This window comes from Blastococcus sp. URHD0036 (genome assembly GCF_000701365.1).
Classification (GTDB): domain Bacteria; phylum Actinomycetota; class Actinomycetes; order Mycobacteriales; family Geodermatophilaceae; genus Trujillonella.
Window position 1 is genome coordinate 1 of record NZ_JNIK01000001.1, and the last position, 56,072, is coordinate 56,072.

Consider the following 56,072-nt stretch of genomic DNA (forward strand, 5'->3'; position numbering starts at 1 on the left):
AACGGGCTGGACGGATCGGCGAGCATGGAGCGGATCAGCTGCTCGCCGGCGTTGCCCGCGCCGAACACGAGCGTGCGCTGGCCCGCACGGGGTCGAACGGCACCCTCGCGCTGGCTGCGGATCGCGAACCGGATCCCGGTCATCAACATCAGCGACAGGACCGCGGCGATCGGCGGCACGCCCAACGGCAGCAGCCGTGGCGTCCCCGCGGCGGCAACCACGGCCAGGACGGCGAGGGCGGTCAGCCCTCCCGCGATGGCCAGGCTCTTGAGCTCGTCGGCGCTGCCGATCGCGTAGCGGCCCTGGTGCAACCGCAGCGTTCGCGAGGCGATCGGGAACACCAGGATCGCCAGGCCCATCGAGATCAGCAGGCCCTTGGCATTGATGGGGTCAACCGCGCCGTCGTTGTAGACGATGACGGCCAAGACTAGGCCTGCCAGCAGGCATGCCATGTCGGCCCCGAGCATCACGACGCGGATCAGAGGGAACGCGAGTTCTGAAAGTCGAGGAAGTCGGTGGCGAAGCAATCGTGGGGCGGGTCGCAGTTGATCTGCAGTCTCCGACTCATCCTCCGATGGGGCTGTCTTAGAGCCTCGTTCATCGCCCCACTCGACAGGGATGGGGCTCCCCTGACCATCAACCGACCCGCGCGCCAGCAGAAGGGCGTCGTGGGCACGATGACTAGCCTCTTGCCTGCGCCGGCGCTCTCCTCGCAGCGCAAACGGTCCCCAGCCAATTACTCGGGTCATCGGTTCGCCACTCATCGAAACCTCCTCCCTCAGCTCAGCAGCATGGAGAGCGTCGCTAACACTCCAGTGAACACCGCCGCAGTGAGCTGCGACCACATGGCCATCTTGATCAATCTGAGAGTTCGCTCGTTGAGGTTGCACGCTGCGATAGCTGTGCATCGAAGCTCGAAGAGACGGTGATCATCGGTCCAAGTCGCCAAGGCCGCCCGCTCCAAGACCTGCCGGTGATCTGGCTCCTCCATCCGGTCGAGTACCATGACCCCCAGGGTCAGCACGAAGGTCAACCCAAGTGCCCAGCTCGCCAGCCAGTCCCCGCGGGAGGGCTGGGAGCCAGCCTGTAGAGCCGATGCCACCAGGCCGCCTGCGATCGCGGCTGCAAAGGTGGCGATGAGCTTGGCGTTGTCCGCCTGCGCCCGCTGACGCGTCAAGACGCGGTCCGCTTGGGCCTCAAGCCACTCCTCTGGAGTTGTCGCCACTCGGCCACGCTAACGACTCCGTCTCAGTACGAGACACAGGACGCCCTCCGGTCTCGAGAGGGGAACCGCCGGGTCCCGAAGTGGTGGATGACGATGTCGACCGACTGGTCGTGACCAGGTGTCGGCTCGGCGTGGCAGACGACGTAGGGCTGCGCTCGGTCAAGGCGGAGGTGTCGCGCCTCTCTCAGCCGTCCCCAGGCGAAGATGCTCGCGGCGACCGCGATGACGGCCGTGACGTTCGTTGCAGGCGGACCCGTCGTCGGGGGCCGAGCGGCAAATTTGGGGAGGGGGGCGGTCGGGCAACGACCGAGCGCATGGCCCCGCCGGGGCATGGCGGGTGCGAAACGCGCTGCAGCTCCCGTGGGCGGTGCGACCGCGCCATCCGGTGGTGCTTCAGGTAGCCGCCTGGGCTGCCCTGCTTCTTAGCCGAGCTCGGCTAGCAGGTCGCAGAACCAGTCGGATGCCGCGTCAATCGTGTGCCAGCCGTGATCGGCGGAGAACCCCAGCGCGCCGGCTCGGGCGCCACGCGGCCGTAGCGGGTCCGGCATCAGCGGGTCGGTACACGCGCCGCGTGCGGGTCCGGTACAGCAAGCGATTGACCCGGCCGCCTGGGCCTCGTTTGGCATGGTCTAGGGCGACCGTAAGCGGAGGGTCGGACAGAACCGCAGCGCTCCGTCCGCTGAGCGCCCTACGGCTGACCCGGTTGGGCGACGAAGATGGAGCGATGAACTCGGGACTCTTCGGCGATGGCAGCCTCCGTCTGGACTGGAGCGGCATCGGCGCGCGGCCAGGTTTGGCGCCGGAGCTCGCGCTCAAAGGCAGGCTGGCGGCGAGGGGTTACGGCATCGGCGCGGTCGCACAGGTCACCGTCGAGGTGACTGCTTGGGATATCGCTGGCACCTACGCCTATCTCGGGACGACGGCGCCGAAGTCGTGGGTGCTCAACTGGGTACGACAGCATCACGTCCAGTCCAACCCTGCGCCGGCTGACGAGGCGACGTGGGATGTGGAGGTGTTCGTCCCGATGACCCCCGCCATCATTGAGGGCCTTGAGGATCGGCGTCAGGGCAGGGACTTCTCGTTGATGCTCGACACCTCCGTCCTGCTTGTCGATCGTGGTGAAGCCACCGGGCCAAGAGCGCCGGTGCACTACGCGACCAGCCCGACCTGGACTGCGCAAGATCGGCTCGCGGTGACCCAGCACGAGTGGGGCGCTGTCCTCGAGAGATGGGAACGCGGCGTCGAGGTGGTCGTCGTCGTGCCGATCGCCGCGGTCGAGCCGAACCCGCAGCGGGCGGACGTCGTTCGACACCTCAAGCAAGCTCGACAAAGGATTGAGGGCGGCGACTACTTCGGGTCCTTCGCTGAGGCCCGGAAGGCTCTCGAACTCCTTCGGGGACTGAGCCAGGCGGCAACGCCGCTTCCGAAGGACGTCAAGGAGCGCGACCCTCTGCAGCGCATCCACAGCGTCATCGATGCACTGTTCAATCTTGCAAGCGCGTGCCTTCACACGGATCCCGCGGTCCGGGATTTCGTACCCACGCGAGCGGACGCGGTTGCCGTCGTCGCCGGATCGGCGAGCGTTAGCCAACAGGTCTTCGCGTCGCTCGACAGACCGTGACGGCCATGACCGCGAAGCGATCCCTGAGCCTGTAGCGGGTTCCATGCTAGTGGCCGTTGAACACTCCGACGTGCGGGTCGATACCGATGCTCGGTACGACCACCCTTCAGGTTCAGAAGGGTGCACCGGGCGGCCTGCTAGCACCACTGCGTGGGCGAACCGGGAGGAACGCTTAGGTCAATGACGCGGCCACTGGTTATCTGCCTACTGAGCGCTGTGCTTGGCGATTTGGTTAGGCGCGAGCTCGGGGAGCGTCCGGTCAAGCGCACGGAGGCGTGCCGCTGCCCTTGACGACTCTGGAGCGGTTCTCTTCGCTTTCCGCTGGTGAGAGGCTTATGAGGCGCGCCCGGCAGGACTCGAACCTGCGGCCAAGTGCTTAGAAGGCACCTGCTCTATCCGCTGAGCTACGGGCGCTCGCGGCCGATCATCGCACCCGCCCCACGGGGAGCAGGGCAGCATGACCGTCGTGGACCTGGCTGACTTCCTGCTCGCCCGCATCACCGAGGACGAGAACACCGCCCGCGGCTCGACCGCCGGCCCGTGGCGGTGGTTCACCGGGCGCGGCGGGCTGCCCGCCTTCCTGGAGTCGACCGGCGCGACGGCGCGGCACTGGGTGGAGGGGCAGTCCTTCGAGGCCCCCACGGTGGTGCTGGGCAGCAACCAGAACTCGATGCTCCGGGTCCGGGGCCGCGACGCCGAGCACATCGCGGCGTGGCACCCGACCCGGGTGATCGCCGAGTGCCGGGCGAAGCGGCAGGTCGTGGACGCCGTCGCCACCGACGACGCCGTGCGCGAGCCGGTCCTGCGCAGCCTCGCCGTCGTCTACGCCGACCACCCCGACTACCGCGAGGAGTGGCGCCCCTGACGCGGTCGGTCCTCCACAGCCTCCGGGGTCGTCCACAGATCCTCGGGAGCCGTGGGCACGCGGGTCGCGCGGTCGCAGGGTCGGGGCCAGGCCGGCACGGAGCCGGTCGCGCCGCACCGGCGCACTGACCCGAGGAGAACCCGTGCCCGACACCGACATCACCGTGGTGGGCCGCGTCGCCAGCCCGCCCCGCCTCGCCCGGCTGGACAGCGGCAGCAGCGTCGTGAACTTCCGCATCGCCTCCACCTCCCGCCGGTTCGACCGGAACACCCAGGACTGGGTCGACGGCGAGACCTTCTGGTCCGACGTCGAGTGCTGGGGCGACCTGGGCGGCAACGTCGTCCGCAGCATCAGCAAGGGCGACTCCGTCGTGGTCGTCGGCCGGCTGTGGACCCGTGACTACGAGTCGCAGAACGGCCGCGGCAGCACCTCGCAGATCCGTGCCGACGCGGTCGGCCCGGACCTCCGCTGGGGGTGGGCGGAGTACCACCGCCCGGCGCGGGCGCCCCGTGACGAGGAGGGCTCCGCCGACCCGTCGGCGGATCAGCGGCCCGACTCGGAGGAGTCGCCCTTCGCCGAGTCGTCGTCCGAGCCGCCGACCAGCGAGGACTACGTGGACGGCTCCGGGGCGTTGCACTCGGTGGACCTCGACCACGAGCTCCCGGAACCGGCTCTCCACTAGCCGCCGGCAGCTGGGAGGATCGAGGCGAGAACGTAGGGGGCGGGGCCGGTCCGGCCGGTCCCGCCCGCCTCCTCGCGCACCCGACGGAAGGCTCTTCGGCCCAGTGGCTCAGTACATCTACACGATGGTCCGCACGCGCAAGGCGCACGGCGACAAGGTGATCCTGGACGACGTCACCCTGTCGTTCCTGCCCGGCGCGAAGATCGGTGTCGTCGGCCCCAACGGCGCGGGGAAGTCCACCGTCCTCAAGATCATGGCCGGGCTCGACAAGCCCTCGAACGGCGACGTCATGCTGGCGCCCGACGCCACGGTCGGCATCCTCATGCAGGAGCCGAAGCTCAACGAGGAGCTCGACGTCCGCGGCAACGTCGAGGAGGCCGTGAAGCCCCTGCGCGACGCCCTGACGCGCTTCGAGGAGGTCAGCGCGGCGATGGGGGAGCCCGACGCCGACTTCGACGCGCTCATGGCCGAGCAGGGCGAGCTCATGGAGGTCATCGAGCAGAACGACGGCTGGGAGCTCGACGCCCGCATCGAGCAGGCGATGGACGCGCTGCGCTGCCCGCCGGGTGACGCCGACGTCACGGTCCTGTCCGGTGGTGAGCGCCGCCGCGTCGCGCTGTGCAAGCTGCTGCTCGAGGCGCCCGACCTGCTGCTGCTCGACGAGCCCACCAACCACCTCGACGCCGAGAGCGTGGCGTGGCTGGAGCAGCACCTCGAGAAGTACGCCGGCACCGTCGTCGCCGTCACCCACGACCGGTACTTCCTCGACAACGTGGCCCAGTGGATCCTCGAGCTCGACCGCGGCCGGGCCTACCCCTACGAGGGCAACTACTCCACCTACCTGGAGACCAAGGCCACCCGCCTCAAGGTCGAGGGTGCCAAGGACGCGAAGCGGCAGAAGCGCCTCGCCGACGAGCTGGAGTGGGTGCGGTCGGGCGCGAAGGCCCGCCAGGCCAAGAGCAAGGCCCGACTCGCCCGCTACGAGGAGATGGCCGCGGAGGCCGACAAGTTCCGCAAGCTCGACTTCGAGGAGATCCAGATCCCGCCGGGCCCGCGGCTGGGCAACGTCGTGGTCGACAGCCGCAAGCTCACCAAGGGCTTCGGCGACCGGGTGCTGATCGACGACCTGTCGTTCACGCTGCCGCGCAACGGCATCGTCGGTGTCGTCGGCCCGAACGGCGCGGGCAAGACGACGCTGTTCAAGATGCTGGTCGGCGAGGAGAAGCCCGACGACGGTGAGATCAAGGTCGGCGAGACCGTCAAGCTCTCCTACGTCGAGCAGAACCGCAGCGGCATCGACCCCAAGAAGACGCTGTGGGACGTCGTCTCCGACGGGCTGGACCACATCAAGGTCGGCAACGTCGAGATGCCCTCGCGCGCCTACGTCGCCGCGTTCGGCTTCAAGGGCCCGGACCAGCAGAAGCCGGCCGGCGTGCTCTCCGGCGGTGAGCGCAACCGGTTGAACCTGGCGCTGACGCTGAAGCAGGGCGGCAACCTGCTGCTGCTCGACGAGCCGACCAACGACCTCGACGTCGAGACGCTCACCAGCCTCGAGAGCGCGCTGCTGGAGTTCCCCGGCTGCGCCGTGGTGGTCAGCCACGACCGGTGGTTCCTCGACCGGGTGGCGACGCACATCCTCGCCTACGAGGGCGACTCGAAGTGGTTCTGGTTCGAGGGCAACTTCGAAGACTACGAGAAGAACAAGGTCGAGCGGCTCGGCCCGGAGGCGGCCCGTCCGCACCGGGCGACCTACCGCAAGCTGTCCCGCGACTGATCGAGGACCCGGCCGGAGCATCGCGCTCCGGCCGGGTGCGGCAGGGTGACCGCGTGAGACACACCGTGCAGGTCCCCATGCGCTGGTCGGACATGGACGCCTACGGGCACGTCAACAACGTCGTCTTCCTGCAGTACTTCGAGATGGCGCGCGTCGACCTGTTCTTCGAGCGCGCCTCGCTGGAGGAGCGCACCGGGCTGCGCCGCGGAACGGTCGTCGCCTCGCACGAGATCAGCTACAAGCTGCCGGTGGTCTACACCGCCCGGCCCCTGGACGTGCAGATCTGGGTGTCGAACGTCCGTGCCGCCGCCTTCACCTGCCACTACGAGGTCCACGACGGCGACCGGCTGGCGGTCACCGGCAGCACCCTGCTCGTGCCCTACGACTTCGACATCGCCCGGCCGCGCCGGCTCACCGCCGAGGAGAAGGAGTTCCTCGCCCGCTGGGCGGACGAGCCCGCGACCGCCTGACCGCCTCCCTCAGCGGGCGTACCCGCTCTGGGCCACGCTCCCGCCCGCGTGCATCCAGTCGCGCGGCGGCGCCGTCTCCACGACCCGCTTGCCCAGCGGGAACAGCCCGACGGCGGCCAGCTTGAACGACGCGATCCCGAACGGGATGCCGACGATCGTCACGCAGAAGGCGATGCCGCTGAGCACGTGGATGACGGCGAGCCACCATCCGGCGACCACGAACCACAGCACGTTGCCGATGGCGGAGGCCACGCCCGCGCCGGGGGTGCGCACCGTCGTCCGGCCGAACGGCCACAGGACGAAGAAGGCGAGCCGGAACGCGGCGATGCCGAACGGGATGGTCACCACCAGCAGGCAGGCGAGCACGCCGGCCAGCAGGTAGGCCAGGGCGAGCAGCCACCCCTGCAGGACCAGCCAGACGACGTTCAGCAGGAAGCGCAGCAGGTCCACGGAGACTCCACGAGCAGGGGTGGGGGGTGGTTCCGGCGGCGCTCGGGCTCTGCCCAGCATGCTGGGCAGAGCCCGAGCGTGCCGGGAGGGACGTGGACCGGGGGTCAGCCGCCCGCCGGCGGCGGCACGGCACCGTGCATGCGCATCCCCTCGGCACCCAGTCGCTCGTCGTAGGCGTCGGCGAGGTCCCGCAGCGCCTGCTCGCAGTCCCCGGCGAACGCCGGCCCGTGCATGAGCCCCAGGGTGGCCGGACGGAGGTCCGCCAGTGCGCGGATGGCCGGCGCGGTGCCCGGGGTGAGGCAGGTGGCGCGGAAGAGGTCCTCCGCCTGCAGGGCCGGCCCGACCACGTCCGCCTCGGTGACCGCCGGACCCGCGCCGAAGGCGGTGAACAGGTCGCCGCACAGCAGGGTGCCGGTGGTCTCCTCGAACAGCACGCCGGCGTCCCACCCGTGCGGCACGTGCGGGGTGTCGATGTGACGGAGCCGCCGATCCCCGACGTCGATGACCTCCCCGTCGGCCAGGGGCCGGGGCGGCCGGTCGGCCAGGTCGCCGACCTGCACGACACAGCCCATGGCCCCGTGCGCGACCTCGGCGCGCGGCGCCGCGGCCAGCCAGGCGTTCATCGACCCGCACTCGTCGGCCTCGACGTGCCCGAAGGTGATCCACCGGAGCTCCTCGACCGGCAGCACCCGGGCCACCGCCTCCGCGACGAGGGGGAACATCGCGCGCGGCCCGGTGTGGAACAGCAGCGGCTCCGCGCCCGCGACCAGGTACTGGTTGAACTGGAAGTCGGCATCGGGCACGTACGTCGACAGCCGGTACACGTCCGGCGCGACCTCGGTGACGGTGGTGTCCACGGGCTGCCTCTCCTCGACCGGCGGATGAGGAGCCAGAGTGTTCCGCGCCGCTGAGAGCCAGCACAGGGTCTTCCGCACCGCGGCCCGCGGCCGGCCGGGAACCGGCGCCGTACCCTTCCGCCCGTGCTGCCCACGGACGTCACCGCGGCCGCGGACCCGGTGGCCGCGGTGCTCGACGCCTGCGACCGGGGCGGCCTCCTGGCACTGCGGACCTCCGGCACCACCGACCGCCCCCGCGTCGTCGTCCGCACCGCCGCCTCCTGGGCCGACTCCTTCACGCACGTCTCCGCGCTGACCGGGATCGACGGCGCCGCCCGCGTCTGCGTGCCCGGCCCCCTCGCGGCCACGATGAACCTCTTCGCCGCCGTCCACGCCCGGTCCGTCGGCGCGACGCTCGTCGACGAGCCCCGCGACGCGACGCACCTGCACCTCACCCCGGCCGCGCTCACCGCGGAACTGCGGAGCGGCACCGACCTGGCCGACCGCACGGTCGTCGTCGCCGGGGACCGACTGACCCGCGACCTCGCGACCCGGGCCCGCGCCGCCGGCGCCACCACCGCCCACTACTACGGCGCCGCGGAGCTCTCCTTCGTCGCCTGGGGCACCGATGAGGAGGACCTGCGGCCGTTCCCCGACGTCGCCGTCGACATCCGCGACGGCCGCATCTGGGCCCGCTCGCCGTTCCTGTCCCGCGGGTACGCCGAGGGGGAGGGGCCCTTCGTCGTGGCGGCGGACGGCGCCGCCACCGTCGGCGACCGCGGCCGGCTGGCCGACGGCGTACTCACCGTCACCGGCCGGGGTTCGGACGCCGTGGTCACCGGCGGGGCCACCGTGCTCGTCGGCGAGGTCGAGGCGGCGCTGCGCCGGGCGATCGGGTCCGACGTGCTGGTGGTCGGCCTCCCGCACCCCCGGCTGGGTGCCCTCGTCGCCGCCGTCCTCACCGACCCGGCCGCGCTGCCCCGTGCGCGGGAGGCGGCCCGGACGACCCTCGACCCGGCCCAGCGCCCCCGGCGGTGGTTCGCGCTGCCGCAGCTGCCGGTGACCGCGACCGGCAAGGTCGACCGCGCGGCGGTGGCCGAGCTCGCCGCCGATGGCCGGCTGGCACCGGCGGGCACACCGTGACGGGCGCCCCGGTCATCGTGGCCGCCCGCCGCACCCCGATCGGGACCGCGGGCCACGCCCTCGCCGGCTGCACAGCGGCCGACCTCGCCGCCGCGGTGATCGCCGACCTGGCCGGGAGCCTCGGCGACGTCCCCCTCCGCGAGGTCGTGCTCGGCAACTGCATGGGCCCCGGAGGCGACGTCGCCCGCGTCGCCGCTCTGCAGGCCGGCCTGCCGGTGACCGTGCCGGGGCTGACCGTCGACCGGCAGTGCGGCAGTGGCCTCGCGGCGATCGTGCTCGCGGTCGCCCAGCTGCGGGCGGGGGAGACCGGCGCCGTGCTCGCCGGCGGGGTGGAGTCCGCCTCGACCGCGCCCTGGCGGATGTGGCCGCCGCGCGGCGACGCCGCGCCGGTGCGCTACGAGCGGGCCCCGTTCGCCCCCGCCGACGTCGGCGACCCCGACATGGGGCCGGCCGCCGAGCTGGTCGCCCGCGAGGCCGGGATCGACCGCGTGGCGCAGGACGCCTACGCCGCCCGCTCCCACGCCCGCGCGGTCGCCACCCAGCAGGCCGGGGGGTTCGCCGCCGAGCTCGTCCCCGTCGCCGGACTCGACGCCGACGAGCGCCCCCGCGCCACCCTCACCGTGGAGCGGCTGGGCCGCCTGCGCAGTGCCTTCGAACCCGGTGGCGCGGTGACCGTCGGCAACTCGTGCGGGATCAACGACGGCGCCGCGGCAGTCACCGTCGTCGACGCCGGCACGCACCGCGAGCTCGGCGTCCCCGGACTGCGCGTCCTCGCCACGGCCACCGCGGGCGTCGACCCCCGCCGCCCCGGGCTGGGGATCGTCGCCGCGGCGCGGCAGGCCCTCGACCGCGCCGGGCTCGGGCTCGACGACGTCGACGTGGTCGAGTTCAACGAGGCCTTCGCCGGCCAGGTGCTCGCCTGCTGCGCCGAGCTGGAGCTGGACCCGGAGCGGGTGTGCCGCGAGGGTGGGGCGCTGGCGCTCGGCCACCCGTGGGGAGCCTCGGGTGCCGTGCTCGCCGTCCGGCTGTTCAGTCAGCTGGTCCGCGGCGGCGCCGGCCGCACGGGGTTGGCCGCCATCGCCGTCGGCGGTGGCCAGGGCGTGGCGATGGTCGTCGAGACCTGCTGAGGGGGAGCGCACGATGGCGGAGGGACCGTTCTTCCACGGCACCAAGGGCGAGTTCCGCGCCGGGGACGAGCTCGTGCCCGGCCACGGCTCGAACTTCCAGGCCGGCCGGGTGTCGAACAACGTCTACTTCACGTCGCTGGTGAGCACGGCCGCCTGGGGCGCGCAGCTGGCGTCCGCGCTGGCCGGCCGGGCGGACCGGGGCCGCATCTACGTCGTGGAACCGCTGGGCGAGTTCGAGGACGACCCCAACGTGACCGACAAGAAGTTCCCCGGCAACCCCACGCGGTCCTACCGGACCCGGTCCCCGCTGCGGGTCATGGGCGAGCTCGAGGAGTGGGAGCCCCATCCACCGGAGGCGCTGCAGGCGATGCTCGACGGCCTGGAGCGGCTGCGCGAGCAGGGCCTGGACGTCATCGAGGACTGAGCGCGCTCAGACCTGGCGCGGCACCGGCCGGTCGGCTCCGGTCGGCGCCCCGAGCCGGGCGGCCTCGTCGTCGTCCACCAGGCGGACGACGGCACCCTCGGCGATCGGCGCGCCGACGAACACGGCGGCGTTGACCCCGCCGCGGTAGGCCATCGACTTGATCAGCCGCGTGCCGGTGAGCCGCTCCAGGTGCGTGCAGGGCGGGCAGCGCTTCATCCCGAACAGCAGGGCGTCGCCGACGGCGAACCAGCGGCCCACCAGCTGCGGGAGGGCGATGCCCCGCGTGACGAGGTTGCGGCGGGTGTCCCCGGGCGTGAGCGCGCTCCGGGTCCCGGCGGCGACCGCGGCGACGTCGTCGGCGTCGATCAGCGTGAGCTGCTTCTCCAGGTCCGGGTACTCGGCCCAGGTGCCCCCGCCGAGGGCGTAGCGGTCGCCCTCCAGCCCGGCTCCGGCGACCAGCTGCCCGTCGGTCAGCCGGCGCATGGGCTGCGCGGCCGCCGACGTCGTCCAGATCTCCAGCAGCGTCCCGGTCACGACGTCGATGCTCCGGCACGGCGGCGGGGCGGTGTCACGGGGGCGTCGGCGCCGCGGGCGTCCAGGGCCTCGCCGAGGGTGGTCGCCAGCCGCAGCACCTGGATCAGCAGCGGCACGAGGATGCCCCAGCGCATCCGGGCCGCCCCGCGCGCGGCCTGCGCCTCGCGGATCCGGTGCGCCCGCTCGGCGATCAGGGGGATGAACCGCAGCGTCATGGCGATGACCAGCCCCACCCGCGCCGGCCGGACGCCGAACACCGCCAGCGGCCGGGCCAGCCACTCCACGACCGCGACCAGCTCGGTCACCCGGGTCGACGACGTCACCACCGCGGCGGCCACCACCAGAGCGAGCAGCCGCAGGGTCGTCACCGCCCCGGTGCGCCAGTCGGTGAACACGCCGTGGAAGAGCAGCAGCAGGACCAGCCATGGCCAGACCGGCCTCACCTGCGCCCACAGCGACCGGGCCGGCAGCCGGGCGACGAGCAGGCCGACGGCGACGACGACGACCAGCGCCGCGCCCACGACCTCCGGCCGGTCGACGACGAAGAGCGCCACTGCCAGCGCCGCGAGCAGCCCCAGCTTCAGGCCGGCCGGCGCGCGGTGCACGGGGCTGGCGAGCGGCACGTACAGGGAGACCGTCACGACATGCGCTCCGTGTACCAGCGGACGGTCTCCGCGGGCGCGCCGTCGGCGACCACCCGGCCGTCCTCGAAGACCAGCACGCGGTCGAAGCCGGCCAGCAGGTCGAGGTGGTGGGTGACGACGACGACGTCCTGCTCCAGCTCGTCGATGACGCGGGCGACGCGGCGGACGTTCGCGAGGTCCAGCAGCGTCGTCGGCTCGTCGAACACCACCCGCCGGGGCTGCATGACGAGGACCCCGGCGATGGCCAGCAGCTGCTTCTGCCCGCCGCTGAGCAGGTGCGCGGGGTGGTCGCGGTGCCCGGCCAGGCCGTAGCGGACCAGCACCTCCTCGACCTGCCGCGCGCGCTCCTCGGCCGGGATCCCGAGGTTGGTGAGCCCGAACTCGGCGTCCTCGGCGACGGTGGGCAGCACGATCTGCGCGTCGGGGTCCTGGAACACGAAGCCGACCCGGCGGCGGACCTCCCGCAGCTGGGATCGGGTGTCCAGCCCGTCGATCCGGACGGTGCCGGCGGTCGGGACGACGAGGCCGTTGAGCAGCCGGGCGAACGTGCTCTTGCCCGAGCCGTTGGCGCCCACCACGCCCACGCGGGACTCGGCCAGGGTCAGGGTGAGGTCGCGCAGGACCGGCCGCTCGCCGTACTCGTGGGAGACGCCGGTGAGCTCGATCGCCGTCCGCTGGACGTCCGCGGCGGCCGGAGTGTCCGAGGCCGCGCGCCGTCCCCACCGCACGGGTCAGCCCGCCGCCGGCCGCCGGCGGGGCAGCTCGATCACCGGGTAGGCCTTGGCCACCGCGACGGCCACGACCGACGCCACCACGGCCTTGACGATGTCGCCGGGGATGAACGACACCGCCGACGACGCGGCGGCGGTGAGCGAGGCGTCGGTGTAGACGGTCACGAACGGGATGCCGATGGCGTAGATGACGGCGACCCCGCCCACCAGGTTGGCCACCATCGCCCAGGCGAGGTTGAACCGCCGCCAGGTGAGCTGGGTCAGCACGCCGATGACGAAGGCGGCGATCGGCCAGCTGTACAGGTAGCCGGCCGACGGGCCGGCGAAGACGGCCAGCCCACCGCGGCCACCCGACAGCGCCGGGACGCCGACGGCGACGACGACGAGGAACGTCAGGACCGCCAGGGCGCCGCGACGGGCGCCGAGGACGGAGCCGGCCAGCATCACGCCGAGCGTCTGCGCGGTGATCGGCACGGTGGAGCCGAGCGGGTAGACGGCCGGGAGCAGTCCCAGGACCGCGATGATCGCGGCGAAGAGGGCGATGTAGGCCAGGTCCCGGCTCTTCACGTACGGCTCCTCGTGCAGATCTGTGGCCGTCCCGTCGACGGCCGGATCCCCCGCGGGAAGCTACCCCGCGGGCATCCGGAGGCCTCCGCCGGGACGCCGTCCGTCGGTCGCCCACGGTGACGCTCGCCTCACCAGCGGATACCGATCTCGGTTTGCCGGGCCCTCCGGACCTCGTGTTGTCTGGAGATCCGAGCCTCTCGGCGAAGGCGGAACAGGCATGGCAACCGGGTGGTGGGCGTCGCTGTGGGGGCGGGGGCGCACCACGGGAGACGACGGGTCGTCGCAGCGGCGCCCGCCGGACCAGGCACCCGCCGTCCCCGTCCCGAGCCCGCGCGCCCCTGCGCCGCCCGTCGTCGACGAGGTCCGGACGGCCGGCCCGCCCGGCCCCGGGTCACCCCCCGACCCGGAGCGCAGCACCGCGCTGCGTCCCGCACCACGAACGACAGGAGCACTCCCCGTGGCACAACTCGACAACGTCATCGCCGACCTGCTCTCGATCGAGGGCGCCAGCGGCGCCGCCATCGTCGACATCGAGAGCGGCATGGCCCTCGCGGCCGGCGGCACCCCCGGCTTCGACCTGAACGTGGCGGCCGCCGGCAACTCGAACGTCGTGCGCGCCAAGCTGCGCACCATCTCCGACCTGGAGCTCAAGGACGAGGTCGAGGACATCCTGATCACCCTGCAGGGGCAGTACCACCTCATCAACGTGCTCAAGGGCCAGGGCAACGCCGGCCTGTTCATCTACCTCGTGCTCAACCGCGTCACCGCGAACCTGGCGCTGGCCCGGCACAAGCTGCGGTCCATCGCGGGGGCCGTGAACGTCTGACCCGCCTGCGCGGCGTCGCCCGGCCGGGGGGGCGGGCGACGCCGCGGATCCGCACCGGCCGGACGGGGGACGGCGGTGCGGGCGGTCGCGTCGGGGACGGGGGGACCCGGCGCGGCCGGCCCTCAGGCGGCGGCGGCCGCTGTGCGACTCACGCGGCTGCCGCCGCTGTGTGACTCACGCGGCTGCCGCCGCCAGGATCGAGTCGCGGACGGCGTCCAGGGAACGGTCGTGCGTCTCGATCCAGCGGGTCACCCGGCCTCCGGACACGATGCCGACGCGGTCGCAGCACTCGGCGAGCTCGTCGGGGTCCACCGAGACCACGACCACCGAGGTGCCGTGCGCGGTCGCCTCGGCCAGCAGCTCGCGGACCTGCTGCCGGGCCCGGACGTCGAGGCCCCGGGTGGGCTCGTGCACGACGACGACGTCCTCCGCCGAGGCCATCCAGCGCGCGAGCGCGAGCTTGTGCTGGTCGCCGCCGGACAGCGCGCCGAACACGGTGCGGATGCTCAGCGTCTTCACGTCCAGGCTGTGCACCGTCTTGATCACGCCTCGCAGTTGGGCGATCTCGGTGCGCAGGTCGGTCAGCGCGCCCCACGGCTCGTCGGTGAGCGTCCGGGCGATGGTCTCGCCCGGGTCGACCCCGTAGGCGTCCTCGTCGGGGCTGTAGGCCGGCAGCCGCAGGACGGGCGCGGGCTGCGGTGAGGGCGTGGACTGCGGCTCGCCGTGGAGGACCACCTGGTCGGTGATGGCCGGCATCTCGCCGGACAGCGCCCCGGCCAGCTCACGGACGCCGGAGGAGCGGTGCCCGGTGAGCCCGATGATCTCGCCGCGGCGCAGGTCGAGGTCCACGCCGTCGACGTACCCGGGGACCCGCAGGTTGCGGATCTGCAGCACGACCTCGCCGTCGGCGGGGTCCGGACGGGTGGGGGCCTGGCTCTGGGCAGCCCGTTCGGGCCGAGGCTCGACGCGCGGGGCCGGCACCGGTGCCGCGCCCCCCACCGTCGCGGCGGCCAGGCGGTCCGGGTCCAGGGACGCACTGGGGGCGTCGAGGGCGATGCGGCCCTCCCGCAGGACGAGCACCCGGTCGACCAGCTCGAGCATCTCGGGCAGCCGGTGGCTGATGTAGAGGACGCCGCGGCCCTGGCGGCGCAGGCGGTCGGCGACGGCGTGCAGCCCGGCCACCTCGTCGGGCAGCAGCGCGGCCGACACCTCGTCGAGCACGACCAGCCGGGTGTCCTCGGCCAGCATGCGGGCCACCTCGACCAGCCCGTGGACGAAGTGCGGGAGCTCGCCGACGAGCACGTCGGGACTCAGGTCGAGCGCGACCTCGGTCAGGAGCACCTGGGCCTGCCGGCGCAGCTCCGCCTGCGGACGCCGCGCCGCGTCGGTGCCCCGGAAGACGGCCTGCGCGACGGTCAGCTGGGGGTCGATCCGGATGAGCTGCTCGACGGCCCCCACGCCCAGGAGCCGGGCGTCCTCGGCCGACAGCGGCGCGTAGCCGTGCCCCTGGAGGGTCATCCGGCCGGAGTCGGGCGCGGTGATCCCGGCGACGATGTCGCCGAGCGTCGACTTCCCCGCGCCGTTGGTGCCGACCAGGCCGACGATCTCGCCCTCGTCGACGGTGAACGAGACGTCCCGCAGCACCCGGCGTGCCCCGAAGGACCTGGTCAGCCCCTCGACCTGCAGCAGCGCCATGGAGTGGTGGGCCTCCCCGGGACAGGTTCCGGCGCGAGCCGGTCGACCGATGGTGGAGCGTCCCCCGTGACGCCTCGATACCCAGCGGATTCTATCTGCGCGGCCCGAGGGCGCCCCTCGACCGGCGAGTCGCGGGCCGCCGCGTCAGCCGGCCGTCAGCCAGACCGCGGTGTCGACCGGCACGGTGCCGGCGGAGACCTCGCCGGAGGCCAGCAGGACCTCGCCCTCGGGCAGCGGCACGGCCGCGCCCGAGAGGTTGACCAGGCACACCAGGCCCGGACGGCGGAAGGCCAGGACGCCCTCGGGGGCGGGCAGCCACTCGACGCCGCCACCTCCCGGCAGGGTCCGCCGCAGCGCCAGTGCACGTCGGTACAGCGACAGCATCGAAGCGTCGTCCGCGGCCTGGGCCTCGACGGTCAGCGGCGCCCAGCCCTCGGGCATCGGCAGCCAGGTGTCCGGCCGCGCGGAGAAGCCGTACGAGGGCGCGGCGCCCGACCACGGCACGGGGATCCGGCAGGCGTCGCGCCCCCGCTCGGTGTGCCTGGACCGCTCCCAGATCGGGTCCTGCAGCGCCTCGTCGGGCAGGTCGACGTCGGGCATGCCCAGCTCGTCGCCGTTGTAGAGGTAGGCCACCCCGGGCAGGGCGAGCTGCAGCAGAGCCGCTGCCCGAGCCCGGCGGGTGCCGTCGGCGTTACCGTCGCTGTAACGAGTGACGTGCCGCGGGCGGTCGTGGTTGGAGAGCACCCAGCACGCCGGCGCCGGGGTCCCCTGCACGGTGGCCAGCGAGTGGTCGATCGCCGTCCGCAGCGCGCCGGCGTCCCACTCCGCCGTCAGCAGCTTGAAGTTGAACGCCAGCTGCAGCTCGTCGGGGCGCAGGTACTGGGCGAGCCGGTCGTCGTCGGAGACCCACACCTCGCCGACGGCCATCCGGTCGGGGTAGCCGTCGAGCACCCGGCGGATCCGGCGGTGCACCTCGTGCACCGAGTCGTGGTCGAAGCGGTGGTCGCCGGGCCCGTGGTCGGCGAGCAGGCCGGTGTCCTCCATCGGGACCATGTCCGGCAGACCCTCGGGCTTGGCCATCCCGTGGGCGACGTCGATGCGGAAGCCGTCGACCCCCCGGTGCAGCCAGAAGTGCATGGTCTCCTCGAGGTCGGCGAGCACCTCGGGGTTGGTGAAGTCCAGGTCGGGCTGCTCCGGCGCGAACAGGTGCAGGTACCACTGGCCGTCGGGCACGCGGGACCAGGCCGGTCCGCCGAACACCGAGGGCCAGTTGTTCGGCGGCTCGACGCCGTCGGGGCCGCGGCCGTCGCGGAAGAGGTAGCGCGCCCGCTCGGCCGAACCGGGGGCGGCCGCCAGTGCCGCCTCGAACCACTCGTGGGCGTGCGAGCTGTGGTTGGGCACCAGGTCGACGGTGACCCGGAGCCCCGCGGCGTGGGCCTCGGCCAGCAGGGCGTCGAACTCGGCGAGGTCGCCGAAGACCGGTTCGACGTCGCGCGGATCGGCGACGTCGTACCCGTGGTCGGCCATGGGCGAGGGGTAGAACGGCGTGATCCACAGGGCGTCGACGCCGAGGTCGACCAGGTGGGGCAGCCGCGACCGGATGCCGGCCAGGTCACCGACGCCGTCGCCGTTCCCGTCGGCGAAGCTGCGGATGTAGACCTGGTAGAAGACCGCGTCGCGCCACCAGTCGGGCCCGGTCGCGCGGAAGGGGGCCGGGGTCATCGGGCTCCGCTCAGGAGAGATCGCCAGGGGCGTCGTCGGGCCAACGGTTCTGCATGCTGCGCGCCGCCATCTCCAGGTAGCCCCAGAGGGTGGCGTTCTGGGCGGGGGTCAGCTCGAGTGAGTCCACGGCGTCGCGCATGTTCGACAGCCACGCGTCGCGCTCGGCCGGCCCGATCGCGAACGGCGCGTGCCGCATCCGCAGCCTCGGGTGGCCGCGCTCCTGGGAGTAGGTGGTGGGCCCGCCCCAGTACTGCTCGAGGAACATCCGCAGCCGGGTCTCGGCGCCCTCCCAGTCGTCCTGGGGGTACAGCGGCGCGAGGACGGGGTCGGTGCGGACGCCGGCGTAGAACCGCGACACCAGCCGGTCGAAGGTCGGCGCTCCGCCCACCTCGTCGTAGAAGGCGCGCGCCGAGGGCAGGGTGGGACTCGGCTCGCTCACGGTGTCATGGTCCCGCAGGGACGGGGGTCGCCGCCACGGCGGCCGCCCGGGCGGCCGCCTGCAGCCGCACCCACGACAGCAGCGGCGGCAGGACGGCGAGGACGCCGAGGCCCCCGATGAGGGCCACCACGCCGCTGGGGTCCAGCCCCTCGGCGGCCAGGCCGGCGCCCAGCGCGCCCAGCCCCTGGACGCCGTAGAGGCCGCTGACGGCCACGCCCACGGCGCGCCCGCGGAAGGCCCGCGGCACCTCCTGGACGAAGGTGACGTTGAGCGGGATCGTCCAGGCGCCGCCGACACCGGCCACGAACATGCAGGCCAGGACGACGGCGAAGGTGCCGGCCCCCGGGGGCGCCCACATCGCGACGAGCCCGGCGGCCAGGACGGGGACCAGCGAGACGAGCACGAGGGCGGGCACCAGGCGGTCCCGCCACAGCGGGGGCACCAGCCGGCCGAGCAGCAGCCCGCCGACCGTCACGCCCAGCGGGTTGGCGGCGAGGAGGAGCCCGACCCCGGTGGCGCCGCCACCGATCTCGTCCACGAGGGGCGCGGCGATGCCCTCGGCGGCGTTGGCGAACATCACACCGACCCAGACCAGCACCACGATGGTGAGCAGCCGGGGGGTCCGGGCGATCAGCCGCATGCCCTCGCCGGCGTCCTGCCACACCGAGCGGCGGCCGTCGTCCTCGGGGACGGGGGCGGGGCGGCGCTGGAGGCGGGCGTTCAGCCACAGCGCCGAGACCGCGAAGGTGGCGGCGTCCAGGAGCAGCACCCAGGACGGGTGCAGCGCCCACACCAGCGTGCCGCCGAGCGCGAAACCGACCACCTGCGACATCTGCGAGCTGACGCTGGTCAGCGAGGTGGCGACGGCGTAGCGGTCGCCGGTCAGCACGTCGGCGACGAGCGCGGACCGGGCCGACTCGAACGGCGGGGCGAACAGCGACACGAGCAGCAGCAGCACCAGCAGGACCGCGAGCGGGGTCCCGGGCACGGCCATCCCGACCAGCAGCACGGCACGCGCGGCGTCGCTGGCGATGAGCACGCGGTGCCGGGGCAGCCGGTCGGCGAGGGTGGCCAGCACCGGCCCGCCGATCAGCCAGGGCAGGTAGCTGATCGCGAAGGTGACGGCGCTCAGCAGCGGGGAGTCGGTCCGCTCGTAGACGAGCACGGTGAGGGCGACCCGGGCCAGCTGGTCACCGATCGTGGAGAGCAGGAAGGTCCCGAACAGCGGCCGGAACTCCGCGACGGAGAAGACCTCGCGGTAGGTGGCCTGGCGCACCGGCGTGGCGGCCGGGGGACCGTCGCTCACCGCGGGGCCGCGGGTACGGAGCCCAGGGCGGGGGTGGGCGTGCGGATCCCCTCGAGGGCGAACCGCTCGCTCAGCCGGAGCCGCAGCTCCCGGGCGACGCGCCACTGGTCGGCGTTCGTGCTGCGGACCTGCACGCGCATGACGACCCCCTGGGCGGTGATCTGCTCCACGCCCAGGGACTCGGGCTCGGCCAGCAGCACGTCGGCCCACTCCGGCTGGGCGTACATGGCGTCGGCGACCTCCTGCATCACGGCGCGGCAGGTGTCGAGGTCGGTGTCGTGGGCGACGGGCATGTCGATGACGACCTGGGCGAAGCCCTGGCTCTTGTTGCCGACCCGGAGCACCTCGCCGTTGCGGACGTACCAGACCACCCCGTGGGAGTCCCGGAGCCGGGTGATCCGCAGCCCCACGGCCTCCACGGTGCCGATGGCCTCGCCCAGGTCGACGACGTCCCCGACGCCGTACTGGTCCTCGAGGATGATCCCGATCCCGGCGATGAAGTCCTTGACCAGGTTCTGCGCCCCGAAGCCGAGGGCCACGCCCACGACGCCGGCGCTGGCGATGATCGGCGCCAGGTTCACGCCCAGCTCGCCGAGCACGAGGACGACGGCGATGCCCAGGACGACGAACGACGAGAAGCTGCGCAGCACCGAGCTGATCGCCGCCGCCCGCTGCGTGCGGCGCTCGGCGATCGTCTCCACGCCGTCCGGGTCGGCACCCCGGGCCCGGTTCTGCCACGGCCGCAGGATCGTCGCCATCGACCCGGTCGCCGTTCGGGTGGTGAGCCGGCGGATCCCGCGGTGCAGGAGCAGCCGGGTGACCACGGCCAGCACGACGATCAGCAGGATCCGTGCCGGCTTGGCGATCAGGGCGTCCGCGTTCGCGGCGAGCCAGTCGACGCCGAACAGGTCGTAGACGCGGGCGCACAGCGAGCCCGCGTCGGTGACGCACTCAGGGAGTTCCGTGCTGCCGCTCTCGACGGCGGCGACCACGGACAGTGAACTGCTCATCACCGTCCATGGTCTCAGGCGTCGCGGCCCACGTCAGCCTTGGATGCCGGATCCGTCCGGGAATCCGGTGTGCTGGGCGAGGAACGCCAGCTGGTCCGCCGCCAGGCCGACCGTCCGGCTGACCGCCCGGGCGCCGTGCCCGACCGAGATCTCCCGGCGCAGCAGCACCGGCGCGTCGGCGGTGGTGGCGTGCTGCAGGGCGGCGGCGAGCTTGCGGGCGTGCAGCGGGTCCACTCGGGTGTCGCTCTCGAAGGTCGTGAAGAGGACCGCCGGGTACGCCGTCCCCTCGCGGACGGCGTGGTACGGCGAGTAGCCCAGCAGCCAGCCCAGCTCGACCGGGTCGTCGGCGGTGCCGTACTCGTCGTTCCAGGTCCGGCCCAGCCCGAAGCGCTCGTACCGGACCATGTCCAGCAGCGGCGCGCTGCAGACGACGGCCGCGACCAGGTCGGGCCGCTGGGTCAGCGTCGCGCCGACCAGCAGGCCGCCGTTGGACCCGCCGAAGACGGCCAGCTGCGCCGGCGTCGTCCAGCCCTCGGCGACCAGGTGCTCACCGGCGGCCGCGAAGTCGTCGAACACGTTCTGCTTGCGCTCGCGCATGCCGGCCCGGTGCCACTCCTCGCCGTGCTCGGAGCCGCCGCGCAGGTTGGCGACCACCCAGACCCCGCCGGCCGCGACCCAGGACAGCGCCTGCGCCGAGTAGGCCGGGGTGAGGGAGACGTTGAAGCCGCCGTAGCCGTAGAGGACGGTCGGTCGCGGGGTGTCCGGCCGGCCGGTGCCCGACAGGACGAAGAGGTGCACCGGCGTCCCGTCCGCCGACGTCGCGTGCGTCTCGACGACGGTCACGTCCGGGACGGCGCCGGCGACGGGTGCCCGCTCGTGCTCCGCCAGGGCGGTCGGGTCGGTGGCCTCCCAGCGCAGCACCGACGGCGGGGTGGCGTAGTCGGTGTAGCCGACCCAGGCCGTCGTCCCTCCCTCGGGCCGGGAGCTGACGCCGGAGACGCTGCCCGGCGGCAGGGCCGTCACGTCGTGCTGCTTCCCCGTGCCGTCCGCGGCCCAGACCGACAGCCGGTCGGTCGCGTCGACCGAGTGGACGGCGAGCACCTGGAGGGCGCCGTCCGGCCCGTCGACGAGCGCGACGTCGGACAGGACGCCGTCCTCCTGCTGGGGGACGACGTCGGTCCACGCCTCCGGCGCCCAGGTCGCGGCGTCCTCCGGGTCGGCGACCGCCAGCCGCCGGCGCGGGGTGCCGCGGTCGCTGAGCAGCCACAGCCGGCCGTCGCGGGCGACCCACGCGGAGGTCTGCGCGTCGACGCCGACCTGCAGCTCGCGCAGCTCGCCGGCCGCACTCAGGTCGGCGAGCCACACGTCGTCGCGCGGGGCGGTGCCGGCGGAGGCGGAGACGACCAGCCAGCGGCCGTCCCGGCTGGTGTGCACGCCGTAGTAGTTGGTCGGGTCCAGACCCTCGCCGTGGACGAGCGCGTCGGTGCCGGGGTCGGCGCCCACCCGGTGGCGCCAGACCCGGCGGTGGAACTGCTCCTCGCCGGCCGGCACCTGGTCGGGGGCGAGGCGGCGGACGTAGAACAGCTCCTCGCCGCCGGGCAGCCAGGCGACGGGGGAGTAGCGGCAGCGGTCGACCGGGCCGTCGAGCTGCTCGCCGGTGGCGACGTCGAGGACGTACAGCCGCGACTCCTCGTCGCCGCCGGTCGACAGCTGGTAGGCCAGCCGGTCGCCCTCCCACGACGGCGACCAGGCGTCGAGCGTGGTGGTGCCGGCGGGGTCGATCGCCATGGGGTCGACGAGCACGCGCACGGTGCCGTCGGGCTCGCGCACCCGGAGGACGGCGTGCTCCTGACCGGGGTCGCGGCGGGTGGAGAAGGCCCGCCCGCCGCGGTGCGCCGGGACGCCGACCGCGCCGGCGTGCACCAGCTGCTCGAGCCGCTCGGCGAACCGCGCCCGCAGCGGCAGGGCGGCGAGTGCGGTGGCGGTGAGGGCGTCCTGGGCGTCGGTCCACGCGCGGGTGCGGTGGTCCTCGACGTCCTCCAGCCAGCGGTAGGGATCGGCGACGGCGGTGCCGTGCAGGTCCTCGATCAGGTCCAGCCGCGGGGCCTCGGGATAGCGCACCCCGTCCACGGTAGTTCTCCCGCGTGGTGGCCCGAGACGCATCCCACGAGCGCTCCGGCCCCGTTTCGCGCCATGATGGGCCTACCCGTGGGTCGTGCAGCACCCAGCGGCACGTCCCGCGGCGCTGGAGGTGCCCCGTGCCGCGTGCCGTCAACGGGTCGTCGTCCGCGAGCCAGCCGGGCCCGCGCCGCGACCCGGTCCACTTACCGCTGACACCCGTGCCCGGCCGCGGGACCGCCGCGGCCACCCTGCTCCTGAACGCGACCTACGAGCCGCTGTGCGTCGTGTCCAGCCGGCGGGCGATCGTGCTCGTGCTCGCCGAGAAGGCGGTCTCGGTCGACGCCTCGGCCGAGCTCGTGCACGCCGAGTCGGTCACGGTCCCGGTGCCGGTCGTCGTCCGGCTGACCCGCTACGTCCGGGTGCCCTACCCGGCGCAGGTGCCCCTGTCACGCCGCGCGGTCTTCACCCGCGACGGGCAGACCTGCGTCTACTGCGGCAGCTCGGCGACGAGCATCGACCACGTCGTGCCGCGCAGCCGCGGGGGCACCCACACCTGGGACAACGTGGTCGCCGCCTGCCGCCGGTGCAACCACACCAAGGCCGACCGATCGCTGGCCGAGATGGGCTGGAAGCTGCCGCACCCGCCGCACACCCCGAGCGGTGCGGCCTGGCGGCTGCTCGGCCACCGGACCGTGGACCCCCGCTGGCGGGAGTGGCTCGGCCTCGCCGACAGCGTCAGCGCGTGACGTCCCCGGCGACGGCGCGGCGGCTGTGGGCGCTCGGCGAGCCCTTGCACGCGCTCGCCTACTTCGCCGCCGAGGTGGTGGCGGCGGGTGATGCCGCGGGCCTGCGCGGCTTCTGGTCCGGCTACTTCGCGATGCGTGCAGCGCCCCTGGGCCCGGTGGGTCCCGAGGTCGTGACGGCGACCTTCGTCGGGTTCGCGCCGTCGTTCGTGCGGCGGTGGGTCCCGGGGGTGTGGGACGCGGTGTCGCCCGCGGAGGCCCTGACCGCCCGGCTCGCCGGGATCGACGCGGCGGTGCGGCGGGTGCTGGGGGAGGAGTGGCCGGACTCCGCCGAGGCCGCGGAGGCAGCCGCCCTCGCCGGGACCGCCGCGGCCGCCGTGGACGTGCCGGGCCGGCCGCTCGCCGCGGCGAACGCCGGACTCCCGGTGCCCGACCGGGCGCACCTGGCCCTGTGGCAGGCGCTCACCACGCTGCGGGAGCACCGCGGGGACGGGCACACCGTCGCGCTGGTGCAGCGCGGCATCTCCGGGCTGCAGGCCAACGTGCTCGCCGTCGCGGCCGGCCGCACCGACCGCGCGTGGCTGCTGCGGGCCCGCGGGTGGAGCGAGCCGGAGTGGGACGACGCCGTCGCCGCGCTGAGCGACCGCGGGTGGCTCGACGGCGACGGGCTGACCGCGGAGGGGCTGTCGGCCGTCACCGCGGTCGAGGCCGACACCGACCGTCTGGCGCTGGGCCCGTGGCAGGCGCTCGGCGACGTCGGCTGCGACCGGCTCGCGGCGCTGCTGGTGCCCGTCCGCCGGGCCGTCGTCGCGGCGGGGGACTGGCCGACCGGCAACCCCATCGGCGCCCCCGACCCCTCCTGAGTGAGGCATAGGAAGCAATCCCCACGTCCTCAGGCGGGAGACGTGGGGATCGCTTCCTATGCCTCGGCGGAGCTCAGGTGACGCGGGAGCGCTCGGTCGGGTACGCCTCGTGGGCGCTCTCGGCGAGGACGGCGCGGAAGCGCTCCATCGCGTCCCAGACGTCGACGAACCGGGTGTAGATCGGCGCCGGACCCAGCCGCACCCGGTCCGGCGTCCGGAAGTCCGGGACGACGCCGCGGTCGACCAGCGCCTGGGTGATCTGCCAGGCCTGCGGGTGGGCCAGGCTGACGTGCGAGCCCCGGCGGGTGGCGTCCCGCGGCGAGGCGAGGACGACGCCGTGCGGGGCCAGCTCCGCGTCGGCCAGCGCCACCACGAGGTCGGTCAGCGCCCGCCCCTTGGCCGCCAGCGCCTCGATGCCGGCCTCGGCCACCAGCCGCGCGCCCACCTCGACCGCGGCCGTGGCCAGCACGGGCGGCGTCCCCACGCCGAACCGCTCGATCCCCGGCGCCGGGTCGTAGACCGGACCCATCTCGAACTGGTCGCGCTGGCCGAACCACCCCCAGATCGGCTGCCGCAGCTCGTCCTGCAGCTCGCGCCGCACGTAGAGGAACGCCGGGGCGCCGGGGCCGCCGTTCAGGTACTTGTAGGTGCACCCCACCGCGAGGTCGGCACCGATCGCATCGAGCTCGACCGGGACGGCCCCCGCCGCGTGCGAGAGGTCCCAGAGGACCAGCGCGCCGGCGTCGTGCACCAGCCGGGTGACCGCGGTGAGGTCGGGCAGGGCGCCGGACCGGTAGGCCACCGCCGAGAGGACGACGACCGCGACCCGCTCGTCCAGCGCGGCGGCCAGCACCTCGGGGTCGAGGCCCTCGTCGATGTGCGCCGGGATCTCGCGGACCTCCATGCCGCGCGCCGCGGCCACTCCCGCGACGAGGTAGCGGTCGGTGGGGAAGTCGTCGGCGCAGCAGACCAGGACGTCGCGGCCGGGACGGGCGTCGGCACCGGCGACCAGCAGCTTGTAGAGGTCGACCGAGGTCGAGTCGCCGACCAGGACCTGCCCGGGCCCGGCGCCGAGCACGCCGGTGCCGATGAGGTCCCCCACCTCGGTCGCCTGCCCGATCCACGACGACCAGGAGCCGATCAGGCCGCGGCCCCACTGCTCCTCGGCGACCCGGGCGAGGGCTGCCGGGGTATCCCGCGGCAGCCGGCCCAGCGAGTTGCCGTCGAGGTAGAGCAGGGACTCGTCGGCGACGACGAACCGGTCGCGGAACGCGGCGAGGGGATCGGCGGCGTCCAGCGCCTCGGCGGCCGCGCGGGTGAGGTCCACGTCCCCTGTCTACAGACCCCGGGGACTCCCGCGTGCGAGATCCCCGGGGTACCGGGCGCCGTGCCGGGACACGGGCGCGTGGAAGCCCGGGGCTGCCGGTAGGTTGTCGGCCGTGAGCACCGTCGAGACCATCCTCGTCTTCGCGGGCATCCCGCTTGCGATCATCCTGCTGTTCGCCGCGCTGACGCTGCTCCCCGGGCGTGCCCGCAAGGCCCGCTACAAGCCGGGTCAGCAGTGGGAGTACCCGCCGGTCTGGTGGGAGCCGCACCCGACGGGCAGCGCGCACGACGGGGGCCACGGCGGGGCGCACGCCCTCACGGCCGGCCACTCGACCGCCACCTCCGCCGGCCCGCTCGGCGGCGCCCGCGGGACCTGGTGACCCCGGCCCCATGACCACCCCCACCCGAACCGTTCCCGGAGGTCGGCGATGACCCGCACCATCGAGGCCACGTCGCACGACACGGCCACCGAGACGACCGCGGCCGCGCGCACCGATCAGACCGAGGGCCAGGACTCCCCGTTCACCCTCCCGGAGCTCTCCCGGCTCGACGAGGCGCTGACGATGTCCTCCCGCGAGACCGGCCTGCGCTTCACCCTCTACCTGGGTGACCTCGGCGCCCGGACCCGCTCCCGCGCCGAGGAGCTGCACGGGACCTCCGGCGGCGACCCGTCGGAGGCGGTGCTCCTGGCCGTCTCGCCCGGGCAGCGCGTGGTCGAGGTCGTGACCGGGCACGCGGCCGCGCGCCGGCTGCCCGACCGCGCCTGCGCCCTCGCCGTCCTGTCGATGACGAACTCGTTCGCCTCCGGTGACCTGGTCGGCGGCATCGTGAACGGCCTGCGTCAGCTGTCGGACCAGGCCGGCCACCCGCGGGGCCTGCACACGCACTGAAGCGCTGAACGCCAGAGGCCCAGAACCGATCCGGTTCTGGGCCTCTCGCGTTCGTGCCTACGGGGACTCGGCGGCGTCCCGCTCCCGGGCCCGGAGCGAGCGGGCGATGCCGTCCCGCCCCTCGGCGACCAGCCGGCGCAGCGAGGCCGGGTGGTCGGGCTCGGCCAGCCACGCGTCGGCGGCCTGCACCGTGCGGAGCTCCACGACCGGCGGGAACAGGTACTGGACGGCGTTCTTGGCGATCTCGCCGGGGCGGTTCTCCCACAGTGGCCGGATGTCGGCGAAGTACCGCTCGACGTAGCCGGCGGTCAGCTCCCGCTGGGCGGGGTGCCAGAAGCCGGCGAGCATCGCCTCGTGCACGGCGTTGGGGATGCTGGCGTCGGTGAAGGCCTTGCGCCAGGTCTCCTCCTTCGACTCCGCCGTCGGCCGCAGCGCACGGGCCGTGGCGGCCCGCCGGGCACCGGTCGCGGTCGCGTCCCGGGCCGCCTCGGCGTCGATCTCGGCGTCCCCGGCCGCGCCGATGGCGACGAGCCCGTTGAGGAAGGCCCAGCGGGCGTCGGCGTCCACCTCGAGGCCGGCGATCTCCCGCGTGCCGTCGAGCAGGCCGCGCAGCACCGCGGCGTGCTCCTCGGTGCGGGCGGCGGCCGACAGCGTGCGCGACCACTGGAGCTGCTCGTCGCTGCCGGGGGCGGCGGACTCCAGCGCGCTGAGCGCCTTATCGGCCAGCGCCCGCCAGCCGACGTCGGCCCAGCGCGGGTCGGCGTAGGAGCTCAGCGCCGTCTGCACCCGGGCCAGCAGGGACTGGACGACGCTGATCTCGGTCTCGGCGTCGATGCCGGCGAGCACCAGCTGCACCCACTCGCGGGCGGGCAGCTCGGCGTCGCGGGTCATGTCCCAGGCCGCCGACCAGCACAGCGCGCGGGCCAGCGAGTCGGGCAGCGCGCCGATCGAGGACCGCAGGGTGGCCAGGGAGCGCTCGTCCAGCCGGAGCTTGGCGTAGGTCAGGTCGTCGTCGTTGACCAGCACCAGCGCGGCCGCGGGGTGGCCGACCAGCTCCGCCACCTCGGTGCGGGCGCCGTCGACGTCGAGCTCCACACGGGTGGTGCGGGTCAGCCCGTCCGGTCCGGTGTCGTACAGGCCGACGGCCAGCCGGTGCCGGCGCAGGTGCGGGTGCTCGGGGACGGCGGTCTGCTCGATCACGAACGAGCGGTACCGGCCGTCGTCGGTCAGCTCGAAGACCGGCCGCAGCGTGTTGACCTGGCTGGTCTGCAGCCACTGCTGCGACCACTCCGACAGGTCGCGCCCGGTCGCCTCCGACAGCGGGTCGAGCAGGTCGGCGAGCGTGGTGTTGCCGAACTCGTGGTCACGGAAGTACTGGCGGATGCCGGCGAGGAACTCGTCCCGGCCGACGTAGGCCACCAGCTGCTTGAGCACCGAGGCGCCCTTCGCGTAGGTGATGCCGTCGAAGTTCACCTCGACCGCGGCGACGTCGACCATGTCGGCGGCGATCGGGTGCGTCGAGGGCAGCTGGTCCTGCGCGTAGGCCCAGGCCTTCTCGGTGTTGGCGAACGTCGTCCAGGCGGTCGTGTACTCGGTCGCCTCGGACTGGCACAGCGTGCTGATGTAGGTCGCGAAGGACTCGTTGAGCCACAGGTCGTCCCACCAGCGCATGGTCACCAGGTCGCCGAACCACATGTGCGCGAGCTCGTGCAGGATCGTCTCGGCCCGGCGCTCGTACCGGGCGCGGCTGGTCTTCGAGCGGAAGACGTAGTCCTCGAGGAAGGTCACCGCGCCGGCGTTCTCCATCGCGCCGGCGTTGAACTCCGGCACGAAGAGCTGGTCGTACTTGTCGAACGGGTACGGGTAGTCGAAGACCCGGTGGTAGAAGTCGAACCCCTGCTTGGTGACGGCGAACAGCTCGTCGGGGTCGAGGTACTGGGCCAGCGAGGCCCGGCAGTACAGCCCCAGCGGGATGCCCTCGTGCTCGTCGGTCACCCGCGCGTACGGGCCGGCGATCAGCGCGACCAGGTAGGTCGACAGCCGCTTGGTCGGCTCGAAGTGCACCAGCTGCGAGCCGCCGGGGCCGCTCTCGACGGTCCGGCCACCGGTGTTGGAGATGACCTGCCAGTCGAAGGGCGCGACCACGTGCACGGTGTGGGTGCCCTTGAGGTCGGGCTGGTCGAAGCAGGCGAACATCCGCTTGGCGTCGGCCGGCTCGAACTGCGTGTAGAGGTAGACCTGCTGGTCCTCGGGGTCCACGAACCGGTGCAGGCCCTCGCCGGAGTTGGAGTACGAGCAGTCGGCGACGACCTCGAGGGTGTTCTGCTCGGCGAGGTCGGGCAGCGGCAGGCCGCCGGCGACGGTGTAGGTGCCCACGTCGAGGGGCTTGCCGTTGAGCGTCGCCGAGTGCACGGTCTCGGCGACGAGGTCGATGAAGGTGCTCGCGCCCGGCTCGCGCGCGGTGAACTCCACCGTCGTCGTCGACCGGAACGTCGACTCCCCGGGGTGTCCGGCGCCGTCGGTCAGGTCGAGGTGGATGTCGTAGCCCTGCACGGCCAGGAGGCGGGCGCGGGCGGCGGCGTCGTCGCGGGTCAGGTTGGGTACAGCCACGCCGGGCAGCTTCCCACGGGGGACCGACGCGCCGCCGAGCAGCGGTTCGGGGAACAAGCCGCGCGGGCGCCGACTTGGCAGCCCGCAGAGGGCCGGGGCGCCGCGCGCCGGCCACGAGCACGTGGAGGAGCACCACCCATGACCGAGGCAGTGCAGAGCGCACCGGTGAAGGCCCGCGTCGACTTCTGGTTCGACCCGCTGTGTCCCTGGGCCTGGCTGACCAGCCGCTGGGTCCTGGAGGCCGCGAAGGTCCGCGACATCGACCTGCACTGGCACGTCATGTCGCTGGCGGTGCTCAACCGCGGGCGCGACCTCCCCGAGGAGTACCGCGAGATGATGACCAAGGCGATCGGCCCGGTGCGGGTCGCGATCGCCGCGGCGCAGCAGCACGGCGACGAGGTGCTCGGAGACCTCTACACGGCCATGGGCACGCTGCGCCACCACGAGGGTGTGGAGCTCGACGAGCTGATCGCGCCGGCGCTGGAGCGGGTCGGCCTCCCGGCGTCGCTGGCCGAGGCCGCGACGTCCACCGAGTACGACGAGGCGCTGGAGAAGAGCCACCACGAGGGCATGGACCCGGTGGGCGACGACGTCGGCACCCCGGTCATGCACATCGACGGCGTCGCGTTCTTCGGCCCGGTCATCAGCAAGGTGCCGACCGGTGAGGACGCCGGCAAGGCCTTCGACGGCGCCGTCCTGCTGGCGAACCTGCCGGACTTCTGGGAGCTCAAGCGGACCCGGCTCTCCGGCCCCGACATGGACTCGGTCCCCGCCGACGCCCTGGAGCTCCGCCGCTCCGCCTGACGCCGAGTGGAGTGCCAGGGGCGAGGGATCCTCGCTCCTGGCACTCCATCAGGATGGGCCGGTGCCGCACCCTCCCCGTCAGCGCATCCTGATCACCGGCGCGAGCTCCGGCCTCGGCGCCGGGATGGCCCGCCGTTTCGCGGCCCGCGGTCGCGACCTGGCCCTGGTGGCCCGCCGGCTCGACCTGCTCGACGCCCTCCGCGGCGAGCTGCTCGCCGCGCACCCCGGCATCCGGGTGGTCACCGCCGAGCTGGACGTCGACGACGCCGCCGCGGTCGACGAGGTGGTGCCCGCGCTGGCCCGCGACCTGGGCGGCCTCGACCGGTTCGTCGCCAACGCCGGGATCGGGAAGGGCGCCTCGGTCGGCACCGGTCAGGGGTGGGCCAACCGGGCGACGCTGTTCACCAACGTCCTCGGCACCCACGCCCAGTGCGAGGCCGCGGTCACGCTGTTCCGGGAGCAGGGGCACGGGCACCTCGTGCTGATCTCGTCGGTCGCCTCGATCCGCGGGATGCGCGGCACCCGGACGGCGTACGGCGCCAGCAAGGCCGCGCTCAACGCGCTCGCCGAGGGCATCCGCTCGGACCTGCTCGGCACCGGCATCCGGGTGACGACGGTGCTGCCCGGCTACATCGAGACCGACCTCAACGTCGGCCGCCGCGGACCGCTGACCGTGGACCTCGACACCGGCGTCGACGCCCTCGTGGCCGCGATCGAGCGCGAGCCGGTGCGGGCCTACGTGCCCGAGTGGCCCTGGCGCCCGGTCGCCGGGCTGCTGCGTGCCCTGCCGCTGCCGCTGGTCCGCCGCCTCACCTGAGGACAGGAGACTTTCGCGCGCGAAAGTCTCTCTCCGTCGCCGGTGGCGGCCCCGCTCGATTGTGGTCCCGCGCCGCCGCCGATAGCGTCGTGAGATGTCATCTTTGCCATCTTTGCGGGTAGCGGTGTGGGGCACCGGGGGAGTCGGCACCAACGCGGTCCAGAGCATCGCGCGCCGTCCGGACCTCGACCTCGTGGGCGTGTGGGTGCACTCGGCGGACAAGGTCGGGCAGGACGTGGGCACGCTCACCGGCGGGGAGCCGCTGGGGCTGACGGCGAGCGCGGACGTCGACGAGCTGCTGGCCCGCGGTCTCGACTGCGTCGTCTACGCGGCCAGCGACGGCGGGATGCGGGCGTTCGCCGTCGACGACTACGTCCGGTTCCTCGAGGCCGGCGTCAACGTGGTCACCGTGACCACGCCGGCGCTCATCCACCCGCCGGCGTACGACCCGCAGGCCCGCGAGCGGCTCGAGGAGGCCGCCCGTCGCGGCGGCGCGACGCTGTACGCCTCGGGCATCGAGCCGGGCTTCGCCGGGGACCACCTCGTGGCGTTGCTGCTGACGCTGTCGCGGCGGGTGGACTCCGTCCGGTCGCAGGAGATCTTCAGCTACGCCAACTACCCGGTCGCCACGACGATGTTCGACGTGTTCGGCTTCGGCCGGCCGCTGGAGTACACGCCGGTCATGGCCATGCCGGGGGTGCAGCAGGCGACCTGGGGACCGGTGGTGCACATGGTCGCGGCGGCACTCGGTGCCGAGCTCGACGAGGTCCGGGAGACCTACGAGCGCGAGGTGACCGACCGGCGGCTGGAGGTCGCCTGCGGGGTGATCGAGGCCGGCACCGTCGGCGCGGTCCGCTTCGAGACGATCGGCGTCGTCGGCGGGCGGGACGCGATCGTGCTCGAGCACGTCAACCGGATGGCCCCCGACGTGGCGCCGCACTGGCCGACCGCGCCGCAGGACGGCACCTACCGGATCGTCGTGGACGGCGAGCCGTCCATGCGCTGCGACCTGGTGCTGGGGTCGAGCCCGGAGACCTCCAGCCCCGACGGGATGCTGGCGACCACGATGCGGGTGGTGAACGCCATCCCGGCCGTCTGCGCCGCGCCGCCCGGGCTGGCGACGGCCCTCGACCTGCCCCTGACCCTGCCCCGCGCGGCGCTGTAGCTCTCGCTGCGAGCGGCACTGCCGCGGTACGGGGGCGACTGCCGGGCCGCAGCGCGGCACCGGCACCGGTACTGCGGCACTGCCGCCGTGGGCTGGGCGGCGAGTGGAGCCAGCCGTCGACCTCCAGGACCGCCCCGCCGCGAGCCTGACAGACTCGCTCCCATGCGCGTCTTCGTCGGGACCGACCATGCGGGCCTGGAGTTCAAGGAGCACCTCAAGGCCGCCCTCACCGCCGCCGGCCACGAGCCGGTCGACTGCGGCGCGTTCGAGTACGACGCCCAGGACGACTACCCGCCGTTCTGCTTCGAGGTGGGCGAGCGGGTCGTCGTCGAGCCCGGGAGCCTCGGCGTCGTCATCGGCGGCTCGGGCAACGGCGAGCAGATCGCGGCGAACAAGGTGCCCGGCGTCCGCGCCGCGCTCGTGTGGAACACCGCCACCGCGGAGCTCGCCCGCCAGCACAACGACGCCAACGTCGTCGCGGTCGGCGCGCGGCAGCACAGCGTCGCCGAGGCCACCGATCTGGTGCTGCACTTCCTCGCGACCCCGTTCAGCGAGGACGAGCGGCACGTCCGCCGGATCGGCCTGATCGCCGACTACGAGCGGGACCGGCACCGCCCGGCCGGCGGGCTGCCCACGCGCTCGGAGGCAGACGCGGGATGACCGGCGCGGAGCTGCGCCGGGCCGCCGCGGCGGCCCGCGAGCTGCTCGCGTCGGTACCCGACGGCTCGGCGCGCGTGCCCGCGATGGACGACGACGTCGCCGGCGTTACGGCGCACGTGACCGGCTGCCTCATCTGGTACGCCCAGGACCTCGCCGTGGGGCCCGAGGGAGCCGACGGCTTCACCCTGGGCCGCCGCCCGGAGGCCGCGCTGCCGGAGCTCGTCCGGCAGCAGGCCGCCGCGGCGGAGGTGCTCGCCCGCACCGTCGAGGGCGCGGCGCCGGGAGACCGCGGCCGGCACGACTGGGGCCGGCCCGACGCCTCCGGGTTCGCCGCCATGGGCGCGGCCGAGCTGCTGCTGCACACCGCCGACGTCGCCGCGGCGCTGGACCTGTCGTGGCGCCCGCCCGCCGACCTCGCCGACGCTGTCGTCGTCCGGCTGTTCCCGTGGGCGCCGTCGGACACCGAGCCCGTCGCCACCCTGCTGTGGGCCACCGGCCGCGCCGACCTCCCCGGCCACGAGCCGGTGACCTCCTGGCGCTGGCACTGCTCCCCGCTGGAGGAGTGGGACGGCACCCGGGCCGGCTGACTCAGAAGTCGTCCGGACACCACGGGGTGACCGGCCACGAGAACGCGGTCGAGGCCAGCGTGACCGCGCCGGGGCTCACCTCGCGCACCCGCCCGGCGGCCTGGAGCGAGGCGAGCGAGACCCCGCCCAGGTAGGCCGCCGACAGCTCCTCGATGCCCAGCACCAGGTCGGGGTCGGCGTCGGTGGGCGCGCAGAACCCGCCGGCGGGGTGCGCGGTGAGTGCCCAGCGGCCGTCGTTCCACGGGCAGAAGCGGTCCCGCACCTCGAACACCAGGTTGATGCGGGTGGGGTAGCGGCGGGCGGCCAGCGCGCGGCCGACGTCGACCAGGCGCACCCAGAGCGTGTCCACCGGCCGGACCTGCACGGAGCGCGGGTCGGCGACCAGGTACCGCAGGGGGTCCTCGACCGACGCCAGCCGGTACCGCACGTTCCGCGTCAGGTCGATGGACAGCAGGTACCGCCACAGCGCCGCGTAGGCCGGGGTGCCGAGTGCCCGCACCTCGTCGACGGCGACCGTGCCGTCGGGGGTGCCCGCGCCGTCGTCCCACGCGGAGGTCACCCGGTAGGCGGCGTAGCCGGTCGCCGTCCCGTCGGGGTCGGTGTGCAGCAGGTACCGGCGGGCGGTCGCGCCGCCGCGGCGCTGCGGGTCGTCGTCGGTCAGGCGCTCCCACCAGCCGGGCCCGCGCGCCATGTTCCCCGGCACGAACCGGCGCACCTGCTCGTGCACCGCGGGAACCGCCGCCCGGTACTCGTCGACCGACACCGCCTGCACCGTGCCGGCGCCGAGGTCCACGTCGGGGCGCAGGGCCATCTCGCGGGTGCGGCCGGTCAGCCCGCCGCGCCAGGCCGCCGGGGCGTAGCCGAAACGGCCGTAGATCGACGCCTCCGACGCCCACAGCGCCGCGACCGGCTCCCGCTCCTGCTCGTGCAGCTCGGTCAGCTGCCGGCGCATCATCGCGGAGAGGACCCCGCGGCGGCGGTGCGTCGGGGAGACGGTCACCCAGGTGACGCCCGCGCACGGGACGACGGCGCCGGGCACGGTGAGCTCGCGGGTGTAGATGCCCGCGGTGGCGGCCACCCGGTCGCCCTCCCACAGGCTCAGCGACCGGTCCAGCTCCGCGAGCCCGTGCGGAGCGGCCAGCCACGACTCCGACGCCTCCTCGCCGAAGGCCGACAGCATCGCCCGGGCGAAGGCAGGCCACTCCTCGGCGGTGATCGGGCGCAGCCGGGCGGCGATGTCGTCGGGGGAGTCGCTCACGGTCCGTGTCTACCGGGGGAGGACGACGGGACGCGAGCCGGCCGGGCTCCGGAGAGGGACGCGGTTCGAGCCGTCGTCCGGGCCGTCTCGATGTCAGGATGCCGCGCATGGATCCGGCGGAACGGCCCATCGGCTGGTGGGTCAAGCACCTCGATGCCCTGCTGGAGGACGTCGTCGACGGCGCCGTCTCCGGCGAGGGCCTGACGCGGCGCCACTGGCAGGTGCTGCACACGCTGGCCGCGGCGCCGGCCGACGAGGCGGCGCTGGCGCGGGCGCTGGCCGACTTCGACGGGCACCTCCCGGCGATCGCCGCCGACCTGTTCGGCCGCGGCTGGGTCGACCGTGCCACGGGCTCGCTGACGCTGACCGCCGAGGGCCGCACCGCGCACGAGCGGCTGGAACGGGCGATCGGGCGGGTCCGCCGGCACGTCGCCGACGGCCTGTCGCGGCAGGAGTACGAGCGCACCGTGCTGGTGCTGCGGCGGATGGCGGAGAACGTCGAGCGGGCCCTCGGCCGGGAGGGCTGAGGCCGCCGGTCAGGGACCGGTCGTGACCCCGTCGTCGGTCATCGTCAGATCGCCGCAGGTGATCGACCGCGCCGCCTCGACCGCCGCAGCCCCCGCGTCGGCCACGCCCATGCTGACGTCGGAGTTGGACGCCCGCGGCCCGTCGAGCACGACGGCCGTGGCCGTGTAACCGGTGCCGTCGCCGTTCACGAGGAGGCCGGCCAGGTCGCGCACGCCGTCCCCGTCGACGTCGAGGCAGCCCACGCCGGTGCCGTAGCCGGTGAACCCGAGGTCGAAGGCGTACTGCTCGCCCTGCGGGTTCTGCACCGGGACGATCTGGCAGTCGCTGTAGGCGTAGAGGAGCACCTGCCGGCCGTCGGAGGCCAGGACGACGAGCTCGCCGTCGCCGGTGACGTCCGCGACGAGGATCGAGCGGGCGACGGGGCTGGCCGACTGCAGGTCCGCGGTGACCGTGGCACCGCTCGCGGTCGTGACACCGAAGAGCACCGACCCGTCCGCGGCGGGAGAGGAGGCGATCCACTCGGTGTCCGCCGCGCGGTCGCCGTCGACGTCCAGCGTCGGGCGGGTGGCCGCGCCGGAGGGGATGCCGTCGTCGGTGGCCGGGCAGCCCGCGTCCGACCCGCCGGCGTCCGACCCGCCGGGCGGGGTGGCACTCGCCGTGGTGGTCGCCGTCGTGGTGGCGGTGGTGGGAGCTGCCGTGGCGTCGTCCCCGTCGTCGGCCGAGCACCCCGCGATCAGCGCGGCGGACACGGCGAGGACGAGGGGCAGGCGGGTGCGCACGCCTCCACCGAACGCCGATCGGTTGCGGGATGCAACCGACGCGCCGTCAGCCGCGGAGGTAGGCCAGCGTCGCCATGACCCGGCTGTTGCGGTCCTCGTCCGGCGCGAGGCCGAGCTTGGCGAAGATCCGCTGGGTGTGCTTCTCCACCGCGCCCGGGGTGACCACGAGCAGCCGGGCGATCGCGGCGTTGGAGTGGCCCTCGGCGATCATGCCGAGCACCTCCTGCTCCCGCGGGGTCAGCCGCCGCACCGGGTCGTCGGCCCGCCGCCGGGCGAACAGCTGGGCCACCACCTGGGGGTCGAGGACGGTGCCGCCGGCGACGACGTCCGACAGCGCGGCCATCAGCTGGTCGAGGTCGGACACCCGGTCCTTCAGCAGGTAGCCGACCCCGCCGCGGCCGTCGGCGAGGAGCTCGTCGGCATAGGCCACCTCCACGTACTGCGAGAGCACCAGCACCGCCGTCCCGGGGACGGCGGCGCGGGCCTCGACGGCGGCGCGCAGGCCCTCGTCGGTGTGGGTGGGCGGCATCCGGACGTCGACGACGGCCACGTCCGGCCGCAGCTCGCCGACCGCGCGGACCAGCGACGGGCCGTCGGCGACGGCGGCGACGACCTCGGTCCCGGCTTCCTCCAGGAGGCGCACGAGGCCCTCGCGGAGGAGCACCGAGTCCTCGGCCAGCACGACGCGCATCACGCTCCGGGCACCTCCGCGGTCAGGCGGGTCGGGCCGCCGCGGGGGCTGTCCACGGTGAGCGAGCCGTCGGCGGCCCGCAGCCGGTCGGTGAGCCCGGCGAGGCCGTGTCCCGGGGCCGCGACCGCGCCGCCGGAACCGTCGTCCTCCACGACGACGCGCAGCGCGCCGTCGGTCCGGGTGACCTCGACCCGGCAGACCGACGCGTCGCTGTGCTTGGCCACGTTGGCCAGCGCCTCGCTGACCACGAAGTACGCGGTGTTCTCCACGACCGGCGCGAGCCGCTCCTCGGGCAGGTCGACGGCGAGCTCGACCGGCACCGGCGAGCGGGCGGCCAGGGCGGCGAGCGCGGCGGCCAGGCCGCGGTCGGCGAGCACCGGCGGGGCGATGCCGCGGGAGAGCGCGCGCAGCTCCTCCAGCGCCTCGCGGGCCAGGACGCCGGCCTCGGAGAGGGTCGCCCGCGCCGCCTCGGGGTCGCGGTCGAGCTGGCGCTGGGCGCGGGAGAGGTCCATGCCGAGGCGGACCAGGTGCTGCTGCGGGCCGTCGTGGATGTCGCGCTCGAGCCGGCGCAGGGCGACGGCCTCGGCAGCGACGGCCGCGTCGCGGCCCTCCGTCGCCCGGTCGATCTGGGCCTGCGCGGCGGCGCGGGTGGTGAGCAGCGCACGGCCGACGAGGCCCTGCAGCACGGAGGCGCCGCGGACGGCGAACGGGAGCACCAGCGCGAACGCCAGGCCGATCAGGGCGTAGAAGAGGATCCGCTTCCCGGCGGTGCTGTCCTGGCCGAGAAGCTCGAGCAGGTCCTGGTTGTCCGGGTCGGTGCTCGGGTCCGGCAGCGACCAGTCCCAGGCCCAGTAGGTCAGCCCGCCGAGCGCGATCGACCAGAAGACCACGGTGACGACGAACGAGAAGATCGCGAACGGGAACCGCACCAGGGCGTGCAGCGCATCGAGCCAGCACTGCGGGTCGCGCAGCGGGGTGACCAGCCGGCGCAGGGGCCTGCCCTCGGCCTGCCGGTACGCCGGGCGGGGCAGCTCGCGGCGCAGCACGGCCGGCAGCCAGGCCCGCTCGGCGGTCGCGAAGCCACGGGCGGTGACGAGGGTCAGCGCCAGGACGGCCACCCCGACCCAGATCACCAGCAGCCCGGCGCCGACGGCCAGACCGGTGACCACGGCGACGAAGCCGGCGATCGCCACCGGGAAGGCGTAGAGCGCGTAGCCGGTGTCCACGCCGAGCTGGCGGAACAGCCCGCGCCGGGGAACGGCGCCGGCGGGAGCGGGCAGCGCGAGGGTGTCGGGGATCGTGCTCGTGGTCATGGCATCGAGCCTGGTCGGGCACGGTGTCCGGGCCGATCCCGCCACCCGGCCGATCCGGTGTCGGGCTGGCCCGACGATCGGGTCGTGCGCGGCTGGACGTCCATCTCGCCGGCGATGCTCCCGGCGGTGACGATCGGTGTCCAGCACCCCGCGCCGGGACCGTGCCTCGTTAGGGTCGGTGCCGGACCGGGGTGGTGCGGCAGCGGAGCCGCACCGCCCGTGGCCCGGGGGAAGGGGTACGCCCGTGCGGAACACCGCCGTGGTCGCCGTCGCGCTCCTGCTGCTCGCCGGCTGTTCTGCTGGTGAGCAGACGGAGTCCGACGAGGCAGCGCCCGAGCGGTCCCAGGGCGCCGCCACGGCCGGCACCGCCGCTCCGGACGAGCGGCTGACCGTCATCGGGGACGCCGATCCCGTCGCGTCGGCCGCCGCGACCAGCCGGGTGCTGTTCGCGCGCGCCGACGTCGCCGTCGTGGCTCGGGACGGCGACCTCGCCGGCGAGCTCCTGGGAGCGTCGGCGGCCGCCGGGCTCGGGGTGCCGCTGCTGCTCGAACCGGCCGAGGGCAGCGGCGACGTCCTGGCCGAGGAGCTCGACCGGCTGGGGACGACGACCGTGCTCGCCGTCGGGGAGGCGACCGCGGAGGGGGCCGGGCCGGAGGTGGTCGCCGTCGCGGCCGAGCCCGGCGCCGTCGAGCGCGCCACCGGGCTGGACCTCGGCGACGCCGACGAGGTGGCCGGGGACTCCGCCGTGGCCGCCGTGGCCGCGCTCGACCCCGAGGAGCCGGTCGCGCTCGTGCCCGAGGACGGGTCCTCCGGCGGCGGAGGCGGCGACGGGCGGCTGCCCGACGTCGACCGGCCCGAGCCGCTGACCGGCACGCTGGTGGTCACCACCGGCAGCCCGGAGTCGCTGGCCGGTGCCGCGACCGCCCGCGCGGCCGGCGCCCGCGTGGTGGTCACCGGCACGGACGACCCGCGCGCCTCGACCGAGCTCGTCGAGCTGCTCGCCGAGGAGCAGCCGGACGCGGTCGTGGCACTCGGTGCGGACCTGGCGGCCGCCGACGGGCTGGACTGGAAGCTGGCCACCGCCGCGACCGGTACGCAGCTCCCCGGCGGTGGCCAGCTGCTGTTCCCCGGCCGGATGATGGTCGCCCTCTACGGCTACCCGGGCAGCGGCGCGCTGGGCCTCCTCGGCGAGCAGGACGTGCCGGGGGCGGTGGACCGGGCCCGGCAGTACGCCGCGGATTACGAGCCGCTGGTGGACCGCCCCGTCGTCCCGGCCTTCGAGATCATCGCGACGGTGGCCTCGGAGTTCCCCGGCACCGACGGCAACTACTCGACCGAGTCCGACGTCGAGGAGCTGCGACCGTGGGTGGAGGCCGCGGGGGAGGCCGGCATCTACGTCGTCCTGGACCTGCAGCCGGGCCGGACCGACTTCGTGACGCAGGCCGAGCTGTACCGGCCGCTGCTGGAGCTGCCGAACGTCGGCCTGGCGCTGGACCCGGAGTGGCGGCTGCGGCCGGACCAGGTGCACCTGACCCAGATCGGCTCGGTCGACGTCGAGGAGGTCAACCGGGTGGTCACCTGGCTGGCCGACCTGACCCGGGAGAACGCGCTGCCGCAGAAGCTGCTGGTCCTGCACCAGTTCCGGCTGGACATGATCCCCGGCCGTGAGCGGCTGGACACCTCGCGCGACGAGCTGGCGGTGCTGGTCCACGCCGACGGGCAGGGGCCGCAGGGCTCCAAGCAGGCCACCTGGCAGAACCTGCGTGCGGGAGCGCCGCCGGTCTGGTGGGGCTGGAAGAACTTCATCGACGAGGACCAGCCGATGCTGACGCCCCAGGAGACCGTCACCCAGGTGGTCCCCGTCCCGGACCTGGTCAGCTACCAGTAGGCGCCGGGGGCTCCCGTTCTGTCGGCCTCCTGTGGTGAGCTGGCTCTCCGCCACCGACCTCCAGGAGGAGCCGTGACGACCGTCCTGCCCGGCCAGACCAGCGAGCTCGACCCGCGCCTGCTCGAGTACCGGCGCGAGCTCACCGGGTACTGCTACCGGATGCTCGGCAGCTCGTTCGACGCCGAGGACGCGGTGCAGGAGACGATGGTCCGCGCCTGGCGCGGCCTGGCCGACTTCGAGGGCCGGTCGGCGCTGCGGTCGTGGCTGTACCGGATCGCCACCAACGTGTGCCTCGACCAGCTGAACGGCCGCAAGCGCCGCGCGCTGCCGATGGACCTGTCCGGCACGTCGTGGTCGCCGGTCGAGGCGTCCCTGGCGGCGAAGCAGCCGGCCGACGCGTGGGTGGAGCCGGTGCTCGACCGCCAGGTCCTGCCCGAGGACGGCGACCCGGCCGAGCAGGCGGTGGCGCGCGAGTCGATCCGGCTGGCCTTCGTGGCGGCGCTGCAGCACCTGCCGCCACGCCAGCGGGCGGTGCTCCTGCTGCGCGACGTGCTCCGCTGGAAGGCCGAGGAGGTCGCCACGCTGCTGGAGTCGACGGTGGCGTCGGTGAACAGCGCGCTCCAGCGGGCCCGGGCGACCCTCGCGGCCGTCGGTGGGGAGCTGGACTCCCGTCCGCTGGACGACGACCACCGCGACCTGCTCGACCGCTACCTCGACGCCTTCCTGCGCTACGACATCGAGGCATTCGTGCAGCTCCTGCACGAGGACGCGACGCAGCACATGCCGCCGTTCGAGATGTGGCTGCGCGGCCGCGACGACATCGGCACCTGGATGCTCGGCCCCGGCTCGGGCTGCCGGGACTCCCGGATCATCGAGACCACGGCCAACGGGGCGCCGGCGTTCGCGCAGTACCGCCCGGTCGAGGGTGGTGGTCACGTGCCGTGGGGGCTGCACGTGCTGGAGATCGAGGACGGGAAGATCGCCCACATCTCCAGCTTCCTCGACCTCGACAGCGGGCTGTTCGTGCGGCTCGGCCTGCCGGCGGAGTTCCCGGCCGAGTCCGCCTGACCGCTCCCGCCCCCGACCGCTGAACCCCCGCGGCCCACGTCCGGCTCGGAAGTGGGCCGCTGGCGTTCAGTGCTCGCCGGCTCCGGCTCCGGTGCGCGGCCGGGGGAGCGTTGTCCCCTCACCGGCCACACCCGGCGGGGGAATGGCCGGTGGCGGGCCAACGCTCCGCGCTGCGGACCGGTCAGGCGGGGACCGGGACCGGGTGATCGGCAGGCGCGGTCTCGGCGGGCGCGGCCTCGGAGAGTCCCAGCCGGGAGTGCAGCCGGCGCAGCGGACGCGGGGCCCACCAGTTCGCCCGGCCCATCAGCGTCATCACGGCCGGCAGCAGCAGCATCCGGACCAGCGTCACGTCGACCAGCACCGCCAGCGCCAGTCCCAGCCCGATCTGCTTGATGGGGGAGAACCCGCCGGCCACGAACCCGGCGAAGACGACGACGATCAGCAGCGCGGCCGCGGTGACGGTCCGCCCGGTCTGCTGCAGCCCGCGCTCGACGGAGAGGTCGGTGTCGCCGGTGCGGCGGTGCTCCTCCGCGATCCGCCCGAGCAGGAACACCTCGTAGTCCATCGACAGCCCGAACGCGATCGCCAGCACGATCACCGGCGTGGTGATGCTCAGGCTGCCCAGCGCCTCCGTGCCGATCAGCGAGCCGAGGTGGCCGTCCTGGAACACCCACACCAGCGCGCCGAAGCTGGCCCCGAGGCTCAGCACGCCCAGCGCGAGCGCCTTCAGCGGCACGACCAGCGACCCGGTGAACAGGAACAGCAGCACCGTCGTGGCACCGGCGATCACCAGCACCATCCACGGCAGCCGGCTGACCAGCGCCGACTGGTAGTCCGCCAACTCCGCCGCGTCACCCGTGACGAGCACGGGCGCGGGGGAGGCCAGACCGCGGACGTCGTCCACCAGGCGCATCGCGACCGGCCCCTGCGACGCACCGGCGGGCACGACGTCGAGCACCGTCAGACCGGGCACCTCCGCCCGCACCGACACCGAGCGGACGCCGTCCAGCTTGCCCAGCCGGTCCGCGTAGGCGGCCGCCTCGGCCGACGACAGACCGCCGGGCACGACGACGGTCACCGGGTCGACGTCGCCGACGTCGGCGAATCGCGACTCGGCCAGCGACGCCAGCTCCCGGGAAGCCGAGCCCGCCGGCAGCGAGCGCGCGTCCGGGTCGGCGAACCGCACCCCGAGGAACGGGGTCGCGGCCAGCGCCAGGACGCCGCCCACGACCAGGACGACCAGCAGCGGACGCCGCCGCACCCGCCGCGCCACCCGCCCGAAGCGGTGCCCGGCGCCGGCCCGCGCGGGCCCGATGCGTCGGCCCCACACCGCCAGCAGCGCCGGCACCAGCGTGAGCGCGGCGACCAGGTCGAGCAGCACCACCGCCAGTCCGGCCAGGCCCATGGAGCGGAGGAAGTCGTCGGGGAAGACCAGCAGGCCGCCGAGCGAGGCGGCCACCGTGAGGCCGGAGAAGGTGACCGTCCGGCCGGCCGTGGCGAAGGTCCGGCGCAGCACCGCGTCGTCGTCCCCGCCGGCGGCCTTCTCCTCGCGGAAGCGGGAGACGAGCAGCAGGCCGTAGTCCACCGCCAGGCCGAGGCCCAGCATCGTGACGACGTTGACCGCGTACACGGAGACGTCGGCCACGAGCGACGCCAGCAGCAGCGCGCCCAGCGTGGCGCCCATCCCGGCCAGCGCGACCACCACGGGGATGCCGGCGGCCAACACCCCGCCGAAGAGGACGACGAGCAGGACCAGCGCGATGGGCATCGAGATCGTCTCCGCCCGGGCCAGGTCGCTCGCGGCCTGGTCGTCCATCTCGTCGTCCTGCAGCGGACCGCCGCCGACGACGACCCGTGGTGCGTCGGCCTCCCGGAGCAGCGCCGCGGCCTCGTCGACGGCGGCGTCGCCCGCGACCGTCGGCTCGAAGGTGACCGCGACGGCGACCGCCTGCCCGTCGGTCGCGACGAGCTGCTCCCCACCGCCCGACCACGGCGTCGCCACCGATGCGACGCCCGGGAGCGCCGACAGCTCGCCGGCCAGCCGGTCGACGACGGGTCGCAGGGAGGCAGCGGGGCGGCCGTCGAGGACGGCGGCGATGGTGTCGCCGCTCGGCGCGGCCGCCCACAGCAGCTCGCTCGCCCGCTCGGACTCGCTGCCGTCGATCGACCCCACGTCGCCGTCGAGCCGTCCGAACAGCGCCGGCGCGCAGAGCACACCGCCCAGGAGGACGGCGGCCCAGAGCGCGAGCACCACGCGGCGGTGGGTTGCGGACCAGGCGGCGAGGCGGGGGAGCAGCACGGGGATCTCCTCGGTCGAAGGGCTGCGCCGAGCCTCCCCACCCGCGGCCGCCGCCACCTCCCTCGCACCGGCGGTCTCCCGGCTCCCCCGCGCGGGGGATGGAGGACCACCCGGCTGGCCCACCGTGCGGAAGTGCACTTCTGCACCGTGCAGAAGTGCAGTTCTGCACCGAGGGCGGGGGAGTCACGTGCCGGGGCGGACGATCCCGTGCTCGTAGGCGTGGATCACCGCGTGGATCCGGTCGCGCAGGCCGAGCTTCATCAGCACGTTGCCCACGTGGGTCTTCACCGTGTGCTCGCTGACCACGAGCCGGGCGGCGATCTCGGCGTTGGACATGCCGCGGGCCAGCAGTTCGAGGGTCTCCTGCTCGCGGGCGGTGAGGGACCCGGTCGGTGCCGGGGGTGGCGCCGGTCGCGACCGCACGAAGTCGGCGAGCAGCCGCCGGGTCACCGTCGGGGCCAGCAGTGCCTCGCCGGCGGCCACGACGCGGACCGCCGCCACCAGGTCGTCGCGGCCGACGTCCTTGAGCTGGAACCCGCTCGCGCCCGCCTCGAGCGCCGCGTACACGTACTCGTCCAGGTCGAACGTGGTCAGCACGAGCACGCGGGTCGCGGGGGCCTCGGCCACGATCGCGCGGGTGGCGGCGATGCCGTCCAGCCGCGGCATCCGGATGTCCATGAGCACGACGTCCGGCCGCTCCTGCCGTGCCAGCGCGACGGCCTCCTCGCCGTCCCCGGCCTCGCCGACGACGACGAGGTCGTCCTGCGCCTCGAGGATCATCCGGAAGCCGGCCCGCACCAGCTGCTGGTCGTCGGCCAGCAGCACCCGGGTGCTCACGGCTGCCGCACCGGCGCCAGGGGCAGCTCGGCGGTGACCCGCCAGCCGCCGTCCGGGCCGGGTCCGGCGGTCACCGAGCCCCCGGTGGCGGCGGCCCGCTCCCGCATGCCCACCAGCCCCCGGCCGGTGCCGGTCGCCGGACTCCCGCCGAGCCCGTCGTCGACCACCTCGAGCAGCACCCGCTCCACGGTGGCCTCGACCCGCACCTGCACCCGGGCCGGCCCGGCGTGCTTCACCACGTTGGTGAGCGCCTCCTGCACGATCCGGTAGCCGGCCAGGTCGACCGCGGACGACGGCGGCGGCAGCTCCCCGGTGACCCGCAGCTCGACGTCGACCCCGGCGGCCCGGACCGACCCGACCAGGTCCGGCACCGCGGCCAGGCCCGGCTGCGGCGCCAGGGGGGTGGCCGCGTCCTCCCGGAGGACGCCGAGCAGCCGGCGCAGCTCGGTGAGCGCCGACTTCCCGGTCGCGCTGATCGCGTCGAACGCCTGGATCGCGCGGGCGGGGTCGCGCTCGACGACGACGGGTCCGGCCTCGGCCTGCACGACCATCATGCTGACCGAGTGGGCGAGCACGTCGTGCATCTCCCGCGCGATCCGGTTGCGCTCCTCGACCACCGCCTGCCGCGCCTCGGCCGCCCGCGTCCGCTCCAGCGAGGCGGCGCGCTCCTCGGCCCGGACGGCGGCCAGCCGGCGGCTGCGGGCGCCGTCGCCGAGCAGCCAGGCGGTGGCGAAGGTCAGCGCCGGGATCGTGAAGTCCTCGAGGTCGGCGGCCGCGCGGTCGACGACCGTGCTGAGGCTGATCGCCACGGCGGCGGTGCCCGCAGCCGCCAGGGCCAGTCGCCGGCTGCCGTGCGCCGCGACGCTGTACAGCGCGACCAGACCGGCGAAGAAGACCGCCGGGTCGGGGACGTCGCTGAGCCCGTGCACGGTGGTGAGGACGCCGCAGACCAGGGCGACGGTGAACGGGAACCGGCGCCGCCAGACCAGGGGCAGGCACTCCCCGACGACCAGCGCGTAGCCCCACAGCGGAACCGCCTCGCACCCGCAGCCCGCCTCGCGCAGCAGCGGCTGCAGCGAGACCGTCAGCACGAGCACGGCCAGCAGCGCGTCGACCACGTAGGGGTGGTCGGCCCACTGGCGGCGCCAGTCCCCGCGGTGCCCGGTCATCCCGCGATCCTCCCAACCGCGGGGCGGGGCTGACTCCCTCGCGCGGGGGATCTCCTGGTGGGCGCTGCCCGGAGACGTCAGGAGGCGTCGCGCGGGGAGACGACGTGCATGGCCGCCTCCTCCGCCGAGGCGGCCGCGGAGTCGATGCCGGCGTCGACGGCGTACAGCTCTGGTTCGACGTCGTCCCAGCCCCCGCCGCCACCGGCCACCAGCCGCCCGGCCCGCACCGTGCCGACCTCGTCGTCGATCAGCTCGCCGTCGGTGTCGGAGGCGTCGCCGAGGTCGTCGCCGTCGTCGTCCTGGATCTGCGGCAGCTCCCGGGCCAGCCGGCCGTCGAGGCTCTCCCCGGCGGACTCCTCGGCCTCGGTGGTGCCCCAGTCGTCGACCGCCCAGGGCCGGTCGGCCGGTGACCAGCCGGTGTCCAGCCTGTCCTCGACGCCGCCGAGGTCCTCGAGGGTGTCCTGCGCGTCGAGGACGCCGGAGGCCTCCTCCGGGTCGGTGCCGTCGGTGCCGTAGATCCCGCCCATGATCACCCGACCGTGCCGCGGCCGACGGGCGCGGGCATCGGTCATCTGACTGTGGCCGGGCGCGCCGGGGGCGGCCCCGAGATGTGCCCCACGCCGCGATCAGGGGGATTGTCCTGCCGGTCGGGGTGGGGGACGCTCGCGTGCGGCGGGGGGCCGAGCTCAGGGCCGCCTTCCCGCGCGCCCCCGGCCCCTCCCGAGGGGGCGACCGTGGACCGTGCCGAGGAGCGGCAGCGGCCCACACCCCTGATCGGCCGGGCCCGCGAACTCGATCTCCTGCACGGCTTCCTCGGACGGGCCGCCGAGGGCGGTGCGGCGCTGGTCCTCACCGGGGACGCCGGCGTGGGCAGGACCGCCCTGCTCGACACGGCGGCGCGGGCCGCGGCCGCCGGCGGGGCGCGGGTGCTCCGCGCCGCGGGGACGGAGTCCGAGGCGGACGTGGACAACGCCGGCCTCAACCAGCTGCTGCTCCCCGTGCTCGGGGTGCTGCGGTCGCTCTCCGACGCGCAGCGCGGGGTGCTCGAGGTGAGCCTCGGGCTCCGGGCGGGCGCACCGGCCGACCGGCTCGTCGTCTCCACCGCGGTGCTCACCGCCCTCCGCGAGCTGGCGGTGGAGGCACCGGTCGTCCTGGTCGTCGACGACCTGCAGTGGCTGGACCGGGAGAGCGTGCGGGCCGTGGGGTTCGTGGCCCGCCGGCTGGTCGGTGCCCGCATCGGGGTCCTGGCGGCCAGCCGGATGGGGCCGCTCGACGCACCCCCGCTGGCCGGCATCCCCACCCACGAGGTGCAGCCGCTGCCCGACGGTGCCGCCGAGGAGCTGCTGCGGATCCGGTCCCCCACGCTGGCCGCGGGCGTCCGCCGGCGCGTGCTGGCCGCCGCCCAGGGGAGTCCGCTGGCCCTCGTGGAGCTGCCCGCCGCGCTCTCCGGACCCCAGCAGAGGGCGGTCGCGGCGCTGCCCGAGGTCCTCCCGCTGGGCGGTCGGCTGCGGGCGCGCCTGGCCGCGCGGATGAGCTCCCTCCCGGCCGGCACGCGGCACCTGCTGCTGATGAGCGCGCTGGACGGGACCGGCGACCTCGGCGTCCTCCGCGCGGCGGCACCGGACGAGGGCTGGCTCGACGCCCTGGGGCCGGCCGAACGGGCGCAGCTGGTGGCCGTCGACGTAGCGGGCCGGACGCTGTCGTGGCGGCACCCGCTGGTCGCGGCGGCCACCGTGGAACTGGCCACGAGCGGTGAGCGCCGCCGGGCCCACCGCGCGCTCGCCGACGTCCTGACCGACTCCCCGGAGCGCCGCGGCCGGCACCTGGCGGAGGCGGCGGTCGGGGCGGACCAGGAGGCCGCGGACCTGCTCGACCAGGCCGCGCACCGGGCGCTGCACACCGGCGACGGGGTGCACGCGGTCACCGGTCTGCTGCGGGCCGCGGACCTCAGCCCGGACGGCCCGGACCGCGCCCGGCGCCTCGCGGAGGCGGCCTACCTGGGCGCCGACGTCGCCGGCGAGCTGTACCGCGTCCCCGAGCTGCTGCGCCGGGCCCGGAGTGCCGATCCCGCCGCCGGGGAGTCGCTGCAGACGGCGGTGGCCGCCGCCTACCACCTGCTCAACACCGACGGCGACGTCGACCACGCCCACGCCGTCCTCGTCCGCGCGATCGAGGCCGCCCTCCGGGACGGCGGCGGCGCGGCGGAGCTGGAGGACGCGCTGCACAGCCTCCTGGTCGTCTGCCACTTCAGCGGCCGGGCGGAGACGTGGCAGCCCCTGGACGCCGCGGTCGACCGCCTGCGCGGGCAGGTCGGTCCGGTCCTGGCGGCGGCCGCGCGGACGCTGGGGGACCCGGCCGCCAGCACCGCCGACGACCTCGGCCGGCTCGACGAGGTGATCGACGGGCTGGACCGGGAGACGGACCCCGCCCGCATCGTGCGGACCGGCATCGCCGCCTTCTACGTCGACCGGCTCGACGACTGCCGGGAGGCCCTCGAGCGGGTGGCCGCGGACGGACGGCGGGGCGGTGCGGTCGCCTCCGCGGTGCAGGCGCTGATGATGCTGTGCCACGAGGCCTTCGGAGCCGGCCGGTGGGACGACGCCCGGCGGTCGGCCCGCGAGGGCGTCGAGCTGGGGGAGGCCTCCGGATACCGACTCGTCAGCCTGCCGGGGGTCTACTGCCTGGCGCTGCTGGCCGCCGTGGAGGGCGACGCGGAGGCGGCACGGAGGCAGACGGATCAGATGGTCGCCTGGGCCCGACCGCGGGGGGCGCGGGCGGTCGAGCACTTCGCGCACCGGGTGGCCGGGCTCTCGGCGCTGGGCCGGGGGGACCCCGAGGAGGCCTACCGGCAGGCGGTCGCGATCAGCCCGCCGGGCGCCCTCGCCGCCCACGTGCCGGTCGCCCTGGGCGTCGGCATGGACCTCGTCGAGGCGGCCGTGCACACCGGCCGGCACGCCGCGGCCGCCGGGCACGTGGCCGCCATGCAGGGATCCGCGGTCTTCGGTCTGCGCCCCCGCCTGGCGCTCCTCGCCGCCGGCTCGGCGGCGATGGCTGCCCCCGAGGGAGCCGCCGTGGCGTGCTTCGAGCAGGCCCTGGCCGTGCCGCGGGCCGACGCCTACCCGTTCGAGTTCGCCCGGGTTCAGCTGGCCTACGGCGAGCACCTGCGCCGGTCCCGGGCCACGGGTGCCGCGCGGGTGCAGCTGACCGCGGCGTGCGAGGCGTTCGCCCGGCTGGGCGCCGCCCCGTGGGTGGCGCGGGCGAGCCAGGAGCTCCGCGCGACCGGGAAGCCCCGGGACCGCGGCGCCCGGGACGCGTCGGTCGTGCTCACCCCGCAGGAGCACGAGATCGCGATGCTCGCCGCGACGGGGCTGACCAACAAGCAGATCGGCGCGCAGCTGTACCTGTCGCACCGGACGGTGAGCGCCCACCTGTACCGGGTCTTCCCCAAGCTCGGGATCGCCTCCCGCGCGGCGCTGCGCGACGCCCTCACCCAGCGCCCGGCAGTCGGATGACCGATGCCGGGCACCGGCGGCGCCCGCAGAGTCGGGGAGCGGCCCCGGAGGGCCGGCGGGCGGGATCGACGACGAGGAGGACCGGGTGCCCACGTACCGGATGGTCTACGGGGACGGCGAGCAGGTCGTGCGGGAGACCCTGACCGACGTCGAGCTGGAGCGGGAGGACGGCTGGACCGTCGTCTTCCGGGGCGACGACGCGATCCTGAGGCTGCAGGACCAGCACATCCAGTCGATCGAGCTCGTCGAGGCGCCTCCCGCGTGAGCGGCTTCGACGGGTTCACCGACGAGCGGCTCACGGTGGGGGAGGTGTCGCTCCGGGTGCGCCGGGGTGGCTCCGGGCCGCCGCTGCTGCTCCTGCACGGCTATCCGGAGACCCATCGGATGTGGGCCGGGGTGGCCGCCGGACTGGCGGCGGAGTTCACCGTCGTCGTCCCCGACCTTCGGGGTTACGGCGACAGCTCGCAGCCGCCGACCGTGGCCGACCACTCCACCTACGGCAAGCGGGCGATGGCCGCCGACGGCGTCGCCCTGATGCGCGTGCTCGGGTTCGGGTCGTTCGACGTCGCCGGCCACGATCGGGGCGGCCGGGTGGCCTACCGGATGGCGCTGGACTCCCCGGAGGCGGTGCGCCGGCTCACCGTGCTGGACGTCGTCCCCACCGCGGAGGTGTGGGCACGCGCCGACGCCCGGATGGCCCTGGGCTACTGGCACTGGGCGTTCCTCGCCCAGCCCGAACCGCTGCCGGAGCGGCTGATCGCGGCCGATCCCGAGTTCTTCTTCCTCGACGCCGAGTTCGGCGGGGTGATCCGCGGCTTCGACGCCGACGCCGTGGCCGAGTACGCGCGGTGCGTGCGCGACCCCGCGGTGGTGCACGCCATGTGCGAGGACTACCGCGCCGGGGCCGGCTGCGACCGGCGGCTCGACGACGCCGACCGGGCCGCGGGGCGGCGGATCACCTGCCCGGTGCAGGTCCTGTGGGCGGGGCGGGGCGCGCTGGCGGCCTGGTACGACACCCTCGCCGTCTGGCGCGAGTGGGCCGACGACGTCACCGGCCGGGCGCTCGACTGCGGCCACTTCATCGTCGAGGAGCTGCCGGCGCAGACGCTGGCGGCGCTGCGCGAGTTCCACGGCGCCGGCGCCCGGGCCGGAGCCCGCTGACCGCGGCTCAGCCGTCGGCGGTCCGGGACGCGCCCCAGGCCTGGTCGTCGTCCAGCTGCGCCCGGCAGAGGTCGATCATGTCCACGATCCCGGTCAGGCCGCCCTCGGTGACGACGAGCAGGTGGTGCAGGCGGCGGTCGGCCATCACCCGCAGGGCCTCGACCACCGGCGTACCCGGCGGCACGTCGTAGGTCGTGCGGGTCAGCAGCTCGCCGATCCGGACCTGCTCGAGGTCGCGCCCGTCCGCGACGGCCTGGGAGATGTCCCCGTCGGTGACCACCCCCAGGGGAGCGCGGCGGTCGTCGTCGGTCGTGACGACGAGGGCGGAGTCGCCCGTGCGCTTCATCAGGTACGCGGCGGCGGCGAGGTGGGCCCGGGTCTCCACGGTCGTCGCGGCCGGACGCATGACGTCGCCGACCGTCGGTGACCGCACGGTGTCCGTGGACGGCGCCTGTCCGGAGGCACCACGTGGGGACATCGCTCCTCCTCGCGCGACCGGGACGACCGCATCGCGCCCAGCCTGACCGGGCCCGGCCCGGCGGGCATCAGTCGGATGACCGTTCCTCGCCGGGGACCTGCGGGAGCAGCGGGCGGACGGCCGTCCCCGGCGGGTCCGCAGTCGGATGACGGATGCGGCCGGGGCGCGCGCGGACCGAGCGTTCTGGCCATGACCCAGCCGAACATCGTCGCCCCGACCGGTCCCACCGTCGCCCTCGTGCACGGCGCCTTCGCCGACAGCAGCGGGTGGACCGGCGTGATCCAGCGCCTGACCGCCGCGGGAGTCCGTGCGGTGGCGATCTCCAACCCGCTGCGCGGCATCGCCTCCGACGCCGACTACGTCGCCAGCGCGCTCGGCCAGATCCCCGGGCCGGTCCTCGCCGTCGGCCACTCGTACGGCGGCGCGATCATCACCAACGCCGCGGCCCGCCCGGGCAACGTCGTGGGCCTGGTCTACGTGGCCGCCTTCGCCCCGGACGAGGGCGAGAAGCTGATCGAGATCGAGGCCGGCTCCACCGACAGCGTGCTCAACAGCGCGCTGGTCCAGCTGCAGTACCCGGGCCCGGACGGCGCGACGGCGACGGAGTTCGCGATCGACGCCGCCAAGTTCCACGACGCCTTCGCCGCGGACATGTCCCCGGAGGAGGCCGCGCTGATGGCCGCCACCCAGCGCCCGGTCTCCGCGTTCGGTTTCACCGAGCCGAACGGGCCGCCGGCGTGGAAGACGCTGCCCTGCTGGGCCGTCGTCGCGACCTCGGACCTCGCCGCGGGCAGCGACGTCGTCCGTTCCATGGCGCAGCGCGCGGGCATGACGATCACGGAGGTCGAGGGCTCGCACGTCGTCTTCATCTCGAAGCCGCAGGCGGTGGCGGACGTGATCCTGGAGGCGCTCGGCACGCTCGCCCGCACCGGCACGGGCACCGCCGCGGCCGCGGCGGTGCTCTGAGGGCGGCCATGGCCCGCTCCCCGAAGTCGTTCCTCGGCCGCGCGCACCCGGTGGCCGATCCCCGCCTGCCACCGGGCCAGTACGAGGAGAGCGGCTTCCCGGTGCTCTCGGCGGAGGTCACCCCGCGGCAGTCCAGCGACGACTGGACGATGTCGGTCGACGGGCTGGTGACCGAGACGCGCTCCTGGACCTGGGACGGGCTGCACGACCTGCCGCGCTCGGAGTACCGGGGCGACATCCACTGCGTGACGACCTGGTCGAAGCTCGGCACGAGCTTCGGCGGGGTGAGCCTGGACGTCGTGCTCGACGCCGCCGGCCCCCTCCCGGAGGCGACCCACGTGGTGGCCACCTCGGTCACCGGGTACACCACCAACCTGCCGCTGTCGCACGTCCGCGGCGGTCAGGCGTGGCTGGTGTGGACCCACGAGGAGAAGGCGCTGACCCGCGAGCACGGCGGGCCGCTGCGGCTGCTGGTCCCGCACCTCTACTTCTGGAAGAGCGCCAAGTGGGTGACCCGGCTGACCCTGCTCGACCACGACGAGCCCGGCTTCTGGGAGCGCAACGGCTACCACGACCTCGGCGACCCGTGGCGCGAGCAGCGGTACCAGGGTGACTGACCGGCGGCCGCCCCCGTGAGCGCGCACTACGGGCAGATCGCCTTCACCGGGCCGGTGCGGGACGTCCAGGAGCGCTACGGCAGCAGGCGCTTCTACGACCGGCACACCGCCCGGGCGGCCGGGGTCCCCGGCCCCGACCCGATCCCCGACGACGTCCGGGAGTTCCTCGCCGGCCGGGACGAGTGCTACCTCGCCACGGTGGGGGAGACCGGCTGGCCCTACGTCCAGTTCCGCGGTGGGCCGCCGGGGTTCCTGCGGGTGGTCGACGACCACCGGCTCGGCTGGGCCGACTTCCGCGGCAACCTGCAGCACATCAGCACGGGCAACCTCGCGGGGGACGACCGGGTCGCGATGATCGTCATGGACCACCCGACCCGGCAGCGGCTGAAGGTGTTCGGGCGGGCCCGTGTGGTCTTCGCCGAGGACGACGCCGACCTGGTCCGGTCCCTGCGCCCGCCCGACTACGAGGCGGTGGTGGAGCGGGCCGTGGTGGTGTCGGTGGAGGCCTTCGACTGGAACTGCCAGCAGCACATCACCCCGCGCTACAGCGTCGAGGAGTTCGAGCCGCTGCTCGGCGGCCTGCGGGAGCGGATCGCGGCACTCGAGGCCGAGAACGCCGGCCTGCTCGCCCGCCTGACCGGGGAGTTCGCCGTCGATCGACCGATGCCCGCCCGACGAGAGGCCCCATCATGGCCAGCGACCCCATGACGCACACCGAGCAGTCGCGCGACGCGCTCGCGGGCACCCTCACCCGCACCGTGGTCCAGCACGAGCCGTCGTCGATCCCCGGCCGGGAGATCGTCCAGGTGCTCACCGAGATCCCGGTCGGCGTCGAGTCCGGCTGGCACACCCACCCGGGCGAGGAGGTCGGCTACATCGTCGCCGGCACCGTGGAGATGCGGGCCGAGGGCGTGCCGACGCGGACGCTGCACGCGGGCGACGGCTTCCTCATCCGCCCCGGACAGCCGCACAACGCCCTCGACGTCGGTCCCGGGACCGGCCGGATGCTGTCGACCTACGTCGTCGAGATCGGCGCGCCGCTGGCCACCTTCGTGCCGGCCCCCGGCTGACACCCACCCCTTCTGAGAGGCCCCGCGATGACCACGCCCACGCCCGTCCTGTTCATCCACGGACTCTGGATCCACCCGACCGCCTGGGCACCCTGGGTCGACCTGTTCCGGGAGGCCGGCTACGCCCCGATCGCGCCCGGCTGGCCCGGCGTCCCCGACACCGTCGAGGAGGCCCGGGCGGCCCCCGAGGCCATCGCCGGGCACGGCATCGACGACGTCACGGCGCACTACGCGCGGATCATCGGCGGCCTGCCCGAGCGGCCGGTCGTCATCGGCCACTCCTTCGGCGGGATGATCGCCCAGAAGCTGCTCGGCCAGGACCTCGCGGCCGCCGCCGTCGCCATCGACGCCGCGCAGATCAAGGGCGTGCTGCCGCTGCCGCTCTCCGCGCTGCGGGTCACCTTCCCGGTCTTCCGCAACCCGGCCAACTCCTCCCGCGCCGTGTCGCTGACCGCCCCGCAGTTCCGCTACGCGTTCGGCAACACCCTCCCCGCCGAGGAGTCCGACCGGCTGCACGAGCTGTGGTCGATGCCGGCCCCCGGCAAGCCGCTGTTCGAGGCCGCGGCGGCGAACTTCTCCCGGCACTCCCCGGCCGCCGTGGACACCGCCAACGCGACCCGCGGGCCCCTGCTGCTGATGGCCGGGGGGCAGGACCACACCGTCCCGGCGTCGATCACCCGGTCCACGCGCAAGCAGTACCGGCACTCCGACGCGCTGACGCACATCCACGAGTTCCCCGACCGGGGCCACTCCCTGACGCTGGACGCCGGCTGGCGCGAGGTCGCCGACGTCGCCCTGGACTGGCTGACCCGGCACGGGACGAACGACACCCCGCCGGTCACCGCCGCTCCGCCGACCGCCTGATCCCGGTCGGAGGGGGACTCGACGGGGGTCTGTCGCCCATGCTGTAGCGGCGGGGTCCGGGCGCACCGACAGCTGGGGAGTGGGCATGACCATCGGGGACACCGGGGCCGGCCTCCGCTACGGGCAGGCGTCGGGTCGGTGGGTGCTGCTCGCGACGGTCCTCGGCTCCGGGATGGCGTTCATCGACGGGACCGTCGTGACCATCGCCCTCCCGCAGATGGCCGCCGACCTCGGGGACAGTCCCGCGGGCCTGCAGTGGGTGGCCAACGGCTACACCTTGCCCCTGGCGGCGTTCATCCTGCTCGGCGGCTCGCTGGGGGACCGGTTCGGCCGTCGCCGGGTCTTCATGGTCGGCGTGACCGTGTTCGCCGTCGCCTCCCTGCTCTGCTCGCTCGCGACCAGCATCGGCCTGCTCGTGGCCGCCCGGGCGCTGCAGGGCGTCGGCGGCGCCCTGCTGACCCCCGGGTCCCTGTCGATCATCCAGGCGTCGTTCGCCCCGTCGGACCGCGGCCGGGCCATCGGCGCGTGGTCGGGGCTGGCCGGGGTGGCCGGCGCGATCGGACCCCTCCTGGGCGGGGTGCTGGTGGAGGCCGGCAGCTGGCGGCTCGTCTTCCTGATCAACGTCCCCGTGGCGGCCGCCGTCCTGTGGGTGACCGCCCGGCACGTCCCCGAGTCCGCCGACCCGGACGCGCCCCGGGGCATCGACGTCCCGGGCGCGGTGCTCTGCGGCATCGGGCTGGGCGGCCTGACGTACGGGCTCACCGCGTGGTCGGGCAGCGGGGGAGGGGACCCGCTCGTGGTCGGGACGCTGCTCCTCGGCGTCGTGGCCCTCGGCGTCTTCCTCGGGGTCGAGCGGCGCTCGCGGCACCCGCTCCTGCCGCTCGGGATCTTCGCGTCCCGGATCTTCCGGACGGTCAACCTCGTCACCTTCGCGGTCTACGCGGCGCTGGGCGGGGTCTTCTTCCTGGTCGTCGTCCAGCTGCAGGTCGTGTCCGGGTTCACCCCGCTGGCCGCGGGCCTCGCGCTGCTGCCGCTGACGTTGCTGATGCTGCTGCTCTCGGCGCGGGCCGGGGCGCTGGCCACGCTCGTGGGCCCCCGCCTGCCGATGACCGTCGGGCCCCTGGCGTGCGCGGTCGCCCTCGTCCTGGCCTCGCGGATCGGCCCCGGGGCGTCCTACGTCGCCGATGTCCTCCCCGCCGTGACGCTGCTCGGCCTCGGACTGTCGCTGACCGTCGCGCCGCTCACCTCCACGGCGCTGGGCGCGGTCGAGGTCCGGCACGCCGGGGCGGCCAGCGGGGTCAACAACGCCGTCGCCCGGACCGCCGGCCTGCTCGCCGTCGCCCTGCTGCCGTTGCTGTCCGGTGTCGGCTCGAGCCTCACCGACCCGGCGACGCTGGAGCCCGCGTTCCGCACGTCCATGCTGATCTGCGCCGGGCTCATGGTGGCGGGCGCGGTCGTGGCGGCGATCGGCCTGCCCCGGGGGGCACGAGCGCGCCCCCCGGCGCCCGCGGCAGTCACGGTTCCTCCCTGCCGGCACTGTGCGATCGACGCCCCGCCGCTGGTCGCGCCGGAGGCCGAGCGATCGGCCACCTGACCGGTCAGCTCCGCGGCTGCGGGACCTGCGAGGTGCGCAGCGGCCGGAACGCGGCCCGGAGCTCGGTCGCGAAGAGCTCCGGCTCCTCCCAGGCGGCGAAGTGGCCGCCGCGGTCGACCTCGTTGAAGTAGCTCAGCGTGGGATAGGAGCCCTCGGCCCAGCTGCGCGGCGTCCGCCAGATCTCGCCGGGGAAGGTGGTGAAGCCGACCGGGACCCGCACCGGTGGCGGGGTCTGCCCGGCCGCGGCCGTCGAGGCGGCCACGCCGTAGTTCTCCCAGTAGGACCGGGCGGCCGAGGCGCCGGTCCCGGTCAGCCAGTAGAGCGTGATGTTGTCCAGCAGGTTGTCCCGGGTCAGGTTGCCCGACGGCTGCTCGTCGACGAACGCGCGGGTGGCCTTGGCGTAGGCGTCGGTGTCGTGGTCGAGCATCCAGGCGGCCAGGGCGACGGGTGAGTCGAGCAGTCCGTAGCCGATCGTCTGCGGCCGGGTGGCCTGCTCCAGGAAGTAGGCGAAGCCGTCGGCCCGGAACGTGGCGATCGCGGCGTTGGCCTCGTGCTCGGCCTCGGTGTCGTCGGGCTGGGGACCACCCAGTGCCGTGACGAGCAGGTTGAGGTGGATGCCCAGGAGTCCCTCCGGTGCCTGGCGACCCATCATGTCGGTCACGCCGGCACCCACGTCGCCGCCCTGGGCGACGTAGGAGGTGTACCCGAGCCGGCGCATCAGCTCCGCCCACGCCCGCGCCGTGTGGTCGTTGTCCCAGCCCCGCTCGGTCGGCTGCGCGGAGAAGCCGTAGCCGGGCAGCGAGGGCAGTACCAGGTCGAAGGCGTCCGCGGCGGAGCCGCCGTGCGCGGGCGGGTCGGTCAGCGGGCCGATGGAGTCCAGCAGCTCGACGACCGACCCCGGCCAGCCGTGCGTCATCACCAGCGGCAGGGCGTCCGGGTGCGGCGAGCGGATGTGCAGGAAGTGGATCTGCACCCCGTCGATCTCGGTGGTGAACTGCGGCAGCGCGTTCAGCCGCGCCTGGCAGCGGTGCCAGTCGTGGTCGGCGGCCCAGTAGCGCGCCAGGGCCTGCATGGTCGCGAGCTGCACGCCCTGGGAGCGGTCGTCGACCAGTTCGGGCGTGGGCCAGCGGGTGGCCGCGATGCGCCGGCGCAGGTCGTCGAACGCGTCGTCGGGCACGTCCACCCGGAACGGGCGCACGGCCTCGCTGGTCTCCTGTGCGACTGCGGTCATGACTCTCCCTCTCGGTGTGGTGGTGCGGGCTCCGGCTCGGTGGGCCGGCTCAGCCGAAGGTGACGGCGTAGG

At 74.6% G+C, this 56,072-nt stretch carries 57 protein-coding genes and 1 tRNA gene (1 of these 58 running past the window's edge); 30 read left to right on the forward strand and 28 right to left on the reverse strand.

Annotation, left to right across the window (positions count from 1 at the left end):
- Nucleotides 1-467, reverse strand: a 467-nt coding sequence (locus N555_RS0100005; protein ID WP_369793995.1) for a nucleoside-diphosphate sugar epimerase/dehydratase, incomplete at its 3' end; no start/stop codon positions are given.
- 311 nt (nt 468-778) lie between these two features.
- Nucleotides 779-1,225 carry a hypothetical protein gene (locus tag N555_RS0100010; RefSeq protein WP_029429452.1) on the reverse strand — a complete coding sequence of 149 codons (447 nt, stop codon included), beginning with the start codon at nt 1,223-1,225 and terminating at the stop codon, nt 779-781.
- 724 nt (nt 1,226-1,949) lie between these two features.
- On the opposite strand from N555_RS0100010, the gene N555_RS0100015 reads away from it, so the two are divergent.
- Nucleotides 1,950-2,846 carry a hypothetical protein gene (locus tag N555_RS0100015; RefSeq protein WP_029429453.1) on the forward strand — a complete coding sequence of 299 codons (897 nt, stop codon included), beginning with the start codon at nt 1,950-1,952 and terminating at the stop codon, nt 2,844-2,846.
- A gap of 341 nt (nt 2,847-3,187) precedes the next feature.
- Here the strand turns inward: N555_RS0100015 and N555_RS0100020 are convergent.
- Nucleotides 3,188-3,260: transfer RNA gene (locus N555_RS0100020), tRNA-Arg, on the reverse strand.
- Nucleotides 3,261-3,303: 43 nt separating this feature from the next.
- On the opposite strand from N555_RS0100020, the gene N555_RS0100025 reads away from it, so the two are divergent.
- The 4 genes from N555_RS0100025 to N555_RS0100040 all read left to right on the forward strand — a co-directional run bounded on the left by N555_RS0100025 (nt 3,304) and on the right by N555_RS0100040 (nt 6,637).
- The gene (locus N555_RS0100025) at nt 3,304-3,711 is read left to right on the forward strand and encodes a DUF6221 family protein (protein WP_029429454.1); all 408 of its coding nucleotides are present in this window, start codon (nt 3,304-3,306) and stop codon (nt 3,709-3,711) included.
- Between the two features lie 142 nt (nt 3,712-3,853).
- Nucleotides 3,854-4,393 carry a single-stranded DNA-binding protein gene (gene ssb, locus N555_RS0100030; RefSeq protein ID WP_051683494.1) on the forward strand — a complete coding sequence of 180 codons (540 nt, stop codon included), beginning with the start codon at nt 3,854-3,856 and terminating at the stop codon, nt 4,391-4,393.
- Between the two features lie 103 nt (nt 4,394-4,496).
- Nucleotides 4,497-6,167 (forward strand): energy-dependent translational throttle protein EttA, encoded by a 1,671-nt coding sequence (ettA, locus tag N555_RS0100035; protein ID WP_029429456.1) that lies wholly within the window; start codon nt 4,497-4,499, stop codon nt 6,165-6,167.
- Nucleotides 6,168-6,220: 53 nt separating this feature from the next.
- Entirely contained in the window at nt 6,221-6,637 is a 417-nt protein-coding gene (locus N555_RS0100040) for an acyl-CoA thioesterase (RefSeq protein ID WP_029429457.1), read from the forward strand.
- Between the two features lie 9 nt (nt 6,638-6,646).
- Here the strand turns inward: N555_RS0100040 and N555_RS0100045 are convergent, their stop codons facing one another.
- Entirely contained in the window at nt 6,647-7,087 is a 441-nt protein-coding gene (locus N555_RS0100045; RefSeq protein ID WP_231502544.1) for a YccF domain-containing protein, read from the reverse strand.
- Between the two features lie 104 nt (nt 7,088-7,191).
- Nucleotides 7,192-7,944, reverse strand: coding sequence for an MBL fold metallo-hydrolase (locus N555_RS0100050; RefSeq protein WP_029429459.1), 753 nt, complete (start codon nt 7,942-7,944; stop codon nt 7,192-7,194).
- A gap of 123 nt (nt 7,945-8,067) precedes the next feature.
- Here N555_RS0100050 and N555_RS0100055 point away from each other — a divergent pair, with 123 nt between their 5' ends.
- Genes N555_RS0100055 through arr form a run of 3 tightly spaced genes read left to right on the forward strand, consistent with a single transcriptional unit; the run spans nt 8,068 to nt 10,617 of the window.
- A complete protein-coding gene (locus N555_RS0100055) occupies nt 8,068-9,066 on the forward strand; it encodes an AMP-binding protein (RefSeq protein ID WP_051683495.1) in 999 nt (332 codons plus the stop codon).
- Entirely contained in the window at nt 9,063-10,193 is a 1,131-nt protein-coding gene (locus tag N555_RS0100060; RefSeq protein WP_029429461.1) for a thiolase family protein, read from the forward strand. The genes N555_RS0100055 and N555_RS0100060 overlap by 4 nt, the downstream gene beginning before the upstream one ends.
- A gap of 13 nt (nt 10,194-10,206) precedes the next feature.
- A complete protein-coding gene (arr, locus tag N555_RS0100065; RefSeq protein WP_029429462.1) occupies nt 10,207-10,617 on the forward strand; it encodes an NAD(+)--rifampin ADP-ribosyltransferase in 411 nt (136 codons plus the stop codon).
- Between the two features lie 6 nt (nt 10,618-10,623).
- Here arr and N555_RS0100070 read toward each other — a convergent pair whose 3' ends face one another.
- From N555_RS0100070 to N555_RS0100085, 4 genes are read right to left on the reverse strand one after another with little or no spacing between them, the layout of a single operon-like run.
- Complete coding sequence (locus tag N555_RS0100070; protein ID WP_029429463.1) at nt 10,624-11,151, reverse strand: MOSC domain-containing protein; 528 nt, start codon at nt 11,149-11,151, stop codon at nt 10,624-10,626.
- Nucleotides 11,148-11,792: an energy-coupling factor transporter transmembrane component T gene (locus tag N555_RS0100075; protein WP_029429464.1), complete on the reverse strand. Its 645-nt coding sequence runs from the start codon at nt 11,790-11,792 to the stop codon at nt 11,148-11,150. The genes N555_RS0100070 and N555_RS0100075 overlap by 4 nt, the downstream gene beginning before the upstream one ends.
- Complete coding sequence (locus N555_RS0100080; RefSeq protein WP_081865868.1) at nt 11,789-12,523, reverse strand: energy-coupling factor ABC transporter ATP-binding protein; 735 nt, start codon at nt 12,521-12,523, stop codon at nt 11,789-11,791. The genes N555_RS0100075 and N555_RS0100080 overlap by 4 nt, the downstream gene beginning before the upstream one ends.
- 3 nt (nt 12,524-12,526) lie before the next feature.
- Nucleotides 12,527-13,093 (reverse strand): biotin transporter BioY, encoded by a 567-nt coding sequence (locus tag N555_RS0100085; protein WP_029429466.1) that lies wholly within the window; start codon nt 13,091-13,093, stop codon nt 12,527-12,529.
- 457 nt (nt 13,094-13,550) lie between these two features.
- On the opposite strand from N555_RS0100085, the gene N555_RS0100090 reads away from it, so the two are divergent.
- Nucleotides 13,551-13,919 carry a hypothetical protein gene (locus N555_RS0100090; protein WP_029429467.1) on the forward strand — a complete coding sequence of 123 codons (369 nt, stop codon included), beginning with the start codon at nt 13,551-13,553 and terminating at the stop codon, nt 13,917-13,919.
- A gap of 174 nt (nt 13,920-14,093) precedes the next feature.
- Here N555_RS0100090 and N555_RS0100095 read toward each other — a convergent pair whose 3' ends face one another.
- From N555_RS0100095 to N555_RS0100120, 6 genes are all read right to left on the reverse strand, one after another.
- The gene (locus tag N555_RS0100095; protein WP_029429468.1) at nt 14,094-15,614 is read right to left on the reverse strand and encodes an ATP-binding cassette domain-containing protein; all 1,521 of its coding nucleotides are present in this window, start codon (nt 15,612-15,614) and stop codon (nt 14,094-14,096) included.
- Between the two features lie 144 nt (nt 15,615-15,758).
- Nucleotides 15,759-17,336 carry a glycoside hydrolase family 13 protein gene (locus N555_RS0100100; RefSeq protein ID WP_029429469.1) on the reverse strand — a complete coding sequence of 526 codons (1,578 nt, stop codon included), beginning with the start codon at nt 17,334-17,336 and terminating at the stop codon, nt 15,759-15,761.
- Between the two features lie 10 nt (nt 17,337-17,346).
- Nucleotides 17,347-17,775 (reverse strand): globin, encoded by a 429-nt coding sequence (locus N555_RS0100105; RefSeq protein WP_029429470.1) that lies wholly within the window; start codon nt 17,773-17,775, stop codon nt 17,347-17,349.
- Nucleotides 17,776-17,779: 4 nt separating this feature from the next.
- On the reverse strand, nt 17,780-19,081 hold the full coding sequence (locus N555_RS0100110; RefSeq protein ID WP_029429471.1) for an MFS transporter: 1,302 nt from the start codon (nt 19,079-19,081) through the stop codon (nt 17,780-17,782).
- The gene (locus N555_RS0100115) at nt 19,078-20,091 is read right to left on the reverse strand and encodes a mechanosensitive ion channel family protein (RefSeq protein WP_034508064.1); all 1,014 of its coding nucleotides are present in this window, start codon (nt 20,089-20,091) and stop codon (nt 19,078-19,080) included. Before N555_RS0100115 ends, N555_RS0100110 begins: the two co-directional genes overlap by 4 nt.
- A gap of 33 nt (nt 20,092-20,124) precedes the next feature.
- The gene (locus N555_RS0100120) at nt 20,125-22,212 is read right to left on the reverse strand and encodes a prolyl oligopeptidase family serine peptidase (protein ID WP_029429473.1); all 2,088 of its coding nucleotides are present in this window, start codon (nt 22,210-22,212) and stop codon (nt 20,125-20,127) included.
- Nucleotides 22,213-22,421: 209 nt separating this feature from the next.
- Between N555_RS0100120 and N555_RS0100125 the strand changes: the two genes are divergently transcribed.
- Nucleotides 22,422-22,958, forward strand: a complete 537-nt coding sequence (locus N555_RS0100125) for an HNH endonuclease (RefSeq protein WP_081865886.1) — start codon at nt 22,422-22,424, stop codon at nt 22,956-22,958.
- The gene (locus tag N555_RS0100130; RefSeq protein WP_029429475.1) at nt 22,955-23,818 is read left to right on the forward strand and encodes an SCO6745 family protein; all 864 of its coding nucleotides are present in this window, start codon (nt 22,955-22,957) and stop codon (nt 23,816-23,818) included. Before N555_RS0100125 ends, N555_RS0100130 begins: the two co-directional genes overlap by 4 nt.
- A gap of 73 nt (nt 23,819-23,891) precedes the next feature.
- On the opposite strand, the gene kynU is transcribed toward N555_RS0100130, so the two are convergent.
- Nucleotides 23,892-25,145: a kynureninase gene (gene kynU, locus N555_RS0100135; protein ID WP_029429476.1), complete on the reverse strand. Its 1,254-nt coding sequence runs from the start codon at nt 25,143-25,145 to the stop codon at nt 23,892-23,894.
- 112 nt (nt 25,146-25,257) lie between these two features.
- On the opposite strand from kynU, the gene N555_RS0100140 reads away from it, so the two are divergent.
- Both N555_RS0100140 and N555_RS0100145 read left to right on the forward strand, forming a co-directional pair.
- Nucleotides 25,258-25,524 carry an aa3-type cytochrome oxidase subunit CtaJ gene (locus N555_RS0100140; protein ID WP_029429477.1) on the forward strand — a complete coding sequence of 89 codons (267 nt, stop codon included), beginning with the start codon at nt 25,258-25,260 and terminating at the stop codon, nt 25,522-25,524.
- A gap of 48 nt (nt 25,525-25,572) precedes the next feature.
- Nucleotides 25,573-26,034, forward strand: a complete 462-nt coding sequence (locus N555_RS0100145; protein WP_029429478.1) for a DUF5130 family protein — start codon at nt 25,573-25,575, stop codon at nt 26,032-26,034.
- 57 nt (nt 26,035-26,091) lie between these two features.
- On the opposite strand, the gene pepN is transcribed toward N555_RS0100145, so the two are convergent.
- The gene (gene pepN, locus N555_RS0100150) at nt 26,092-28,644 is read right to left on the reverse strand and encodes an aminopeptidase N (RefSeq protein ID WP_029429479.1); all 2,553 of its coding nucleotides are present in this window, start codon (nt 28,642-28,644) and stop codon (nt 26,092-26,094) included.
- A 138-nt stretch (nt 28,645-28,782) separates the two neighbouring features.
- On the opposite strand from pepN, the gene N555_RS0100155 reads away from it, so the two are divergent.
- From N555_RS0100155 to N555_RS0100175, 5 genes are all read left to right on the forward strand, one after another.
- Nucleotides 28,783-29,448, forward strand: coding sequence for a mycothiol-dependent nitroreductase Rv2466c family protein (locus N555_RS0100155; RefSeq protein ID WP_029429480.1), 666 nt, complete (start codon nt 28,783-28,785; stop codon nt 29,446-29,448).
- Between the two features lie 61 nt (nt 29,449-29,509).
- Nucleotides 29,510-30,265 (forward strand): SDR family oxidoreductase, encoded by a 756-nt coding sequence (locus N555_RS0100160; RefSeq protein ID WP_029429481.1) that lies wholly within the window; start codon nt 29,510-29,512, stop codon nt 30,263-30,265.
- Between the two features lie 94 nt (nt 30,266-30,359).
- Entirely contained in the window at nt 30,360-31,430 is a 1,071-nt protein-coding gene (locus N555_RS0100165; protein ID WP_029429482.1) for an NAD(P)H-dependent amine dehydrogenase family protein, read from the forward strand.
- A 162-nt stretch (nt 31,431-31,592) separates the two neighbouring features.
- Nucleotides 31,593-32,090, forward strand: coding sequence for a ribose-5-phosphate isomerase (locus tag N555_RS0100170; RefSeq protein ID WP_029429483.1), 498 nt, complete (start codon nt 31,593-31,595; stop codon nt 32,088-32,090).
- Nucleotides 32,087-32,677 carry a hypothetical protein gene (locus N555_RS0100175; protein ID WP_034508069.1) on the forward strand — a complete coding sequence of 197 codons (591 nt, stop codon included), beginning with the start codon at nt 32,087-32,089 and terminating at the stop codon, nt 32,675-32,677. The genes N555_RS0100170 and N555_RS0100175 overlap by 4 nt, the downstream gene beginning before the upstream one ends.
- 1 nt (nt 32,678) lies before the next feature.
- Here N555_RS0100175 and N555_RS0100180 read toward each other — a convergent pair whose 3' ends face one another.
- Entirely contained in the window at nt 32,679-33,935 is a 1,257-nt protein-coding gene (locus N555_RS0100180) for a GNAT family N-acetyltransferase (protein WP_029429484.1), read from the reverse strand.
- 107 nt (nt 33,936-34,042) lie between these two features.
- On the opposite strand from N555_RS0100180, the gene N555_RS0100185 reads away from it, so the two are divergent.
- Nucleotides 34,043-34,462 carry a hypothetical protein gene (locus tag N555_RS0100185; protein WP_029429485.1) on the forward strand — a complete coding sequence of 140 codons (420 nt, stop codon included), beginning with the start codon at nt 34,043-34,045 and terminating at the stop codon, nt 34,460-34,462.
- Nucleotides 34,463-34,471: 9 nt separating this feature from the next.
- On the opposite strand, the gene N555_RS0100190 is transcribed toward N555_RS0100185, so the two are convergent.
- The 3 genes from N555_RS0100190 to N555_RS0100200 are packed head-to-tail and all read right to left on the reverse strand — an operon-like array spanning nt 34,472 to nt 37,246.
- Entirely contained in the window at nt 34,472-35,242 is a 771-nt protein-coding gene (locus N555_RS0100190; RefSeq protein WP_029429486.1) for a hypothetical protein, read from the reverse strand.
- 46 nt (nt 35,243-35,288) lie between these two features.
- Nucleotides 35,289-35,933, reverse strand: a complete 645-nt coding sequence (locus tag N555_RS0100195) for a response regulator (RefSeq protein WP_029429487.1) — start codon at nt 35,931-35,933, stop codon at nt 35,289-35,291.
- Complete coding sequence (locus N555_RS0100200) at nt 35,933-37,246, reverse strand: sensor histidine kinase (RefSeq protein WP_029429488.1); 1,314 nt, start codon at nt 37,244-37,246, stop codon at nt 35,933-35,935. Before N555_RS0100200 ends, N555_RS0100195 begins: the two co-directional genes overlap by 1 nt.
- A gap of 244 nt (nt 37,247-37,490) precedes the next feature.
- Here N555_RS0100200 and N555_RS0100205 point away from each other — a divergent pair, with 244 nt between their 5' ends.
- A complete protein-coding gene (locus N555_RS0100205) occupies nt 37,491-39,134 on the forward strand; it encodes a hypothetical protein (protein WP_029429489.1) in 1,644 nt (547 codons plus the stop codon).
- A gap of 72 nt (nt 39,135-39,206) precedes the next feature.
- Nucleotides 39,207-40,202 carry a sigma-70 family RNA polymerase sigma factor gene (locus N555_RS0100210; protein ID WP_029429490.1) on the forward strand — a complete coding sequence of 332 codons (996 nt, stop codon included), beginning with the start codon at nt 39,207-39,209 and terminating at the stop codon, nt 40,200-40,202.
- 181 nt (nt 40,203-40,383) lie between these two features.
- Here the strand turns inward: N555_RS0100210 and N555_RS0100215 are convergent, their stop codons facing one another.
- The 4 genes from N555_RS0100215 to N555_RS0100230 all read right to left on the reverse strand — a co-directional run bounded on the left by N555_RS0100215 (nt 40,384) and on the right by N555_RS0100230 (nt 45,079).
- Nucleotides 40,384-42,501, reverse strand: coding sequence for an MMPL family transporter (locus tag N555_RS0100215; protein ID WP_051683497.1), 2,118 nt, complete (start codon nt 42,499-42,501; stop codon nt 40,384-40,386).
- A gap of 183 nt (nt 42,502-42,684) precedes the next feature.
- Nucleotides 42,685-43,338 carry a response regulator gene (locus N555_RS0100220; RefSeq protein WP_029429492.1) on the reverse strand — a complete coding sequence of 218 codons (654 nt, stop codon included), beginning with the start codon at nt 43,336-43,338 and terminating at the stop codon, nt 42,685-42,687.
- Nucleotides 43,335-44,507 (reverse strand): sensor histidine kinase, encoded by a 1,173-nt coding sequence (locus N555_RS25395; protein WP_156035994.1) that lies wholly within the window; start codon nt 44,505-44,507, stop codon nt 43,335-43,337. The genes N555_RS0100220 and N555_RS25395 overlap by 4 nt, the downstream gene beginning before the upstream one ends.
- Nucleotides 44,508-44,584: 77 nt before the next feature.
- Nucleotides 44,585-45,079: a DUF5709 domain-containing protein gene (locus N555_RS0100230; RefSeq protein ID WP_231502545.1), complete on the reverse strand. Its 495-nt coding sequence runs from the start codon at nt 45,077-45,079 to the stop codon at nt 44,585-44,587.
- 162 nt (nt 45,080-45,241) lie between these two features.
- Here N555_RS0100230 and N555_RS0100235 point away from each other — a divergent pair, with 162 nt between their 5' ends.
- The 3 genes from N555_RS0100235 (at nt 45,242) to N555_RS0100245 (ending at nt 49,180) form a co-directional block, all read left to right on the forward strand.
- On the forward strand, nt 45,242-48,019 hold the full coding sequence (locus N555_RS0100235; RefSeq protein WP_029429494.1) for a helix-turn-helix transcriptional regulator: 2,778 nt from the start codon (nt 45,242-45,244) through the stop codon (nt 48,017-48,019).
- An 85-nt stretch (nt 48,020-48,104) separates the two neighbouring features.
- A complete protein-coding gene (locus tag N555_RS28515) occupies nt 48,105-48,284 on the forward strand; it encodes a hypothetical protein (RefSeq protein WP_029429495.1) in 180 nt (59 codons plus the stop codon).
- Entirely contained in the window at nt 48,281-49,180 is a 900-nt protein-coding gene (locus N555_RS0100245) for an alpha/beta fold hydrolase (RefSeq protein WP_029429496.1), read from the forward strand. The genes N555_RS28515 and N555_RS0100245 overlap by 4 nt, the downstream gene beginning before the upstream one ends.
- A 7-nt stretch (nt 49,181-49,187) precedes the next feature.
- Here N555_RS0100245 and N555_RS0100250 read toward each other — a convergent pair whose 3' ends face one another.
- The gene (locus N555_RS0100250; RefSeq protein ID WP_029429497.1) at nt 49,188-49,658 is read right to left on the reverse strand and encodes a CBS domain-containing protein; all 471 of its coding nucleotides are present in this window, start codon (nt 49,656-49,658) and stop codon (nt 49,188-49,190) included.
- A 189-nt stretch (nt 49,659-49,847) separates the two neighbouring features.
- On the opposite strand from N555_RS0100250, the gene N555_RS0100255 reads away from it, so the two are divergent.
- From N555_RS0100255 to N555_RS0100280, 6 genes are all read left to right on the forward strand, one after another.
- Nucleotides 49,848-50,624: an alpha/beta fold hydrolase gene (locus N555_RS0100255; RefSeq protein ID WP_029429498.1), complete on the forward strand. Its 777-nt coding sequence runs from the start codon at nt 49,848-49,850 to the stop codon at nt 50,622-50,624.
- A gap of 8 nt (nt 50,625-50,632) precedes the next feature.
- On the forward strand, nt 50,633-51,241 hold the full coding sequence (locus N555_RS0100260) for a molybdopterin-dependent oxidoreductase (protein WP_029429499.1): 609 nt from the start codon (nt 50,633-50,635) through the stop codon (nt 51,239-51,241).
- Between the two features lie 15 nt (nt 51,242-51,256).
- Entirely contained in the window at nt 51,257-51,949 is a 693-nt protein-coding gene (locus tag N555_RS0100265) for a pyridoxamine 5'-phosphate oxidase family protein (protein ID WP_081865871.1), read from the forward strand.
- Nucleotides 51,931-52,311: a cupin domain-containing protein gene (locus N555_RS0100270; protein WP_051683498.1), complete on the forward strand. Its 381-nt coding sequence runs from the start codon at nt 51,931-51,933 to the stop codon at nt 52,309-52,311. Before N555_RS0100265 ends, N555_RS0100270 begins: the two co-directional genes overlap by 19 nt.
- Before the next feature lie 27 nt (nt 52,312-52,338).
- Nucleotides 52,339-53,175 carry an alpha/beta hydrolase gene (locus tag N555_RS0100275; protein WP_051683499.1) on the forward strand — a complete coding sequence of 279 codons (837 nt, stop codon included), beginning with the start codon at nt 52,339-52,341 and terminating at the stop codon, nt 53,173-53,175.
- Between the two features lie 85 nt (nt 53,176-53,260).
- Complete coding sequence (locus N555_RS0100280; protein WP_029429503.1) at nt 53,261-54,769, forward strand: DHA2 family efflux MFS transporter permease subunit; 1,509 nt, start codon at nt 53,261-53,263, stop codon at nt 54,767-54,769.
- Nucleotides 54,770-54,773: 4 nt separating this feature from the next.
- Here N555_RS0100280 and N555_RS0100285 read toward each other — a convergent pair whose 3' ends face one another.
- Nucleotides 54,774-56,000: an epoxide hydrolase family protein gene (locus N555_RS0100285; protein ID WP_029429504.1), complete on the reverse strand. Its 1,227-nt coding sequence runs from the start codon at nt 55,998-56,000 to the stop codon at nt 54,774-54,776.
- A 49-nt stretch (nt 56,001-56,049) separates the two neighbouring features.
- A protein-coding gene (locus N555_RS0100290; protein WP_051683500.1) for a thioredoxin family protein crosses the window boundary here: on the reverse strand, nt 56,050-56,072 show its end. The gene runs 1,009 nt beyond the window's last position; only the last 23 of its 1,032 coding nucleotides appear in the window; its start codon lies off the right edge, out of view; the stop codon is at nt 56,050-56,052.

Excerpts from the sequence above, each read along its gene's own strand:
- N555_RS0100015 (WP_029429453.1), top strand. The coding sequence starts at position 1,950 with ATGAACTCGGGACTCTTCGGCGATGGCAGCCTCCGTCTGGACTGGAGC.
- N555_RS0100025 (WP_029429454.1), top strand. The coding sequence starts at position 3,304 with ATGACCGTCGTGGACCTGGCTGACTTCCTGCTCGCCCGCATCACCGAG.
- arr (WP_029429462.1), top strand. The coding sequence starts at position 10,207 with ATGGCGGAGGGACCGTTCTTCCACGGCACCAAGGGCGAGTTCCGCGCC.
- N555_RS0100095 (WP_029429468.1), bottom strand. The coding sequence starts at position 15,614 with ATGGCGCTGCTGCAGGTCGAGGGGCTGACCAGGTCCTTCGGGGCACGC.
- N555_RS0100100 (WP_029429469.1), bottom strand. The coding sequence starts at position 17,336 with ATGACCCCGGCCCCCTTCCGCGCGACCGGGCCCGACTGGTGGCGCGAC.
- N555_RS0100115 (WP_034508064.1), bottom strand. The coding sequence starts at position 20,091 with ATGAGCAGTTCACTGTCCGTGGTCGCCGCCGTCGAGAGCGGCAGCACG.
- N555_RS0100145 (WP_029429478.1), top strand. The coding sequence starts at position 25,573 with ATGACCCGCACCATCGAGGCCACGTCGCACGACACGGCCACCGAGACG.
- N555_RS0100155 (WP_029429480.1), top strand. The coding sequence starts at position 28,783 with ATGACCGAGGCAGTGCAGAGCGCACCGGTGAAGGCCCGCGTCGACTTC.
- N555_RS0100165 (WP_029429482.1), top strand. The coding sequence starts at position 30,360 with ATGTCATCTTTGCCATCTTTGCGGGTAGCGGTGTGGGGCACCGGGGGA.
- N555_RS0100170 (WP_029429483.1), top strand. The coding sequence starts at position 31,593 with ATGCGCGTCTTCGTCGGGACCGACCATGCGGGCCTGGAGTTCAAGGAG.
- N555_RS0100175 (WP_034508069.1), top strand. The coding sequence starts at position 32,087 with ATGACCGGCGCGGAGCTGCGCCGGGCCGCCGCGGCGGCCCGCGAGCTG.
- N555_RS0100185 (WP_029429485.1), top strand. The coding sequence starts at position 34,043 with ATGGATCCGGCGGAACGGCCCATCGGCTGGTGGGTCAAGCACCTCGAT.
- N555_RS0100195 (WP_029429487.1), bottom strand. The coding sequence starts at position 35,933 with ATGCGCGTCGTGCTGGCCGAGGACTCGGTGCTCCTCCGCGAGGGCCTC.
- N555_RS0100200 (WP_029429488.1), bottom strand. The coding sequence starts at position 37,246 with ATGACCACGAGCACGATCCCCGACACCCTCGCGCTGCCCGCTCCCGCC.
- N555_RS25395 (WP_156035994.1), bottom strand. The coding sequence starts at position 44,507 with ATGACCGGGCACCGCGGGGACTGGCGCCGCCAGTGGGCCGACCACCCC.
- N555_RS0100230 (WP_231502545.1), bottom strand. The coding sequence starts at position 45,079 with ATGACCGATGCCCGCGCCCGTCGGCCGCGGCACGGTCGGGTGATCATG.
- N555_RS0100250 (WP_029429497.1), bottom strand. The coding sequence starts at position 49,658 with ATGTCCCCACGTGGTGCCTCCGGACAGGCGCCGTCCACGGACACCGTG.
- N555_RS0100255 (WP_029429498.1), top strand. The coding sequence starts at position 49,848 with ATGACCCAGCCGAACATCGTCGCCCCGACCGGTCCCACCGTCGCCCTC.
- N555_RS0100260 (WP_029429499.1), top strand. The coding sequence starts at position 50,633 with ATGGCCCGCTCCCCGAAGTCGTTCCTCGGCCGCGCGCACCCGGTGGCC.
- N555_RS0100270 (WP_051683498.1), top strand. The coding sequence starts at position 51,931 with ATGGCCAGCGACCCCATGACGCACACCGAGCAGTCGCGCGACGCGCTC.
- N555_RS0100275 (WP_051683499.1), top strand. The coding sequence starts at position 52,339 with ATGACCACGCCCACGCCCGTCCTGTTCATCCACGGACTCTGGATCCAC.
- N555_RS0100280 (WP_029429503.1), top strand. The coding sequence starts at position 53,261 with ATGACCATCGGGGACACCGGGGCCGGCCTCCGCTACGGGCAGGCGTCG.
- N555_RS0100285 (WP_029429504.1), bottom strand. The coding sequence starts at position 56,000 with ATGACCGCAGTCGCACAGGAGACCAGCGAGGCCGTGCGCCCGTTCCGG.